General features: G+C 68.0%; 67 protein-coding genes and 3 tRNA genes (2 of these 70 running past the window's edge). 45 read left to right on the top strand and 25 right to left on the bottom strand.

Going from position 1 to position 52,002, the window contains the following annotated elements:
• Positions 1 to 316: the 5' portion of a PrsW family intramembrane metalloprotease gene (locus BOSE46_RS15830; RefSeq protein WP_159541146.1), read on the bottom strand. The gene continues 866 nt to the left of window position 1, outside the view; 316 of the gene's 1,182 nt are visible here — the first part of the coding sequence; it begins with the start codon at positions 314 to 316; its stop codon lies off the left edge, out of view.
• 93 nt (positions 317 to 409) lie between these two features.
• Between BOSE46_RS15830 and BOSE46_RS15835 the strand changes: the two genes are divergently transcribed.
• Positions 410 to 483 (top strand) — tRNA-Arg (locus tag BOSE46_RS15835).
• Positions 484 to 765: 282 nt separating this feature from the next.
• Complete coding sequence (locus BOSE46_RS15840; protein ID WP_159541147.1) at positions 766 to 1,227, top strand: SRPBCC domain-containing protein; 462 nt, start codon at positions 766 to 768, stop codon at positions 1,225 to 1,227.
• Positions 1,228 to 1,233: 6 nt separating this feature from the next.
• Here BOSE46_RS15840 and BOSE46_RS15845 read toward each other — a convergent pair whose 3' ends face one another.
• Entirely contained in the window at positions 1,234 to 1,515 is a 282-nt protein-coding gene (locus BOSE46_RS15845; RefSeq protein WP_159541148.1) for a hypothetical protein, read from the bottom strand.
• 83 nt (positions 1,516 to 1,598) lie between these two features.
• Here BOSE46_RS15845 and BOSE46_RS15850 point away from each other — a divergent pair, with 83 nt between their 5' ends.
• Genes BOSE46_RS15850 through BOSE46_RS15860 form a run of 3 tightly spaced genes read left to right on the top strand, consistent with a single transcriptional unit; the run spans position 1,599 to position 3,197 of the window.
• Positions 1,599 to 1,943: a helix-turn-helix transcriptional regulator gene (locus tag BOSE46_RS15850; RefSeq protein WP_159541149.1), complete on the top strand. Its 345-nt coding sequence runs from the start codon at positions 1,599 to 1,601 to the stop codon at positions 1,941 to 1,943.
• Entirely contained in the window at positions 1,940 to 2,389 is a 450-nt protein-coding gene (locus BOSE46_RS15855; RefSeq protein ID WP_159541150.1) for an SRPBCC domain-containing protein, read from the top strand. Before BOSE46_RS15850 ends, BOSE46_RS15855 begins: the two co-directional genes overlap by 4 nt.
• A 13-nt stretch (positions 2,390 to 2,402) precedes the next feature.
• Positions 2,403 to 3,197: an alpha/beta fold hydrolase gene (locus BOSE46_RS15860; protein ID WP_159541151.1), complete on the top strand. Its 795-nt coding sequence runs from the start codon at positions 2,403 to 2,405 to the stop codon at positions 3,195 to 3,197.
• On the opposite strand, the gene BOSE46_RS15865 is transcribed toward BOSE46_RS15860, so the two are convergent.
• Together BOSE46_RS15865 and BOSE46_RS15870 are read right to left on the bottom strand one after the other, a co-directional pair.
• A complete protein-coding gene (locus BOSE46_RS15865) occupies positions 3,183 to 3,758 on the bottom strand; it encodes a hypothetical protein (protein WP_159541152.1) in 576 nt (191 codons plus the stop codon). The two genes, BOSE46_RS15860 and BOSE46_RS15865, sit on opposite strands and share 15 nt — an antisense overlap.
• 46 nt (positions 3,759 to 3,804) lie before the next feature.
• Positions 3,805 to 4,686: a LysR family transcriptional regulator ArgP gene (locus BOSE46_RS15870; RefSeq protein ID WP_159541153.1), complete on the bottom strand. Its 882-nt coding sequence runs from the start codon at positions 4,684 to 4,686 to the stop codon at positions 3,805 to 3,807.
• Positions 4,687 to 4,757: 71 nt separating this feature from the next.
• On the opposite strand from BOSE46_RS15870, the gene BOSE46_RS15875 reads away from it, so the two are divergent.
• From BOSE46_RS15875 to BOSE46_RS15885, 3 genes are read left to right on the top strand one after another with little or no spacing between them, the layout of a single operon-like run.
• Positions 4,758 to 5,384: a LysE/ArgO family amino acid transporter gene (locus BOSE46_RS15875; protein WP_159541154.1), complete on the top strand. Its 627-nt coding sequence runs from the start codon at positions 4,758 to 4,760 to the stop codon at positions 5,382 to 5,384.
• On the top strand, positions 5,381 to 5,761 hold the full coding sequence (locus tag BOSE46_RS15880) for a CrcB family protein (RefSeq protein ID WP_159541155.1): 381 nt from the start codon (positions 5,381 to 5,383) through the stop codon (positions 5,759 to 5,761). The genes BOSE46_RS15875 and BOSE46_RS15880 overlap by 4 nt, the downstream gene beginning before the upstream one ends.
• Positions 5,758 to 6,114 (top strand): CrcB family protein, encoded by a 357-nt coding sequence (locus tag BOSE46_RS15885; protein ID WP_159541156.1) that lies wholly within the window; start codon positions 5,758 to 5,760, stop codon positions 6,112 to 6,114. Before BOSE46_RS15880 ends, BOSE46_RS15885 begins: the two co-directional genes overlap by 4 nt.
• Here the strand turns inward: BOSE46_RS15885 and BOSE46_RS15890 are convergent, their stop codons facing one another.
• Positions 6,115 to 6,873 carry a thioredoxin domain-containing protein gene (locus tag BOSE46_RS15890; RefSeq protein ID WP_159541157.1) on the bottom strand — a complete coding sequence of 253 codons (759 nt, stop codon included), beginning with the start codon at positions 6,871 to 6,873 and terminating at the stop codon, positions 6,115 to 6,117. It lies immediately after the preceding gene.
• A 9-nt stretch (positions 6,874 to 6,882) separates the two neighbouring features.
• Positions 6,883 to 7,647, bottom strand: coding sequence for a thioredoxin domain-containing protein (locus BOSE46_RS15895; RefSeq protein WP_159541158.1), 765 nt, complete (start codon positions 7,645 to 7,647; stop codon positions 6,883 to 6,885).
• A gap of 135 nt (positions 7,648 to 7,782) precedes the next feature.
• On the opposite strand from BOSE46_RS15895, the gene orn reads away from it, so the two are divergent.
• From orn to BOSE46_RS15910, 3 genes are all read left to right on the top strand, one after another.
• The gene (orn, locus tag BOSE46_RS15900; protein WP_159541159.1) at positions 7,783 to 8,406 is read left to right on the top strand and encodes an oligoribonuclease; all 624 of its coding nucleotides are present in this window, start codon (positions 7,783 to 7,785) and stop codon (positions 8,404 to 8,406) included.
• Between the two features lie 61 nt (positions 8,407 to 8,467).
• A tRNA-His gene (locus BOSE46_RS15905) sits at positions 8,468 to 8,543 on the top strand.
• Between the two features lie 149 nt (positions 8,544 to 8,692).
• Positions 8,693 to 9,424, top strand: a complete 732-nt coding sequence (locus BOSE46_RS15910) for an SGNH/GDSL hydrolase family protein (protein WP_159541160.1) — start codon at positions 8,693 to 8,695, stop codon at positions 9,422 to 9,424.
• Between the two features lie 42 nt (positions 9,425 to 9,466).
• Here the strand turns inward: BOSE46_RS15910 and BOSE46_RS15915 are convergent, their stop codons facing one another.
• From BOSE46_RS15915 to glpK, 3 genes are read right to left on the bottom strand one after another with little or no spacing between them, the layout of a single operon-like run.
• The gene (locus BOSE46_RS15915) at positions 9,467 to 10,240 is read right to left on the bottom strand and encodes a DUF4097 family beta strand repeat-containing protein (protein WP_159541161.1); all 774 of its coding nucleotides are present in this window, start codon (positions 10,238 to 10,240) and stop codon (positions 9,467 to 9,469) included.
• Entirely contained in the window at positions 10,240 to 11,988 is a 1,749-nt protein-coding gene (locus BOSE46_RS15920; protein ID WP_159541162.1) for a glycerol-3-phosphate dehydrogenase/oxidase, read from the bottom strand. The genes BOSE46_RS15915 and BOSE46_RS15920 overlap by 1 nt, the downstream gene beginning before the upstream one ends.
• A 44-nt stretch (positions 11,989 to 12,032) precedes the next feature.
• A complete protein-coding gene (gene glpK, locus BOSE46_RS15925) occupies positions 12,033 to 13,559 on the bottom strand; it encodes a glycerol kinase GlpK (protein WP_159541163.1) in 1,527 nt (508 codons plus the stop codon).
• A 41-nt stretch (positions 13,560 to 13,600) separates the two neighbouring features.
• Between glpK and BOSE46_RS15930 the strand changes: the two genes are divergently transcribed.
• Entirely contained in the window at positions 13,601 to 14,266 is a 666-nt protein-coding gene (locus BOSE46_RS15930) for a histidine phosphatase family protein (protein ID WP_159541164.1), read from the top strand.
• Here BOSE46_RS15930 and BOSE46_RS15935 read toward each other — a convergent pair whose 3' ends face one another.
• Entirely contained in the window at positions 14,267 to 15,253 is a 987-nt protein-coding gene (locus BOSE46_RS15935; RefSeq protein ID WP_159541165.1) for a pirin family protein, read from the bottom strand.
• 75 nt (positions 15,254 to 15,328) lie between these two features.
• Between BOSE46_RS15935 and BOSE46_RS15940 the strand changes: the two genes are divergently transcribed.
• Positions 15,329 to 16,003 (top strand): DNA alkylation repair protein, encoded by a 675-nt coding sequence (locus tag BOSE46_RS15940; protein WP_159541166.1) that lies wholly within the window; start codon positions 15,329 to 15,331, stop codon positions 16,001 to 16,003.
• 2 nt (positions 16,004 to 16,005) lie between these two features.
• Here the strand turns inward: BOSE46_RS15940 and BOSE46_RS15945 are convergent, their stop codons facing one another.
• Entirely contained in the window at positions 16,006 to 16,635 is a 630-nt protein-coding gene (locus BOSE46_RS15945; protein WP_159541167.1) for a UdgX family uracil-DNA binding protein, read from the bottom strand.
• 52 nt (positions 16,636 to 16,687) lie between these two features.
• Here BOSE46_RS15945 and BOSE46_RS15950 point away from each other — a divergent pair, with 52 nt between their 5' ends.
• Together BOSE46_RS15950 and BOSE46_RS15955 are read left to right on the top strand one after the other, a co-directional pair.
• A complete protein-coding gene (locus BOSE46_RS15950; RefSeq protein WP_159541168.1) occupies positions 16,688 to 18,259 on the top strand; it encodes an NAD(P)/FAD-dependent oxidoreductase in 1,572 nt (523 codons plus the stop codon).
• Positions 18,250 to 18,322 (top strand) — tRNA-Lys (locus BOSE46_RS15955). Before BOSE46_RS15950 ends, BOSE46_RS15955 begins: the two co-directional genes overlap by 10 nt.
• On the opposite strand, the gene BOSE46_RS15960 is transcribed toward BOSE46_RS15955, so the two are convergent.
• Positions 18,288 to 18,584, bottom strand: a complete 297-nt coding sequence (locus BOSE46_RS15960; protein ID WP_159541169.1) for a helix-turn-helix transcriptional regulator — start codon at positions 18,582 to 18,584, stop codon at positions 18,288 to 18,290. The genes BOSE46_RS15955 and BOSE46_RS15960 overlap by 35 nt on opposite strands.
• Before the next feature lie 101 nt (positions 18,585 to 18,685).
• On the opposite strand from BOSE46_RS15960, the gene BOSE46_RS21745 reads away from it, so the two are divergent.
• The 25 genes from BOSE46_RS21745 (at position 18,686) to BOSE46_RS16085 (ending at position 33,364) form a co-directional block, all read left to right on the top strand.
• Entirely contained in the window at positions 18,686 to 18,880 is a 195-nt protein-coding gene (locus tag BOSE46_RS21745; RefSeq protein WP_159541170.1) for a helix-turn-helix domain-containing protein, read from the top strand.
• Complete coding sequence (locus BOSE46_RS15970) at positions 18,877 to 19,215, top strand: hypothetical protein (RefSeq protein ID WP_159541171.1); 339 nt, start codon at positions 18,877 to 18,879, stop codon at positions 19,213 to 19,215. The genes BOSE46_RS21745 and BOSE46_RS15970 overlap by 4 nt, the downstream gene beginning before the upstream one ends.
• Entirely contained in the window at positions 19,215 to 19,517 is a 303-nt protein-coding gene (locus tag BOSE46_RS15975; protein WP_159541172.1) for a hypothetical protein, read from the top strand. Before BOSE46_RS15970 ends, BOSE46_RS15975 begins: the two co-directional genes overlap by 1 nt.
• On the top strand, positions 19,514 to 20,272 hold the full coding sequence (locus BOSE46_RS15980; RefSeq protein WP_159541173.1) for a hypothetical protein: 759 nt from the start codon (positions 19,514 to 19,516) through the stop codon (positions 20,270 to 20,272). The genes BOSE46_RS15975 and BOSE46_RS15980 overlap by 4 nt, the downstream gene beginning before the upstream one ends.
• On the top strand, positions 20,269 to 20,595 hold the full coding sequence (locus BOSE46_RS15985) for a hypothetical protein (protein WP_159541174.1): 327 nt from the start codon (positions 20,269 to 20,271) through the stop codon (positions 20,593 to 20,595). The genes BOSE46_RS15980 and BOSE46_RS15985 overlap by 4 nt, the downstream gene beginning before the upstream one ends.
• Positions 20,592 to 20,753, top strand: a complete 162-nt coding sequence (locus BOSE46_RS15990) for a hypothetical protein (protein ID WP_159541175.1) — start codon at positions 20,592 to 20,594, stop codon at positions 20,751 to 20,753. The genes BOSE46_RS15985 and BOSE46_RS15990 overlap by 4 nt, the downstream gene beginning before the upstream one ends.
• Complete coding sequence (locus BOSE46_RS15995) at positions 20,750 to 20,926, top strand: hypothetical protein (RefSeq protein WP_159541176.1); 177 nt, start codon at positions 20,750 to 20,752, stop codon at positions 20,924 to 20,926. Before BOSE46_RS15990 ends, BOSE46_RS15995 begins: the two co-directional genes overlap by 4 nt.
• 362 nt (positions 20,927 to 21,288) lie before the next feature.
• The gene (locus tag BOSE46_RS16000; protein ID WP_201299650.1) at positions 21,289 to 21,630 is read left to right on the top strand and encodes a hypothetical protein; all 342 of its coding nucleotides are present in this window, start codon (positions 21,289 to 21,291) and stop codon (positions 21,628 to 21,630) included.
• Positions 21,631 to 21,661: 31 nt separating this feature from the next.
• Complete coding sequence (locus tag BOSE46_RS16005) at positions 21,662 to 22,003, top strand: HNH endonuclease (protein ID WP_201299651.1); 342 nt, start codon at positions 21,662 to 21,664, stop codon at positions 22,001 to 22,003.
• Positions 22,003 to 22,368: a hypothetical protein gene (locus BOSE46_RS16010; RefSeq protein WP_159541178.1), complete on the top strand. Its 366-nt coding sequence runs from the start codon at positions 22,003 to 22,005 to the stop codon at positions 22,366 to 22,368. The genes BOSE46_RS16005 and BOSE46_RS16010 overlap by 1 nt, the downstream gene beginning before the upstream one ends.
• Positions 22,313 to 23,770 carry a terminase large subunit domain-containing protein gene (locus tag BOSE46_RS16015; RefSeq protein WP_159541179.1) on the top strand — a complete coding sequence of 486 codons (1,458 nt, stop codon included), beginning with the start codon at positions 22,313 to 22,315 and terminating at the stop codon, positions 23,768 to 23,770. The genes BOSE46_RS16010 and BOSE46_RS16015 overlap by 56 nt, the downstream gene beginning before the upstream one ends.
• Complete coding sequence (locus BOSE46_RS16020; protein ID WP_159541180.1) at positions 23,767 to 23,985, top strand: hypothetical protein; 219 nt, start codon at positions 23,767 to 23,769, stop codon at positions 23,983 to 23,985. The genes BOSE46_RS16015 and BOSE46_RS16020 overlap by 4 nt, the downstream gene beginning before the upstream one ends.
• 41 nt (positions 23,986 to 24,026) lie before the next feature.
• Positions 24,027 to 25,076: a phage portal protein gene (locus tag BOSE46_RS16025; RefSeq protein WP_159541181.1), complete on the top strand. Its 1,050-nt coding sequence runs from the start codon at positions 24,027 to 24,029 to the stop codon at positions 25,074 to 25,076.
• A 2-nt stretch (positions 25,077 to 25,078) separates the two neighbouring features.
• Positions 25,079 to 26,737, top strand: coding sequence for a hypothetical protein (locus BOSE46_RS16030; protein ID WP_159541182.1), 1,659 nt, complete (start codon positions 25,079 to 25,081; stop codon positions 26,735 to 26,737).
• A 3-nt stretch (positions 26,738 to 26,740) separates the two neighbouring features.
• Positions 26,741 to 27,133 carry a hypothetical protein gene (locus tag BOSE46_RS16035; protein WP_159541183.1) on the top strand — a complete coding sequence of 131 codons (393 nt, stop codon included), beginning with the start codon at positions 26,741 to 26,743 and terminating at the stop codon, positions 27,131 to 27,133.
• Positions 27,130 to 27,504, top strand: coding sequence for a hypothetical protein (locus BOSE46_RS16040; protein WP_159541184.1), 375 nt, complete (start codon positions 27,130 to 27,132; stop codon positions 27,502 to 27,504). Before BOSE46_RS16035 ends, BOSE46_RS16040 begins: the two co-directional genes overlap by 4 nt.
• Before the next feature lie 8 nt (positions 27,505 to 27,512).
• Positions 27,513 to 27,929, top strand: a complete 417-nt coding sequence (locus BOSE46_RS16045; RefSeq protein ID WP_159541185.1) for a hypothetical protein — start codon at positions 27,513 to 27,515, stop codon at positions 27,927 to 27,929.
• A 3-nt stretch (positions 27,930 to 27,932) separates the two neighbouring features.
• A complete protein-coding gene (locus tag BOSE46_RS16050; RefSeq protein ID WP_159541186.1) occupies positions 27,933 to 28,313 on the top strand; it encodes an HK97 gp10 family phage protein in 381 nt (126 codons plus the stop codon).
• A 10-nt stretch (positions 28,314 to 28,323) separates the two neighbouring features.
• The gene (locus BOSE46_RS16055; RefSeq protein WP_159541187.1) at positions 28,324 to 28,692 is read left to right on the top strand and encodes a hypothetical protein; all 369 of its coding nucleotides are present in this window, start codon (positions 28,324 to 28,326) and stop codon (positions 28,690 to 28,692) included.
• A gap of 109 nt (positions 28,693 to 28,801) precedes the next feature.
• A complete protein-coding gene (locus tag BOSE46_RS16060) occupies positions 28,802 to 30,349 on the top strand; it encodes a hypothetical protein (protein WP_159541188.1) in 1,548 nt (515 codons plus the stop codon).
• On the top strand, positions 30,346 to 31,833 hold the full coding sequence (locus BOSE46_RS16065; protein WP_159541189.1) for a hypothetical protein: 1,488 nt from the start codon (positions 30,346 to 30,348) through the stop codon (positions 31,831 to 31,833). The genes BOSE46_RS16060 and BOSE46_RS16065 overlap by 4 nt, the downstream gene beginning before the upstream one ends.
• A gap of 7 nt (positions 31,834 to 31,840) precedes the next feature.
• Positions 31,841 to 32,203: a hypothetical protein gene (locus BOSE46_RS16070; protein WP_159541190.1), complete on the top strand. Its 363-nt coding sequence runs from the start codon at positions 31,841 to 31,843 to the stop codon at positions 32,201 to 32,203.
• Positions 32,204 to 32,214: 11 nt separating this feature from the next.
• Positions 32,215 to 32,853, top strand: a complete 639-nt coding sequence (locus BOSE46_RS16075) for an SH3 domain-containing protein (protein WP_159541191.1) — start codon at positions 32,215 to 32,217, stop codon at positions 32,851 to 32,853.
• 5 nt (positions 32,854 to 32,858) lie between these two features.
• Complete coding sequence (locus tag BOSE46_RS16080; RefSeq protein WP_159541192.1) at positions 32,859 to 33,164, top strand: hypothetical protein; 306 nt, start codon at positions 32,859 to 32,861, stop codon at positions 33,162 to 33,164.
• The gene (locus BOSE46_RS16085; protein WP_159541193.1) at positions 33,161 to 33,364 is read left to right on the top strand and encodes a hypothetical protein; all 204 of its coding nucleotides are present in this window, start codon (positions 33,161 to 33,163) and stop codon (positions 33,362 to 33,364) included. Before BOSE46_RS16080 ends, BOSE46_RS16085 begins: the two co-directional genes overlap by 4 nt.
• Positions 33,365 to 33,773: 409 nt before the next feature.
• On the opposite strand, the gene BOSE46_RS16090 is transcribed toward BOSE46_RS16085, so the two are convergent.
• Both BOSE46_RS16090 and BOSE46_RS16095 read right to left on the bottom strand, forming a co-directional pair.
• On the bottom strand, positions 33,774 to 34,583 hold the full coding sequence (locus tag BOSE46_RS16090) for a tyrosine-type recombinase/integrase (protein WP_159541194.1): 810 nt from the start codon (positions 34,581 to 34,583) through the stop codon (positions 33,774 to 33,776).
• Between the two features lie 51 nt (positions 34,584 to 34,634).
• Complete coding sequence (locus BOSE46_RS16095; protein WP_159541195.1) at positions 34,635 to 34,787, bottom strand: hypothetical protein; 153 nt, start codon at positions 34,785 to 34,787, stop codon at positions 34,635 to 34,637.
• Positions 34,788 to 35,058: 271 nt separating this feature from the next.
• On the opposite strand from BOSE46_RS16095, the gene BOSE46_RS16100 reads away from it, so the two are divergent.
• From BOSE46_RS16100 to BOSE46_RS16110, 3 genes are all read left to right on the top strand, one after another.
• The gene (locus BOSE46_RS16100) at positions 35,059 to 35,397 is read left to right on the top strand and encodes a TraR/DksA C4-type zinc finger protein (protein ID WP_159541196.1); all 339 of its coding nucleotides are present in this window, start codon (positions 35,059 to 35,061) and stop codon (positions 35,395 to 35,397) included.
• 53 nt (positions 35,398 to 35,450) lie between these two features.
• A complete protein-coding gene (locus BOSE46_RS16105; RefSeq protein WP_159541197.1) occupies positions 35,451 to 35,726 on the top strand; it encodes a zf-TFIIB domain-containing protein in 276 nt (91 codons plus the stop codon).
• Positions 35,727 to 35,881: 155 nt separating this feature from the next.
• Entirely contained in the window at positions 35,882 to 36,730 is an 849-nt protein-coding gene (locus BOSE46_RS16110) for an NAD-dependent epimerase/dehydratase family protein (RefSeq protein WP_159541198.1), read from the top strand.
• Here the strand turns inward: BOSE46_RS16110 and BOSE46_RS16115 are convergent.
• Together BOSE46_RS16115 and BOSE46_RS16120 are read right to left on the bottom strand one after the other, a co-directional pair.
• Positions 36,727 to 37,548 (bottom strand): class I SAM-dependent methyltransferase, encoded by an 822-nt coding sequence (locus tag BOSE46_RS16115; protein WP_159541199.1) that lies wholly within the window; start codon positions 37,546 to 37,548, stop codon positions 36,727 to 36,729. The two genes, BOSE46_RS16110 and BOSE46_RS16115, sit on opposite strands and share 4 nt — an antisense overlap.
• 81 nt (positions 37,549 to 37,629) lie before the next feature.
• Positions 37,630 to 38,211 (bottom strand): hypothetical protein, encoded by a 582-nt coding sequence (locus BOSE46_RS16120; RefSeq protein WP_159541200.1) that lies wholly within the window; start codon positions 38,209 to 38,211, stop codon positions 37,630 to 37,632.
• A 36-nt stretch (positions 38,212 to 38,247) separates the two neighbouring features.
• Here BOSE46_RS16120 and BOSE46_RS16125 point away from each other — a divergent pair, with 36 nt between their 5' ends.
• Together BOSE46_RS16125 and BOSE46_RS16130 are read left to right on the top strand one after the other, a co-directional pair.
• Positions 38,248 to 38,544 carry a DUF503 domain-containing protein gene (locus BOSE46_RS16125; RefSeq protein ID WP_159541201.1) on the top strand — a complete coding sequence of 99 codons (297 nt, stop codon included), beginning with the start codon at positions 38,248 to 38,250 and terminating at the stop codon, positions 38,542 to 38,544.
• Positions 38,545 to 38,551: 7 nt separating this feature from the next.
• Entirely contained in the window at positions 38,552 to 39,166 is a 615-nt protein-coding gene (locus BOSE46_RS16130) for an FMN-binding negative transcriptional regulator (protein ID WP_159541202.1), read from the top strand.
• Positions 39,167 to 39,228: 62 nt separating this feature from the next.
• Here BOSE46_RS16130 and BOSE46_RS16135 read toward each other — a convergent pair whose 3' ends face one another.
• From BOSE46_RS16135 to kdpA, 9 genes are all read right to left on the bottom strand, one after another.
• Positions 39,229 to 40,674, bottom strand: a complete 1,446-nt coding sequence (locus BOSE46_RS16135) for a hypothetical protein (protein WP_201299652.1) — start codon at positions 40,672 to 40,674, stop codon at positions 39,229 to 39,231.
• A gap of 289 nt (positions 40,675 to 40,963) precedes the next feature.
• The gene (locus BOSE46_RS16140; RefSeq protein ID WP_159541203.1) at positions 40,964 to 42,592 is read right to left on the bottom strand and encodes a hypothetical protein; all 1,629 of its coding nucleotides are present in this window, start codon (positions 42,590 to 42,592) and stop codon (positions 40,964 to 40,966) included.
• Between the two features lie 310 nt (positions 42,593 to 42,902).
• Positions 42,903 to 44,771 (bottom strand): hypothetical protein, encoded by a 1,869-nt coding sequence (locus BOSE46_RS16145; RefSeq protein WP_159541204.1) that lies wholly within the window; start codon positions 44,769 to 44,771, stop codon positions 42,903 to 42,905.
• 245 nt (positions 44,772 to 45,016) lie between these two features.
• Positions 45,017 to 45,763, bottom strand: a complete 747-nt coding sequence (locus BOSE46_RS16150; protein ID WP_159541205.1) for a DUF4118 domain-containing protein — start codon at positions 45,761 to 45,763, stop codon at positions 45,017 to 45,019.
• Between the two features lie 96 nt (positions 45,764 to 45,859).
• The gene (locus BOSE46_RS16155) at positions 45,860 to 46,534 is read right to left on the bottom strand and encodes a response regulator transcription factor (protein WP_159541206.1); all 675 of its coding nucleotides are present in this window, start codon (positions 46,532 to 46,534) and stop codon (positions 45,860 to 45,862) included.
• Positions 46,531 to 49,044, bottom strand: a complete 2,514-nt coding sequence (locus tag BOSE46_RS16160; RefSeq protein WP_236551776.1) for a sensor histidine kinase KdpD — start codon at positions 49,042 to 49,044, stop codon at positions 46,531 to 46,533. The genes BOSE46_RS16155 and BOSE46_RS16160 overlap by 4 nt, the downstream gene beginning before the upstream one ends.
• Positions 49,045 to 49,071: 27 nt before the next feature.
• Positions 49,072 to 49,650 carry a potassium-transporting ATPase subunit KdpC gene (gene kdpC, locus BOSE46_RS16165; RefSeq protein WP_159541207.1) on the bottom strand — a complete coding sequence of 193 codons (579 nt, stop codon included), beginning with the start codon at positions 49,648 to 49,650 and terminating at the stop codon, positions 49,072 to 49,074.
• Between the two features lie 3 nt (positions 49,651 to 49,653).
• Entirely contained in the window at positions 49,654 to 51,651 is a 1,998-nt protein-coding gene (kdpB, locus tag BOSE46_RS16170) for a potassium-transporting ATPase subunit KdpB (RefSeq protein WP_159541208.1), read from the bottom strand.
• On the bottom strand, positions 51,648 to 52,002 hold the end of the coding sequence (kdpA, locus tag BOSE46_RS16175) for a potassium-transporting ATPase subunit KdpA (protein ID WP_159541209.1). Its footprint extends 1,304 nt past the window's final position; 355 of the gene's 1,659 nt are visible here — the last part of the coding sequence; the start codon falls outside the window, past its right edge — the gene reads right to left on this strand; it ends in the stop codon at positions 51,648 to 51,650. Before kdpA ends, kdpB begins: the two co-directional genes overlap by 4 nt.

The raw sequence follows: 52,002 nt of genomic DNA on the forward strand, positions 1-52,002 counted from the left end.
GCACGAGGGCGATCGCCACGGCGACGACGCCACCCCAGACGAATCCGGCGAACTTGTAGCGACGGGGCTCGGGCTCGTAGCGGTCGAGCCACCAGTAGACGAACCACAGCAGTGGGAGCGGGATGATCGCGAACAGGATCGAGAGTCCGGATCCGGCGGCGTCGCCAGCACTCAGGGCGATCACGACGGCGCCCACGACCCCGGCGACCGCGATGAGGATGAACAGCACGATCAGTGCCGTGCGACCCTTCTGCCGGATCGCCTCGCGGTACTTGGGGAGCACGGGCGGAATCGCGGCGGTGGTCGCTTCTGTCACCCGCAAATCCTAGGGCATGGCGCGGGCCCGGCTGCGGGGTCCGCGTGCGGAGCGACCTGCGCGGATAGGCTTGGTGCGGGTTTCACGACCCGAGCGCCCGTAGCTCAGCCGGATAGAGCAAGAGCCTTCTAATCTCTAGGTCGCAGGTTCGAATCCTGCCGGGCGCGCACACGAGACGCGAGAGGCGGTCGCGACTCCCGGCGTCCAGGATTCGGGGAGGAGGGCGCTCAGCGCCCGACGGAGTCCTGCCGGGCGCGCGTCACCTCACGTCGGCTCGGCTCCCGACTCCCGCCGTCCAGGATTCGGGGAGGAGGGCGCTCAGCGCCCGGCGGAGTCCTGCCGGGCGCGCGTCACCTCACGTCGCGCTCCACTCGCGACAGCCGCTGACCCGCGCGCGGCGTACCGTGGCAGGTACGTGACTGAGGTCGGGGGCCGAGGCGGGGTTTCCCATGGACGTACAGCTGGTGATCGACATCCACCGGCACTTCGATGCTCCACGTGAACGGGTCTACCGAGCGTTCACCGACGCAGCGGAGCTGACCGAGTGGTTGGGCCCGTATGCGGGTTGGGTCGTACCGGGCACCGTCTCGATCGAGGCCAGGGTCGGGGGCCACCGCCGGCTCTCGATGGAGACCTACAGCGGCTCGATGAGCTGGACGGTCGAGACGATCTACACCGAGGTCGTCGAGAACACCCGGCTCGTCGGGTCCGAGACCGTGACGGGATTCCCGGCGTTCGAGGGCGCCGACCCGATCACGGTCAGCCTCGAGTTCTTCGACGAGAACGACGGAACGCGGCTCGAGCTGCACGCCGGGCCGTGCCCGCGTGAGGCGGAGAGGACGAGCCGCGACTTCTGGATGCAGTCGTTCAGCAAGCTCGACAGCTTCCTGGCCCGCCAAGAACACACCTGACAAAGCCTACGAACGGTTGCCGATCTGTACGCCCTTGGCGACCGCAGCCACGATCGTGGCAAAGAATCCGACCACACCGACAAGCGATCCGACGAGCGCCAGGGCTGCTGCCGCAGCCGAGTCCTGGCCGGCACAGAGGGCGACGACGGCGCTGCCAACGACCAACATCACGAGCCCGATGATCGCCCAGCCGCCGATCTCGTCGCCGTGAGTCTCGGTCGGAGGCGGCGTGGGGCGCTCCTCCCGCTTTGGCGTGAGCGAACCGAGATCGCGAAACTCGTCAGTCATGGCGGCAGCGTAGTGGAGCAGCTCGGTGCCCCATCCACAACTCGATGGTTGTGCAAGCGTTCGGTTGTGCATATGCTGACGGCATGACAGTCATCGATGACGACCTGGACCTGGTGTTCGCGGCGCTCGCGGACTCGACCAGACGCTCGATCCTCGAGCGCCTCGCCGAGGGCGACGCCACCGTCAGCCAGCTCGCCGAACCGTTCAGCATGACCCAGCAGGCGGTGTCCAAGCACCTCAAGGTGCTCGAGCGTGCCCACCTCATCTCCCGCACCAGGGCCGCCCAGTCCCGGCCCTGCCGGCTCGACGCCGAGCGGCTCGCCGCAGCGGTTGGCTGGATCGAGCGCCACCGCCAGGTCTGGTCCGATCGCCACGACCGGCTCGAGGCGCACCTCGCGACGCTGCCTCCCGAAGGGGGCACGGCATGACCGAGACCGGCGAGATGACGTTCCGCAAGGTGCACCGGGCATCGCCCGAGCGACTCTTCGACTGCATGACGACGCCCGAGCACCTGACCCACTTCTGGGGGCCGACCGGCACGACCACGCCGATCGACAACATCACGGTCGACCTGCGACCGGGCGGCGTCTTCGAGACCACGATGGTCAACGAGGCCGACGGTGGGGCGTACGCGATGAAGGCGGTCTACGCCGAGGTGAGCCGCCCCGATCGCCTCGTGTGGGTCGAGGCCGGGGTCGAGGGCGGCATGCGCACCGAGGTCACGTTCACCGACCTCGGTGACGGCCGCACCGAGGTCGTGACCCACCAGACGAACGTCCCCGCGGCGTACCTCAGCGCCGAGGCACAGGCCGGGTTCAAGACGAGCCTCGACCGCTTCGACACCTACCTCGCCTCGCTCGAGCGCGAGCAATGACAGGAGCCTGAGCATGGCAACACTCACCTCGCCCGACGGAACCACCATCGCGTACGACCAGGTCGGAGCCGGGCCGCCGATCATCCTGGTCGACGGTGCGATGTGCTACTGCGGGGCCGGACCCATGGACGCGCTCGCCGAGCGCCTCGCGGAGCACTTCACCGTGTTCACCTACGACCGGCGCGGCCGCGGCGAGAGCACCGACACCGCGCCGTACGCGGTGGAGCGCGAGGTCGAGGACCTCCGCACGCTGATCGACGCCGCGGGCGGGCCAGCCAGCGTCTACGCGATCTCGTCGGGCGTCGCCCTCGCCCTCGCCACCGCCGCAGCGGGCGCGGGCATTCCCCGGCTGGCGCTGTACGAGCCGCCGTACCTCGCCGGACTCGAGGAGAGCGGGCGGGCCGAGACGTACACGGCCCAGCTCAACGAGCTGCTCCAGGCCGGCGACCGAGGTGGCGCGGTCGCCCTGTTCATGGCCCGGGTCGGCATCCCACAGCAGGTGATCGACGGCATGCGCGGCAGCCCGGGCTGGCCCCGGATGGAGGCGATCGCGCCGACACTGGCCTACGACGACAAGCTGCTCGCCGGTGGACGTGTCCCACACGAGATCGCCGCGCAGATCACCGCGCCTGTGCTCCTGCTCAGCGGCAGCGCGAGTCCTGAGAGCCTGCAGCAGGCAGCCGCGGCGACGGCGGTCGCGTTGCCCAACGCCACGCACAGGACGCTGGAGGGACAGACCCACGACGTCGCGCCGGACGTGCTGGCGCCGGTGCTGGCGGAGTTCTTCCGCTCGTCAGTCGCGGCGTAGGCCGAGCGTCGAGAGCGCCTTCGGCGTGAGGGCTCCCCCGGCCTCGCCACGGTCGACCGGGGTGAGGAACCCGCGCTTGCGCGACTCCGCCACGCGATTGGTCCAGGTGCCGGCCGTGCCGCCGAAGCGCTCGGCGAGCACCTTGGACGGCGTACGTACTCCCGACTCCACCAGCGCGACGTACTCGAACGCGAGGGCGGCGAGCGCGTCGTCCCCGCTGCCGAACGTGCCGCCGCTCTCCTCGAGCAGTTCGCAGAGCCGCAGTCGCGGGGCGGGCGGCGGGGACGCGAGCGAGTCCTTGGTGGCGAGCCGCTTGGCCTCCGACAGCAGCGCACCCAGGGGCAGCTCGCGTACGTCGTTGCCGCTGATGCTCGACTCGGCGTCGAGGAGCCGCAGCGTGACCTCGCGAACGGTCCACTGCCGGTGCGTCCCACGGCGGTGCAGGCGCACCCCGACGCCCCAGTCGTCAGCCAGCCGGAGCGCCACGAGACGGTCGCCCTCGGCGTCGGCCAGGACGGCATGCGGTTCGAGCAGATCGTCGAGCATCTCCTCGAGGCTCATCGCCGCTCCTCAGTGGTAGTGACTTGACGTTACCACCACGGGCCCGTCACGTCAGGTGCTCAGCAGCGGCCTCGCGGATGGCTCGAGCCGTCGCCTCGAGCGCGCGGGTCTGCAGGGTCCACTGCTGCCAGTAGAGCGTGACGTCCACGTGGCGGGCCGGGTCGACGTTGACGAGCCGGCCGGCCGCTTCGCGCTCCTCGGACTGCTCCTTGGGCAGCATCCCCCAGCCCAGACCCAGCGCAATCGCCTCGGCGAACTGCGACGACGCCGGGATGTGCTGCCGTGGCGGATCCAGCCGGCGACGGCTGCGCTGACGCAGGTAGGCGTCCTGCAGGTCGTCGTTGCGGTCGAACACCACGACCGGAGCCACCGCCAGGCTGGCCGTATCGACACCGTCCGCGAACCAGGTGGCGGCGAACGCCGGACTCGCCATCGGCCGATAGCGCATCGTGCCGAGTCGGCTCGACCGGCACCCTTGCACGGGTGCCGCGTCGGAGGTGACGGCGGCCATGACCGTCCCGGAGCGCAGCAGCTCGGCCGTACGCCCTTCGTCCTCGCGCCGCACGTCGAAGTAGGCCGAGCCCGTCAGCGACGCCAGCGCCGGCAGGACCCAGGTGGCCAGCGAGTCGCCATTGACCGCCAACGGGATCGTCGGGAGCCGCTGCTCGTCCGGGTCGGCCTCGACTCGTACGTCCTGCACGAGCGCCTCGACCTGTCGTGCCAGCCGCAGGTAGGCGTGGCCCGCCTCCGTGGCCTCGGTCGGCTTGGTCCGGCGTACGAGCACGCGTCCCGCCGACTGCTCCAGCGCCTTGATGCGCTGGCTGACGGCGGACGGCGTCAGGTGCAGCGCGGCGGCCGCCGCGTCGAACGATCCCTCGTCGACGACAGCCGCGAGGGCGCGGAGCTGCGAGAGATCAACGTCAGCCACATCAGCGATGCTAATGCATCATTCATAACCTGAACTGGTCTTCAGAGCCTAGGGCCCGGAGAATTGTTGCCATGGACCACGCCGCACTCGTTGCCACGCTCGCAGGGGCCGGGTTCGGCCTGTCCCTCATCGTCGCGATCGGCGCGCAGAATGCCTTCGTGCTGCGTCAGGGCCTGCGCGGCGAGCACGTCCTCGTCGTCGTGCTGATCTGCGCGGTCTCCGACGTCATCCTCATCGCGCTCGGCATCGCCGGCGTCGGGAGCCTGCTGGAGCTCGCTCCGTGGCTGCTCGACGCGATGCGGATCGGCGGAGCTGCCTTCCTGCTCACGTACGCCGTGATCGCCGGACGCCGTGCGCTACGTCCCGGCGAGCTGGACGCCGAGACGTCGGGGGCGCCGGTCGCGTTGTGGCCCACGGTCCTGACCGCTGTCGCGCTGACCTGGCTGAATCCTCACGTCTACCTCGACACGATCCTCCTGCTGGGCTCCGTCGCGGGCACGCACGGCGACAATCGCTGGTGGTTCGGGGTCGGCGCAGCGGCGGGGTCGATCGTCTGGTTCGCGTCTCTGGGGTTCGGCGCGCGGCTGTTGCGGCCACTGTTCGCGAAGCCGGCGGCGTGGCGGATCCTCGATGCCCTGATCGCTTTCATCATGGCGGCGATCGCCCTCAGCCTGCTGCACGGTCTAATGGAGGGGTGAGGTCCTTTGCTCTCGTCGCCGTCGGTGGCGCCGCGGGCACCCTCAGCCGATACGGCGTTGCCGAGGCACTCGATGCCGACCGGCTCTTCCCGCTGGCGACATTCCTGGTCAATGTCACGGGTTCGTTCGCCCTCGGGGCACTGCTGGCTGTCCTGCTCGTACGCGACGACAGTGCACCCGCTAACCGGCTGCGACTGCTCCTCGGCACGGGCTTCCTCGGCGGCTACACGACGTACAGCGCGCTCGCGGTCGAGACCGACGCGCTGCTGCGGGGTGACCACGTCGCGCTCGGACTGACGTACGCCGTCGGCAGCCTCGTCGCCGGTCTCCTCGCCGCCTTCGCGGGCGTTGCCACCGGCCGCGCGGTGGCACGATGACCCCGTTGCTCATGGCGCTGGCCGGCGGCCTCGGCGCCGGATCGCGTTGGTCGCTCGACGCCTGGCTCCGGCCCCGCGTCTCGCCCCGGCTCCCCTGGTCGACCCACGTGATCAACATCAGCGGCTCACTGCTGCTCGGACTGATCGTCGGTCTCGGCGCCGACGACACCTGGCACACGGTGCTCGGCACCGGATTCCTCGGCGGCTACACGACGTTCAGCACCGCGAGCGTCGAGTCCGTGCACCTGGCCATCGAGGGTCGCTACCGCACTGCGACGGTCAACGCCGTCGGCATGCTCGTGCTGAGCATCGCGGCAGCAGCACTCGGCTACGCCGTCGGGCGCACGCTGTAGCTACTTCGCGGCAGCGACGGCAGCGTCGATGGCTTCGGACGACGCGGCAACCTGCTTGCCGTCGATGACAATCGTCGGAGTGCTTCCGATCCCATCGTCATCCCCCGCCTTGAGGGCCTTGCGCACCCATGGCTCGAAGGTCTTGTCCTTGACGTCCGCGTCGATGCCCGTGACTCCGACCTCCTTGGCCAGCGCGATCAGAGCAGAGTCGCTGAGGCCCGCGCCACCCTCAGGGGGTTGGTTGGCGTAGAGCAGGTCGTGGAACTTCTTGAACGCGGCGACGCCGCCCTTGTCGAGCACCGCCATCGCGGCACTCGCGGATCGCGTGGAGTACTCCGTCGAGCTCCTGGAGTCGAGGAACGCGAAGATGCGGTACTCGATCGTGATCTTGCCCTGCTTGACCAGGTCGTCGAGATGGGCGCCGCTCTGCTCCTCGAACGCCTTGCACGACGGGCACTGGAAGTCCTCGTAGGCGATGACCGTGACCGGATCAGTGCCAGCCGCACCACCCGCATCGGCAGCGCCGTAGACGACGCCGTACGTGGAGTTGGTGTGCGCGGGCTTGACCAGCGGACCGACCGGCTTGTCGTCGCCGCCGGTCGATGACACCGCCCACGCACCCAGTGCGATCAGGGCCACGACCACCACGGCGATGGCGACCGTGATCAGGTTGCGCTGCTTGCGGTCAGCCTTCTCCCGCTCCTTGCGCATCTGCTCCGCACGCTCGGCGCGTTGCTTGCGGTCGGAGGCGGCAGCCATGGCGGCGGATCAGCTCTTCTTGGCGGCGGCGATGGCCTTCTGCAGGTTGGCCACGGTCGGGCTCTCGATCGCCTTGCCGTCGACCAACACGGTCGGGGTCGCGCTGACCTTGTCATCGCGTGATGCGTCAGTCGCCTTGCCCATGAACTTGCCGTACTTCTCGGACTTGATGCACGAGTCGATTCCTGTCGTGCCGGCCTGCTTGGCATAGTCGATCAGCTCGGCATCCGTGCGCCCGTTGGCACCCTCTTCGGGCTGGTTGGCGTAGAGCACGTCATGCATCTTCTTCCAGCCCTTGACGCCGTCCTTCTCCAGCACGCAGTAGGCAGCGCTGCCGGCGCGCGTCGAGTACTTGTTGCCGTTGCTCCGGTCATCAAGGAACGCGATCGGGCGGTACTCGACGGTGATGTCACCCTTGGCCACGGCGTCGGTCAGGAACGCGCCGCTCTGCTGCTCGAAGTTGAGGCACGCCGGGCACTGGAAGTCCTCGTACGCGATGACCTTGACCGGGTCCGTTGCGGGCTTGCCGGTCGCCACCTCGGTCGTGTAGTCGACGCCGAGGTCCTTGGTGACGCTGGGGGGCGTGATGACCTTGCCGACCGTCTTGTTCTTGTCGCTCTCGCTCTTGATGGCATATCCACCAACAGCGATCAGGGCGATGACCACCACGACGATTCCCACCGTGATCAGGTTGCGCTGCTTGCGATCGGCCTTCTCGCGTTCCTTGCGCATCTGCTCCGCGCGGGCGGCTCGCTGCTGACGTTCGTTGCTCACTGGGTTCTCCTGGGTCGGGCGGTCACCATGGGGACCAACGCGGCTCGCTCGTGGAAGGTTCCATCAGACCCTATCGGCCCGTACGAAGGGCGGTGACGACATGTGCCGTCTGCAGGGCGTACTAGTGTCGGGCGCGTGAATGACAAGCTGGTGTGGATCGACTGCGAGATGACCGGACTCTCGCTCGAGACCGATGCATTGGTCGAGGTGGCCGCCCTGGTCACCGACTACGACCTCAACGTCCTCGGCGACGGGATCGACCTCATCGTCAAGCCCCCGCAGGCCGCGCTCGAGCAGATGAACGACTTCGTCCGCGACATGCACACCAGCTCCGGGCTGCTGACCGAGCTCGACGGCGGGCTGAGCCTGCGCGACGCCGAGGAGCAGGTGCTCACGTACGTCCGCGAGTTCGTCAAGGAGCCCGGCAAGGCGCCGATGGCCGGCAACACGATCGGCACCGACCGGTCGTTCCTGGCGCGCGACATGACCGAGCTCGAGAGCTGGCTGCACTACCGGGTCATCGACGTCTCGTCGATCAAGGAGCTGGCCCGGCAGTGGTTCCCGCGCGCCTACTTCGCGGCGCCGGCCAAGGCCGGGCACCACCGCGCCCTGGTCGACATCCAGGAGAGCATCGAGGAGCTGCGCTACTACCGCCGGGCCGTTTTCACCCCGGATCCCGGCATCGACACCGAGACCGCCAAGGCCATCGCCGCCGAGGTCGCCGGATCCGTGACGGGTGGGGCCCGGCCTACGGTCTGAAGCTCCCGAGGTCTGCGTTAGACTGGCCGACGCCGTGTCGGGCGTATGCCCGGCACGCGTGGTGGGCGTAGCTCAGTTGGTAGAGCACCGGCTTGTGGTGCCGGTGGCCGCGGGTTCAAGTCCCGTCGTCCACCCCACGTGACTGGCCCCCTCGCTGCGAAGAAGCAGCGCGGGGGCCAGCTCTGTGTGTGCCGGGTGTCACGGCTCGTGGTTGTTGAAAAACACTCCCGGGTCAGGACGGGCTTCACTACACTGACTCGACCCTTCAAGACGGAAGCCCTCTCCCATGCGCGCACGCATCGCCATCCTCGTCGCAGCTGTCCTCACAGCACTGACGATCACCTCCGCCAGCGTGACCTCGCCCGCACAGGCCCTGGACACCCGCAGCGGTGTCGTCCTGGTCTTCGGCGACTCGATCACGCAGCGCTACACCGACGACCCCAAGGATCCCCAGCAGGGCTGGTGGTCATTCCTGGCCTACAAGCGCGACCTCTACCCCGTCACCTCGGCACAGGGCGGCGGCGGGTTGATCAAGAAGGGCTACAGCTGCACCGGCACCGCCGTCCGCGAGCGCTCTGCGGCCGTCATCAACCGCGTGAAGCCGGACGAGATCTGGATCGCCGTGGGCGTCAACGACACCAAGATCTGCAAGAACGGAAAGGCGATCACCATGAGCGCCTCCTTCCGCACAAGAGCCGCGACCGCGTACTTCAAGAGCCTCGCCGCCCAGGCCGACTCGATGGGGATCTCGCGCAAGAACATCTACGTCACCGTCCCGTGGGGCATCAACGGGCTGTCGTACCGCAAGGCCATCGTCGAGACCTACAGCGCGACTGCGCGAGCGGCTGGACTGCAGTTCGTGAACGTGCCGCACATGGATTCCTCCATGACGCAGGACGGCACGCACCCCAGACTCAAGGGTTCGCTCTACATCTACCGGACGTTGAGGGACCACATGAAGCCCCACGTCGGCCCCTTGGAGCCGACCGAGGCACCCACGGTGACCTCGATCCAGTAGCCATCCGTCAAGGCCCCCGCTCCACCAGGAGCGGGGGTCTTGTCATTGGTTGGCGAGGTGGATGTCGCCGCTGTCGGTCATGGCCACGACGAATCCGTTGCCCGCCTCGGCCACCGACAACGAGCTCGCGACCTCGCCGTCGAGGGTGTTGTCGATGTCGCCGGACTTCGATGAGACCACCACGCCGTACTTGCGCTTGCCGGCCGGCACGGTGGCCCGGATGTCACCGCTGCCGGACTTGGTCTTGAGCCCGAAGGGTTGCGTCGCGAACGCCGCGTTGATGTCTCCAGAGCCCGTGGTGGCCTGGAACTCGTCGACCTTGAGGTCTTTGACGGTGACGTCTCCGCTGCCGGAGCTGACGGTGAGCACCCCTTCGGAGAGCGAGTCTGCCCTGACGTTGCCTGACGTGCTCTTGACGACGACCGGCATGCCCCTGGGCACCTCCAGCGTCGCCGAGACGCCGCAGCCCGGCGACAGCCAGGTCTGGCAGCCCGAGACGATCTTGATCTCGCTGCCTCTCCGGCCCAGCTGGTAGTCGGTCTTGCGCAGTCCGGACGTGATGCGGGCGCGAATCCTGACCATGCCCTCGTCACCCTCCACCAGACGTACGTTGGCGGCACCGGCATTGATCACGAGCTGCGAGACGTCGCCAAGCTCGACGTCGGCGGTCGCGATGCGGGTGTCGCGCTTGATGAGCGACGCGCCGAGGACGAATCCGCCGAGGAGCACGACGGTCACGATCGTGCCGATCACCGTCAGCAGCGTGCGCGACGCAGGAGAGCGGACGTCATAGTCCGCAACGGTCTCCCTCGACATCAGGCGGTCTTCGCCTTCGAGGCCGTCGTCGCGATCGGCACGACGTCCTCGGCACCCATACGGGCGGCGTCCGCGGTCTCGTCGTCCGGCATCGTCTGGCTCTCCCGTTCGGCTTCGACTCGCTTGAGGTAGTGGTCGACCTCATTGTCGCGCTGTGCCTTGGTCCAGCCCAGCACGCCTGCCATGAGCTCAGCGACCTCGACCGCGACATCCGTCCCGCGGTCGAACGTCTCGATCGAGATGCGCGTACGCCGGGCGATCGCGTCGTCGAGGTGACGGGCACCCTCGTGCGTCACGGCATAGACGATCTCGGCACGGAGGTAGTCGTCCGCCCCCGTCAACGGCTCTCCGAGATCGGGGCGTTCGGCGATCAGGTCGAGCAGCTCCAGCGTGAGCGATCCGTAGCGGTGCAGGAGGTGCTCGATGCGGCCGACGCCGATCCCGCTCGACCCGGCGAGCATCTGCCGCTGGTTCCAGATCGCTTCGTAGCCGTCGGCGCCGAGCAGCGGCACGTCCTCCGTGCACGAGTCGGGCACCTTGCGGTCCAGCAGCGTGGACATCCCGTGGACCGCCGCGTCGACCGCGTCCTTGGCCATGATCCGGTACGTCGTGTACTTGCCGCCGGCGATCACGACGAGGCCTTTGACGCTCGTCCCGACCGCGTGCTCGCGGGACAGCTTGCTGGTCGCCTCGTCCTCGCCCGCCAGCAAGGGCCGCAGCCCGGCGTAGACGCCCTCGACGTCGTCGTGGGTCAGTGGCTCGACGAGCACGCTGTTGACGTGGTTGAGCAGGTAGTCGATGTCGCTGCGGCTGGCCGCCGGGTGGTCCTTGGACAGCGACCAGTCGGTGTCGGTCGTGCCGATGATCCAGTGCCGGCCCCACGGGATGACAAAGAGCACGGACTTCTCGGTGCGCAGGATCAGTCCCGACTCGCCGCGGATCCGGTCCCGGGGCACGACGAGGTGCACGCCCTTGCTGGCGCGGACGTGGAACTGGCCGCGCTCCGACGTCAGCGCCTGCGTCTCGTCGGTCCACACCCCGGTCGAGTTGATGACGGCCTTGGCGCGGATGTCGAACTCGCGGCCCGACTCGAGGTCCTTGACCGTCGCCCCGGTGACGCGGCCGCCCTCGCGCAGCAGCCCGACGACGCGCGTACGGCTGGCCACGTGGGCGCCGTACGCCGCTGCCGTGCGGGACAGGAACATCGTGTGGCGGGCGTCGTCGACCTGGCCGTCGTAGTAGTGGAGCGCACCGATGAGGGCGTCCTTCTTGAGGGCGGGCATCATCCGCCGGGCCCCGCGACGGGTCAGGTGGCGATGCAGCGGCACGCCCTGGCCGTAGCCGGAGGCCTTGCTCATCGCGTCGTAGAGCGCGACGCCAGAGCCGGCGTAGAACCGCTCCCAGACCCGGTGCGTCAGTGGGTAGAGGAAGCCGACCTCGCGCACGAGGTGAGGTGCGAGCTTCTGCAGGCTGAGGCCACGCTCCTTGAGCGCCTCGGCGACGAGCCGGAAGTCGAGCATCTCGAGGTAGCGCAGTCCGCCGTGCATGAGCTTGCTGGAACGGCTCGACGTACCGGATGCGAAGTCGCGGGCCTCGACGAGGCCGACGGACAGTCCACGGGTCGCGGCATCGAGCGCAGCGCCGCCGCCGACGACGCCACCGCCGATCACCAGGATGTCCAGCGGTTCCGCGGCCATCGCGTCGAGAGCGGCTTGACGGTTCTCAGGTGACAGGGCTACCGATCGCATGACCCCAGTCAATCAGGTCCCCAAATCGGTCGCCGGTCGGTCGCTCAGTCCCGCTCAACCCAGCCGAAGGTGCGCTCCACGGCCTTCTTCCACTGCGCGTGACCGCCCTCGCGCTGCTCCGATGTCGAGGTCGACTCCCAGCGCTTCGACTCGTGCCAGTTGGCGATGAGCTCGTCGGTGCTGCCCCAGAATCCCAACGCGAGACCGGCAGCGTACGCCGCTCCGAGTGCCGTCGTCTCGGCCACGACCGGCCGGCTGACCGGCACGCCAAGGACGTCGGCCTGGATCTGCATGCAGAGCTCGTTGGCGGTCACGCCGCCGTCGACGCGCAGGATCTTGAGGTCGAGACCGGCATCGGCGACCATCGCGTCGACGACGTCACGGCTCTGGTAGCAGATCGCCTCGAGCGCAGCCCGGGCGATGTGAGCGACGGTGTTGAAGCGCGAGAGGCCCACGATGACGCCGCGGGCGTCGCTGCGCCAGTAGGGCGCGAACAGGCCGGAGAACGCCGGCACGAAGCACACGCCGCCGTTGTCGTCGACGCTCTCGGCAAGGCTCTCGGAGTCCTCCGCCGCCTTGATGATGCCGAGCTGGTCGCGCAGCCACTGGATCGCCGAGCCGGTGACCGCGATCGAGCCCTCCAGGGCGTACACGGCGGGCGCGTCGCCGAACTTGTAGCCCACCGTCGTGAGCAGGCCGTTGGTGGACTTCACGATCTCGGTGCCGGTGTTGAGGACGAGGAAGTTGCCGGTGCCGTACGTGTTCTTGAGCTCGCCTGGCTGGAAGCACACCTGGCCGACGAGGGCAGCGTGCTGGTCGCCCAGGTCACCCGCGATGGGCACCTCGCCGCCGAACGGCCCATCCGCCCGCGTGTTGCCGTACAGCTCGGACGACGACCGGATCTCGGGAAGCATCGCTCGCGGTATGCCGAACAGCGCGAGCAGCTCGTCGTCCCAGGCGAGGGTCTCGAGGTCCATCAGCATCGTGCGGCTCGCGTTGGTCACGTCGGTGAGGTGCAGCCCGCCGTCCGGGCCACCCGTGAGCCACCACATCAGCCAGCTGTCGGTGTTGCCGAAGATCGCGTGCCCGGCCTCGGCGTCCGCGCGCACGCCTTCGACGTTCTCGAGGATCCACTGGATCTTGCCGCCGGAGAAGTACGTCGCCGGCGGTAGTCCGGCGCGCTCGCGGATCAGGTCGCCGCCGCGGCTCCCGTCGAGAGCGCTGGCGATCCTGTCCGTACGTGTGTCCTGCCAGACGATCGCGTTGTAGTACGGCTCGCCGGTCCGTCGGTCCCACACGACGGTCGTCTCGCGCTGGTTGGTGATGCCGATCGCCGCAAGTCCCTCGAACGTGACGCCCGCGCGGCCGAGGCCGGTCTCGATGACGTCCTGCGTCGCTTCCCAGATCTCGTGCGGATCGTGCTCGACCCACCCCGCCTGCGGGAGGATCTGTTCGTGCTCGAGCTGGTGACGCGCAACCTCGTGCCCGTCGTGGTCGAAGACCATGAAGCGCGTGCTGGTCGTGCCTTGATCGATCGCGCCGACATACCGCTGCTGAGCGTCCGTTGCCATGCGCGAGAGCCTAGCGACGAGCGGCACCATAGGGTCAGAACATGCGCTTGATCCTTGTCCGCCACGGCCAGACGCCCGCGAATGTCGACGGGATCCTCGAGTCGACCGTGCCCGGCCCCGGGCTCACGGCGTTGGGTCACGACCAGGCCGAGCAGCTCGTCGATGCGCTGGCCGACGAGAAGATCGACGCGATCTTCGTGTCGTCGATGATTCGTACGCATCTGACCGCCGCTCCCCTGGTCGCCTCGCGCAGCATCGAGCCGGCGGTGCGCGACGGCATCCGCGAGATCTCAGCGGGCGACGTGGAGGGCAGGACCGACGAGGACTCGGTCCACCAGTACGTCCACACGCTGCTCGCCTGGTGCGCCGGCGACCTCGACGTACGCATGCCCGGCGGCGAGACCGGCCACGAGGTCATCGCGCGGTTCGACGAGGTCGTCGACGAGGCGGAGGCCCTGGGCGCCGACAGCGTCGTGCTGGTCAGCCACGGTGCCATGATCCGCGCCTGGTGCGCGGCCCGCACGGGCAACGTCGATCTCGACTTCGTCAGCAACCACTACGTCGTCAACACCGGCATCGTGGTCGTCGAAGGGTCGGGCAGCGCCGGCTGGGAGGTCGAGACGTGGCTCGGCGAGAGCGTCAGCGAGGCTGCGGCGATGGGTGTGTCGTCCGACCACAGCCCCGCCGCCGAGCCTCTCGAGGACTAGCTAGTCCTGCAGCATCTCGCCGTGCACCTCGGCGTGCGGGACGCTCGGGATCGTGCCGAGCCGGCCCTTCTGGAAGTCCTCGAACGCCTGCTGCACCTCGGCCTTGGTGTTCATGACGAACGGTCCGGCCCAGGCGATCGGCTCCCGGATCGGTAGACCGCCCAGCAGGACGACCTCGAGCGCGGGGTGCCGGCTGTCCTGGTGCTGGTCGGCGCCGACGGTGATGGTCTCGCCGTGGCCGAGCACCGCGAGCTGGCCGGACTCGACGGGGCGGCGCTCACGGCCGACGTAGCCGCTGCCGCTCATGACGTAGACCAGGGCGTTGAAGTCGGTGCGCCACGGCACGGTCATCTCCGCGCCGGGCAGGACCGTCGCGTGCACCATCGACATCGGCGTGTGGGTCGATCCCGGTCCCTTGACCCCGTCGACCTCTCCGGCGATGACGCGCAGGAGCGCCCCGGCGTCCGGCGTGGACCCCAGGCCCACCTCACCGCCGCGGATGTCCTGGTAGTGCGGCGGCAGCCACTTGTCGGCCTTGGGCAGGTTGACCCACAGCTGCAGGCCGTGGAACAGGCCGCCCTTGACCACGAGCCACTCCGGCGGGGCCTCGATGTGCAGGAGGCCGCTGCCGGCCGTCATCCACTGCGTGTCGCCGTCGGTGATCGAGCCGCCACCGCCGTGGCTGTCCTGGTGGTCGAACACGCCGTCGACGATGTAGGTGACGGTCTCGAAGCCGCGGTGCGGGTGCCACGGCGTGCCTTTGGGCTCGCCGGGTGCGTAGTCGACCTCGCCCATCTGGTCCATGTGGATGAACGGGTCGAGCTTGCTCGGGTCGACGCCGGCGAACGCACGGCGGACCGGGAAGCCCTCCCCCTCATATCCCTGGGGCGCGGTGGTCACCGTGACCGGCGCGCGGTCCTCGGTCTGCGTCGGTGCCGCGATCACGCGGGGCAGGACGGTCCAGTCAGCAACATTCACAGCGGGCATGGCGTGCTCCTCTTTCAGGTCTCCTAATCTAGTTTAACTTTCAACGAGCGTCAAGCATTCCCGTATCGTGTCGTCATGACCGTCGCTTTCCTGGTCTCAGCGATCCGCGAGGCCCTGCGTGACGCCGCGGATGCCGAGCGAGCACCCGCCATGCAGGCTTACATGAAGTCGACGATGCCATTTCGCGGGGTTCAGGTGCCCCGGGTCCGGCAGATCACGAAGGCGGCCGCGCGAGCCCACCCCCTCCTCACGCTGGGCGAGCTGGAGACGGCCGTGCGTACGTTGTGGGACGAGGCGGCCTTCCGCGAGGAGCGCTACGCCGCCAGCGCGCTCCTCGCCGCGAGCGTCGGCACCGGGCGCCTCGAGCTCGTCCCGCTGTACGACCACCTCGCCACGACGGGCGCGTGGTGGGACCACGTCGACGACCTGGCGCACCGGATCGCGGAGCTCCACGACGCGCACCCGATCGAGACGGCGGCGATCGTACGTCGTTGGAGCACGGCCCCGGACTTCTGGCTGCGCCGGCTGGCGATCATCAGTCAGCTCGGCCGCAAGGACCGGCTCGACCCGGACCTGCTGGCCGAGGTCATCGAGCCCAACATCGACGACCGCGAGTTCTTCGTCCGCAAGGCGATCGGGTGGGCGTTGCGCGAGTATGCCCGGGTCGAGCCGGAGTGGGTGCGTGCGTTCGTCGCCGACCACCCGGACCTGAGTGGCCTTTCGAGGCGAGAGGCGCTCAAGCACCTCTGAGGTCAGTCTGCGGCGGCCGCGGCGACCTTGAGGTCGCTGACGAGCTCGTCGAACGCCTCGCCCCACTCGCTCCGGTCCCGCAGCCGAAGCAGGGCAGAAGGATGCGTCGTGACGACGACCTGAGGCTCGTCAGGCCCGGCAGGTTCGATCAGCTTCCCGCGCTCGGCGCCGATCCGGACGGTGCGGCCGAGGACCGACCGGCCAGCGGTCGCGCCCAGGCACACGACGACGTGCGGGCGTACGACCGACAGCTCCGCCTCGAGCCACGGGTGGCACGCGGTGATGTGCCCCACCGCGGGCTTCTCATGGATGCGCCGCTTGCCCCGCACGGTGTGGCGGAAGTGCTTGACCGCGTTCGTCAGGTACGTCGTCGCCGGGTCGATGGCCGCTGCCTCGAGCGCGTCGGCCAGGACGTTGCCGGCGGGGCCGACGAACGGCTCGCCCGTCCGATCCTCCTGGTCACCGGGCTGCTCACCGACGAGGACGAGTCGCGCGGCCGCGCGACCACGGGAGAAGACCACCTGCGTGGCGTCCTCCCACAGCTCACATCCGCGGCACTCCTCCGCGGCCTCAGCCAGCTTCGTCAGGCTGCGCGTCGCCGGAACCCATGCCTCGGCCCCTTTGTGCTGCATGCGCAGGACGTACCCGCGAGCCCGAAGGCGTAACCGGTCCTACGCTGGGGCCATGGAAGCAACCGAGAAGCACGACGTCGTCATCGTCGGCGGCGGCCACAATGCGCTGGTCGCCGGGACGTACCTCGCCCGCGCCGGATTGAGCGTCACGCTCCTCGAGCGTCTCCCGCACGTGGGTGGCGCGGCGATCAGCGCGCCGGTGTTCGACGGCCTCGATGCCCGGCTCTCCCGCTACTCCTATCTCGTCAGCCTCATGCCCCAGGCTCTGATCGACGAGCTCGGTCTCGACCTCGAGCTCCGGTCGCGGGACACCGCGTCCTACACGCCCTACGACGACGGCGGCCTGCTCGTCGAGACGGCGCCCGGCCAGGCCACCGAGGAGTCGTTCCGCACGCTCACAGGTTCTGACGACGAGCTCGAGGCCTGGCGCCGGTTCTACGCCGAGGTCGGCACCGTCGCGGATGCCATCGCGCCGACGCTGCTCGAGCCGCTCCCCCACATCGGTGAGCTGCGCGACCAGGTCGAGATGGCGATCTGGACCGACCTCGTCGACGAGCCGATCGGCACAGCCCTCGAGCGTCGGTTCGCCCACGACCTGGTGCGTGGCGTCGTCGGCACCGACGCGCTGATCGGCACCTTCGCGTCGCTGCACGACCGCAGCCTCGTGCAGAACCGGTGCTTCCTCTACCACCTGATCGGCAACGGCACCGGCGAGTGGCGCGTGCCGGTCGGCGGCATGGGCGCCGTGACAGCCGAGCTCGAACGCGTCGCCCGCGGGGCCGGCGTCGACATCCGCACCAACTGCGAGGTCGACGGCATCGACGCGTACGACGTGGGTGCGACCGTCTGCGGCGACGGGTTCGTCATCGAGGCCGACTGGGTCCTCAGCGGGGTCGCCCCGTACGTCCTGGCGCGACTGATCGGCAAGCCGACGCCGCCGAAGCCATCGGGCTCGCAGTTCAAGATCAACCTGCTCGTCTCCCGCCTCCCTCGGCTCAGGTCCGGCATCGACCCGGCGATCGCGTTCGCCGGCACGCTGCACATCGGTGAGTCGATGAGCGAGCTCGAACGCGCGTACGCGCAGGCGGCCGCAGGGGCACTGCCTGAGCGGGCCTCCGGTGAGCTCTACTGCCACACCCTGACCGACCGCTCGATCCTCGGGCCCGAGCTCGCCGACTCCGGCGCCCAGACCTTGACGTACTTCGGGCTGCACACGCCGTACGAGGTGCTGCCCGACGAGACCGCGGCCGCCACGGCGTACGAGCAGTTCCTCACCGCGATCAATGCGCACCTCGCCGAGCCGATCGAGCCGCTGATCCTGGGTGTCGAGCACAAGACGCCCGCGCAGATCGAGGACGCCCTCGCGATGCCGGGCGGGCACATCTTCCACGGCGATCTCCAGTGGCCATGGCTCGAGGAGGACGAAAAGCCCCGCCATCCCGGGGAGCGTTGGGGTGTCGCGACGAGCCATCCACGGGTCCTCCTGTGCGGCAGCGGCGCCCGTCGCGGAGGTGCCGTGAGTGGCATCGCGGGGCACAACGCGGCCCACGCGATCCTCGATGCTCTCCCGATTATGGGTGGACCGGGGACGGCTGATAACGTTGCTCCCGCTTCGCGGCATTAGCTCAATTGGCAGAGCAGCTGACTCTTAATCAGCGGGTTCGGGGTTCGAGTCCCTGATGCCGCACAACGTGGCCCCCGTCCGGATCTCCGGCGGGGGCCTCACCCGTTTCTAGCCACTGGACCGAGACTCCCGTCGCCATCGCCCAGGCAGCGAGTAGCGGCCGCTTCAGCGGCCCGGTGCCATTCTCGGCGCGCTTAACCGTGCCGACGCTCATCTCGATTGCGTCGCCCAGCTGCGCCTGCGTGTAGCCGGCGGCTCGGCGCGCGAGCTCGAGCCGCAGCGGCTTGGTCATCAGCACCGCCCCGTTGTCTACCTGGATTGTCATATGAGGAACGTTACTCGCTGAATGGCACGTGGTGGGAGAAATAGCACGACACGCCGTGCGAGTAACGCTAATCGACGTGCTAATTCGCACATGCTGTTCCCGTGAGTACGAACGCTGAGTTGGCGACGACCGCTGAGGCGGCCGCGTTCCTTGGCGTCTCCGTCCCCACAGTGCAGCGCCTCGCTGCCGCCGGGACGCTGCGCACGTTCGTTAAGGCCCCCGGGCCGCGCGGCCCTCGGTTCTTCCACCGCGACGAGCTCTCGCGCGTCGCAGCCGAAAGGAACCTCGCATCATGACTCAGTCCAAGCTCAAGGCCGGCGACAAGGTGAAAACCGCCGGCGGCCTCGACGGCGAGATCGTCCAGGTCAACAGCGCCGGCACGGCCGCCCTGGTCAACGCCGGCAAGGACAAGACGTTCGAGTCCAGCTGGTACTCGGTCGACTCCCTCAAGAAGGCCGGCGGTCGCACCAAGAAGCCGGACGAGACGTACCTGGTGACCTACGAGAACGCCGATGGCGACGAGGTCACGATCGACGTGTCGGCCGACAGCGAGGACGCTGCCGAAACCAAGTTCGGCGATCTCGCCGGCGAAGGTGAGAAGTTCGTCCGCGTCGAGAAGGCTGCCAGCTGATGCCCGGGCGGCGAGCGTTCCCGTACAGCGTCGAGGCCGAGGAGCAGGCAGCTCCCTTGCCTGGTCGTCGCAAGGCGAAGTGGCGCAATCGACCGCGTCGCTTCAACACCCTCGACGCTGCGGGCACGTTCGCCGCCCGCCGTGCGGCCGCCAACGGCCGCCGGCAGCACGTCCGCCCCGAGCAGACGCCGTTCGGGCTGATGTTCTTCGTCCGCGAGCGCGACGTCGTCATGACCCCGATCGACCTCGAGCTCAACCGCCGCCTGGTCGCCTCCCTGAACCGGATGGAGCGCGAAGCATGAGCGTCCTGACCATCGCCTCGCAGAATCTCGCCGCTGAGGCCAAGTCCTGGCAGCGCAAGACGTTCGCCGGCCGCCTCGACGACATCGGCGATGGCATCGCCTACTACCGCCCCGGCGTGTTCCTCGCCCAGGAGACGGGCGGCGGCCTGCTCTACCTCCCGCGCCTCGATCGCGAGATGAAGCGCCACGGCCTGCGCCGCGCACCCCACGGCGGCCGCTGGCGCCACATCTACTACAACCCCGACCTCGTGCGGCGGAATCGGTCCGGCCTGATGTCCCTCAACCGGCTCGGCACCAAGCACGCGGCCTGGCTGGACTTCACCGACCGCTTGAGCGACGAGCGCCTGTTCGCGACGTCGGTTCACCTGAGCCAGGGCAACGAGAGCAAGGCCCAGACCAGGTATCGCGAGGGAGAGACGCTGCTGCGGAAGACCGCGCACCTCAACCCTCGCAAGTACCCCGAGATCCACGGTGGCGACTTCAACAGCCACGGCCTGGTCGGCCGCGTCGTGTTCGAGCCGCGTCACTACGTCGACGCGCTCGATGTCGCCTCGACGACCAAGCACAAGGGCTACAACACGTACAACGGCCGCAGCACGGTCAAGCCGATCCACTCGACGCAGCAGATCGACGGCGACCATGACGACCACTTCTACGTGAGCTCGGCCCTCAAGCCGTTCATCGCTCACTGGTCGCAGCGGCCCACCGTCGTCCCGTCCGACCACAACCTCATCGCGATCAAGGTCCGCCTGTGAAACGCCTCCAGATGGGTCAACGGCAGTCGGACCCCGGCCTCCACGTCGACGCCACCAGATACGTGTTCATGTGCCCGCTCTGCCCGTGGCAGCTGCAGGCCGGCTACGCGGCTCGTCGAGATCTAGGCCCCAACGGTCTGTTCGACGCGATCGCCCTGGCCCACAAGGACCACGTCGTCGAGGCCCATGCGAATCGGAGTCACGACGACGAGCTCGAGTGGGCGGACGGCAGCACGCACAACCTCGCGAAGACGACGCCTGAGGGCGCTGTCGAGGGCGCGCTGATCGCGACAGAGCTGCCACGCTGGTGGGTCGACCGATGACGGTCCTGACGTGCGAGGTGTGCGGCTGCCCGACGCAGCGGACGCCCGACGGCGGTCCCCTGGACGGCCTCAGAGCGCACCAGGACAAGGTCCACCCCGACCAGCTGACAGTCGTCCGCGTACTCCCCGCCAACGCCACCCAGGAGGCCACCACATGACCACGACGTTCACGCTGCGCATCGAGTGCATCGACACTCCCGACGCCACCCAGCGGGTCTACAAGCAGCTCGAGGCTGTCTTGCAGTCCCAACCTCAGAACGAGACCACGTGCATGGAGCTCACGGTCGACCGACCCGAGCCGACCCGCCTCATGGACGGGAGCGCCATCTGACCCTGATCCCAGCTGCAACGCCGGTGGAGCAGGAAAGCGCGACCGGCGGCCCCTGAGAGGGGGCGCACAACTCTGCGGAGCCGAACCGGAATCAGACGCGGAAGGTGGAATCGGAGACCGCGTCCCGAGGGAAAGACACCAGCGAAACGGCTCCTGGTGACGTTCACGCAAGCCTGATCAGTGCGCGCGAGCGGTGCGATCGCCGGACGTCCAAGAGGACGAGCCGGCTTCAGTCATGCCCTGACGTCGCATCGAACTCCTAACGGGGGAACTCCAGGGGGTTCCGCACGCCGTTAGTTGCAAACCCATGCAAGACCACAGATCACCCAACGTCACAACAGAGATACGCGAGGAGGACACAGATGCACCGCGACACAGTCGAACACCATCGCAAGGTGAAGGCCGAGGGCCTGACGCTCGAAGAGCGCATCGCCCGAGCCGCTGCCGCTGCACCTGCCCACGTACCTGCACCCCACGCGATCGAGCAGCCCAGCCTCCCCAGCGCGACCACAGTCCCCCTCATCACCATGACGCTGGACGAGCTGCACGACCTGGTCTATGCCGCCTCGTCCACCTACCTCCAGCGGCTCAGCGACATGCCCAAGGCCAAGGCCCAGATGCACGCCGCCCGCGTCGCGATCGAGGCGCAGCAGATCGTGGCCAACCTCGACTACATCCACCGAGGAGTTGACCCACGTGAGTAGGCACCACCGTGGCGGGCGAGCCAACAGCAGGATGACCGCGCTCACCCTGTACGTCTACGGCCTGCGGTGTCACCTGTGCCTGCGGCTCGGTGCTGACACACGTGACCACCTGATCCCGAAGAGCAAGGGCGGTGCCGACACGATCGACAACTGCCGGCCTGCACATCACCGATGCAATGCGAAGCGGCAGGACCGTGACCTCACGCCTGAGTTGCTGAAGGAGTTCCGTCCCGACGTGATCGAGATCAGCGTCGACACGTCCGAACTTTTTGAGAGCGACGACGTGCTGGACACCCCGCGCAGCGTCCATTTTCTCCCCGAACCGCACCAGAAAACGACCGATCGAGAAGCGACCGAAACGAGGGCCGGCTGATGGATTCACCCACCGGAGACGAGCAGCTCCTTCCCGGCCTCGAGGAACCGACGCGGCCGCCGGCTGACATCGAGCTCGCGGCACGCCGCACGATCAAGGCCCTGGACGAGGCCGACTTGCTCGAGGAACGCGACGCCGTGCTCTGCCAGTCGTTGCTGACCCTGGCTCGCCAGTACGACCAGGCCGCTGCACCCGGCGGCCGATCGAAGGCGTACGCGATCGCCCAGCTGCACGCGCAGCTCCTGGCCACCATCGAGCAGCTCCCGATCCCCGGCGACGGAGGTGACGAAGATGACGAGTGGACCAAGCTTGAAAAGCAGATCGAGGAAGAACGCCGCGCGGCCGCTGTTCGCGACCGAACGTGACCTGAGCCTGCCGACCGACGGCGGCCAGGTGGCGATGGTCGCCAAGACTCTCGGCACTCCGCTCATGCCCTGGCAGCAGCTGGCGGCCGACGTCGCGCTCGAGCGGAACGCCGACGGCAGCTACCACTACCCGATCGTCGTGATCACCGTGCCCAGGCAGTCGGGAAAGACGACCCTGTTGCGCGCGATCGCGGTCCAGCAGATGATGGCCCACCGCCGGCGGGAGATCTACTTCACCGCCCAGACCGGCAAGGACGCCACGGCCCGCTGGCGTCAGCTCGTCGAGAAGATCGAGAGCAACCGCGTCGCCTCGAACCTGTTCGACGTCCGGCTCTCGGCTGGCTCGCCGTGGATCATGCACAAGCGGACCAGGTCGAAGTTCATGCCGTTCGCTCCTGGCGGCGACTCGCTGCACGGCTACACGCCGCACGTCGTGATGATCGACGAGGCGTTCAGCCTCGACGAGCTCGAGGCCCGAGTGCTGATGGGCGCGGTCCGGCCGGCACAGTCGACGATCCGGACCCGGCAGCTCTACATCGTGTCGACCAAGGGCACCGCCGAGTCTGTGTTCCTGCACGACTGGATCAAGCGCGGTCGCGCCGGCGAGCCCGGCGTCGCACTGATCGAGTACGGCGCAGCGCCAGGCGTCGACGCGTACGACCCCGACGAGTGGTGGAACTTCCACCCCGGCCTGGGCATGGCTACGACCGAGGGCGGCCTGACCGAGGAGTACTTGCGCGAGGAGGCCGCGACGCTGCCCCGCTCGGAGTTCGAACGCGGCTATGCCAACCGCGAGACGCTGACGCTCTCGCACCTGGTCCCCCAAGAGACCTGGGACCCGCTCGAGTCAGACGCGAAGGTCCCCGCTGGCGCCGCGACCGCCCTGACGTACGACGTCGCCTACGATCAGTCGGCCGCAACCGTGATGCTCTCGTGGGTCGATCGAGACGACAAGTTCGCAGGAGTACTCCGGCACCGCATCCTCGAGCGGCACGCCGGCGTCGAGTGGCTGGTCGACGCCGTCAAGCGCCACCGCCTGCAGCTCAAGCCCGACGTGGTCGCCGCTGACGACGGCGGCCCCGCTCGAGGATTCACAGCCGAGCTGACGCGCGCCGGCCTCGAGGTAGCCACGACCGACGGCAGCGAGTTCGCGACGGCGTACGGCCGCTGGATGATCCGCCTTCGCACCGGCCAGATGTCGCACGACGGCACCGAACCGTTCTGGCTCGCGGTCGCCGGCCTAGTCACGCGCCCCGTCACCGACGCGATCGCACCGTCGCGCCGGCACAGCTCCGGCGACATCAGTCCCGTCGTCGCGGCGATCGTCGCCGGCATCAAGCTCGAGCAGCTCACAACCCCCTACGGCAAACCCGTCATCGACTTCGGAGGAGACGCAGCATGATCCGTTTCGACAAGACAGACCGCGACGTACTCGCGATCTGCAGCTGCGGTTGGCGGCACCATGCCGTCGGCATCAGCATCCAGGCATCGCAGGCCAAGGCCGACGCGGCCGCCCACCAACACATCGGCGGGCCGGCCCACAGCGTCGACGAGCTCGGCCGAGGCCAGGCGATGAACAGCATCAGTCAGCGCGACCGTCGACGCGACACGCCGTAAATCTGCGCGCTGGTGTCCTCCGCGTGCTGAGCATTGAGTATGTGGGTTTCTGGAGCACGCTAGTCAAGGGCACGGCCGAAGTCGGCCGTGTCTCCGCCGCGATCCCGCCACTCCCGGCCCCTCGCATCGACCCCGCCAACTTCCCGATCGCGTCGCCCTGGTCCCCCTCCGACCTCGCGCGCCTGGTCTACGAGGACGTGTTCCCCGGTGAGCGCCCGATCAACTCCCGCGCCGCCGGCATGCGTGTCCCGGCCGCCGCTCGAGGCGTCAACTTCCTGAAGGTCACCGGCTGCCGCCTCGCCCTGAACGCCTTCCAGGACGGCCAGCCCGTCCCGCAGTACCGACCGGGCATCGCGTACAACACCGGCACCGCCACCAGCTGGCAGCTACGCAACGCGTGGACCATCGACGATCTGATCTGGTACGGCTGGTCCTGCTGGTGGGTCGTCCGCGATCCCCTCACCGGATTCCCCACCGCCGGCGACCGACTCGACCAGGCGGCCTGGACGATCAACGACGACAACAAGGTCGAGGTCAACGGCGTCGAGGTCCCCGACGACCAGGTCATGCTGTTCCCTGGCATTACCCAGGGTCTCCTGACCGACGCGTGCGACACGCTCCGCCGCGCTCGCCGCCTCTACGAGATCGTCGACGAGCGCCTCGAGTCGCCAACGCCACCGATCGACCTGCACCAGGTGAAGGGCGAGAAGCTCACGCCCGACGAGCGCAAGGAGCTCGTCAACTCCTGGCGCACCGCTCGCAAGGCCAAGGGCGGCTCAGCCGTCGGCTACACCAGCGAGGAGATCGAGGTCAACGTCCTCGAGAGCAACAGCGGCGACCAGCTGCTGATCGAGGCCCGCAACGCCGCCCGTCTCGACGTCGCCAACCATCTCGGTCTGTCCGCGTCGAAGCTCGACGCCACCGCGCCCAAAGCATCGCTGAACTACGAGACCACCCAGGGCACCGACCAGTCGGCAATCGACTACGACCTGGCTCTCTACCTGACCCCCATCTCCGCGCGCCTCAGCCTGGACGACTGCGTTCCGCCCGGCATCAGCATGGAGTTCGATCTGAGCGCGGTGCAGGACTAGCCATGAAGCGTTCGAACATCACCGCGAGCGACGCCGCCAAGACCGTCTCCCTGGTCGCCGGCACCATCACCGCGTCGTCGACCAGCCGAACCCTGAGCGGGAAGCTCGTCATCTACGGCGTGGTCGGCCGCACGAACGCCGGCCTACTGAAGGTCGCACCAGGTGCGCTCAAGTTCCCCGACGACCTCAACGACGTGATCCTCACGAAGGAGCACGACCGCGACGACTCGCGCGGACACCTCGTTTCGCTCGAGCACGTCGACGACGGTATCCGCGCAACGTTCAAGGTCGCCGACGGTCCCGAGGGCGACGCCGCTCTGCGAGAGGCCAAGGACAAGAGCCGTCGTGGCCTCTCGTTCGACGTCGTCGATGCGACGGTCAACGGCGACACGATCGTCGACGCGCGCGTCATCGCCGGCGGCCAGGTCGGTATCCCCGCTTACGACGGCCTCTACATCGACCAGGTTGCCGCCTCACTACAGACCCCCGCACCACCAACCACAGGAGATCGAATGACCAAGGCACAGCGCGCGCGGCTGAAGGAGCTCAGCGCCAAGAAGGATCTGACCGCCGACGAGCAGGCCGAGAAGGCGAAGCTCACCGACCTCGCTGTGGCGGACGCCACGAGCGACGACCAGCCCGACGACGACAAGAAGGACGAGCCGGCCGACGACAAGAAGGACGAGCCGGCCGACGACAAGACCGACGTCAAGGCGTCGCTCTCCGGCGGCGTGCCGCCCGGCGTCCCGACCGGCAAGAAGAAGGACGCCAAGTCCGACGGCAACGCGTTCGATCGCTTCATCAGCGACGTCACGGCGGCGTACCGCGAGGGCAAGCCGCAGCTCGCGATCACGGCGGCCCTCGCCGACGTGACCTACGCGCAGCACGGCGGCATCATCCAGCAGCCGGCCTGGTCCGGCGAGCTGTGGTCCGGCGTCGACGAGGAGCCCGAGTTCACCAACCTCCTCAACGCCGGCACCATGACGCAGCTGGCCGGCGAAGGTTGGCGCTTCGTGACCAAGCCGGTCATCCAGGACTACGCCGGCAACAAGGTCGCGATCCCCACGACCACGATCAGCACCGAGCGTTCCCCGTGGGTCGGCTCGCGTATGGCCGTCGGAAACGACTTCGACCGGGCGTTCTACGACTTCCCGAACGAGGACCTGATCCGCTCCTACGCCGAGTTCGTCCGCAAGTCGTGGGTGATGAAGCTCGACGCCAAGGTGCGCGACTACATCCTCGCCCACGCGATCCCGGCCGCCGGCGTTCCCGCGCAGCCGACGCTCCTCAAGGCGGCCGCGAAGATCGTCCGCACGCTGAAACGCCGCAACGTCGGCAAGGCGACGTACATCATCGCCAACGACGACGACTACGACACGCTCATGGACATCAGCGTCAACGACGTCCCGGCGTTCCTCGAGCTCTTCGGCATCGACCCGAAGAACTTCATCGCCTCGCCCGACGTTCCCCAGGGCACAGTCCTGGGCGGCGTCAAGCAGGCCGCGACGGTCCGCACGCTGCCCGGCTCGCCGATCCGCGTCGACGCGCAGCACATCGCCAACGGCGGCATCGACACCGCGTTCTTCGGCTACTGGGCGATCGAGGAGCACAACGACAACGGCATCGCGACCGTCGAGTACGAAGCGCCGGCCGAGGTCTAAGTCGTGCCTCTCAGCATCGTCGCCCTGGTGGCGGGACTCCCTGCGGGTCCCGCCACCGAGGCGACCGTGCGGCACCAGCTGAGCCTCTCCGATGCCGACGACCTGGACGACGATGCACTCGAGCTCGCGATCAACGCAGTCAACGACACCGTCATCGACTTTCCGTTCGTGAAGGAGTTCATCGCCAGCGTTGACGCCGAGGCCCCGGACAACACCTGGCGGTTCCGCATCGTCCAGGGAGCGACCCTGCTGGCCGCTCGCGTCTTTTCCCGCCGGAACTCCCCTGAGGGCGTGGCAGCGTTCTCAGCCGACGGCGCGATCTACGTCCAGCGCAACGATCCCGACGTCGCCCAGCTCCTCAAGCTCGGAGCTCACGCGACGCCAGGTGTGGCATGACCGACCTGCTCGCCGGTGTCGACGAGATCGTCGCCAACCTCAAGCCGCTCACGTTCGACTACCTCGATCGTGTCGACGTTCCCCTCAAGGACCGCGTCATCACCAGGCTCGAGGACATCAAGCCGCCGTGCATCTGGGTGGCGGTCGAGTCGATCGACCACCTGAGCAGTGCCGGCGAGCTGCTGGCGCGCATCTTCCTGATCGCGACCGCCATCGACGAGTACCGCGCGATCAGCGCGCTCTCGCCGCTGCTCGAGGTAGTCCTGTCCGTCGTGTCACCCACCGAGGCGACGACCGTCGTCGAGGTCAACCCCACGTTCCAGACCAAGGGTCTCCCCGCCCTGCGCGTCACCACCAGCCTCGTCATCTAGGAGAAGTCATGGCAATCAAGTCGTACATCGTCGGCCCCGGGTCGCTGATCTTCGGTGCCCCCGGCAGCCCCGAGGAGATGGCCGCGCAGATCACCAGCTGCACGGCCACGCCGTCCGCCGACGTCGGCGACCCCGTCGACGTCCTGTCCGGTGAGCAGCTGCCCGGCGAGCGCACCACGACGTGGGTGCTCGAGGGCAACTTCCTGCAGGACATCAGCGAGACGGGCATCACGACATACACCCTCGACAACGACGGCGTCACGGTCCCGTTCGTGTTCATCCCGAACGACGTCGAGGCCCGGTCACTGTCCGGCAACGTCATCATCGCCGCGACCGCGATCGGCGGCGACGTCAAGGCCCGAGCGAACGCCGACTTCGAGTTCAGTTGCGTCGGCACGCCGGCGCTCGGCGACGTCGCACCCTGACCGATGACCACATCGGCGATCTACCGCGTTGAGGGCGGCACGCAACTGCGTGCCGGCCTCAAGCGCGTCGAGGGCGGCCTGGAAGACCTCAAGGCCACACACCTCAAGATCGCCGGCGTGATCGCCGGCAGGGCACGCACGAAGGCCCCGCAGGGACCGACCGGCCGCACAGCCGCGAGCGTCCGCCCAGGAGCCACCCAGCGCGCCTCCATCGTGCGTGCCGGCCGTGCGTCCCTGCCGTACGTGCCGCGTGACCACTACGGCGACCCGCCCGGCGGATCCATCGCCCCCAATCCCTGGCTGATCGATGCAGCCCAGGAGACCGAGCCGCAATGGTTCGCGATCTACGAACACGACATCGAAGTCCTGATCGACCGATTCTGAAGGAGCCACCATGACCACCAACCCCGCCGTCGAGAACGGTGCACCCGTCCCGAAGCTCACCCGCATGGAGCTGGTCTACCAGCTCGAGGGCCAGGACCCGGCAACAGCCGTGATTCACAACCGCAGCCTGATCGCCTGGGACGAGACCCGCGGCGTCCGCAAGTGGGGCACGTCTCAGGAGTCGCCGTTCCTGTTCCAGACGTTCATCCTCTGGCACCACCTGCACCGCACCGGCCAGTACCCGAGCGACTTCAACACGTTCCGCGACGTCTGCATCGGCTGCGAGGCCGTCGACGACGAAGACGGCGAGCCGCTGGAGGTCCCCGTGGACCCTACCCAGCCGACAGTCACGCCCGACTTGTCATCGCCCTTGGAATAGCCGCCGGCCCTCTATCCGGCCGGGGAATCCCCTGGTCGCAAGAGGACGACGAAGCGATCGCAACAGCCCTCGAAATCCTCGAGGACATGGCCCCTAAGGAGTGAGCAACATGGGACGACCGAAGATCCTCGAGATCAAGGCCGTTACCGACTCACGCCAGGGCGTGCGCGGACTCAAGCAGCTCGAGACGTCCGCCGATCGCACACAGCGACGAGTCAGCAAGGCCGGCCGCATCGGCGCGGCCGCCTTGCTGGCTCTCGGCGCAGCCGGCATCCACGCCGCCAAGGCGGCCGCCGCCGACGAGGCGAGCCAGACCACCCTCGCCAGCGCCATGCGCAAGAACGCCGGCGCGACCGACAAGTCGATCGCGTCGACCGAGAAGTGGATCGACCGCACAGCTCGAGCCAAGGGCGTAGCCGACGACCAGCTGCGACCAGCCCTGGCAACGCTCGTGAGAGCGACAGGCTCGGCCTCCAAGGCCCAGAAGAGCCTCAGCCTGGCCATGGACATTAGCGCGGCCACAGGCAAGCCTCTGGCCACCGTCTCGGCCGCCCTGGCGAAGGGCTACTCAGGCAACACCGTCGCCCTTGGTCGGCTCGTCCCTGGCATCGACAAGGCCACGATCAAGTCGGGCAACATGGCCAAGATCACCGGCGTGCTCGCCAAGAAGGTCGGCGGCGACGCAGCTCGAGCAGCTGCAACGAACGAGGGCAAGCTGCGGCGAATGTCCGTCGCCACCGGCGAGCTCGAGGAGCAACTGGGCGCGGTCCTGCTGCCGGCACTCGGGACGCTCGTCGACGTCCTGGGCACGACCGCCACATTCCTGCAGAACAACTCCAAGGCCGTCCTGATCGTCGCCGCCGTGCTCGGCGGCCTCGCGGTCACCGTCGTCACGATCAACGCCGCCTACCGTGCCTACCAGGCGACGCTCCTGGCGGTCGAGACCATCAAGAAGCTCTCCGTCATCACCACGGCCGCGCAGACCGCCGCACAGTACGCATTGGGCACAGCCTGGCTCGCCGGCCGCCTCGCCGCGATCGGCTTCGCATTCGGCATCCGCCTGATCAACGCCGCGATGAAGGCCAACCCCCTCGGCCTCCTGATCACCGGGATCACACTCGTCATCGGCTTGCTCGTGCTGGCCTACAAGCGCTCGTCGACGTTCCGCTCGATCGTCCAGGCCGCCGGCCGTGGAGCATCAGCAGCGATGGGCTGGATCATCGACAAAACCAAGTCAGTCGTCCAGTGGCTCGGCAAGCTCGGCCCCGCCGCGAGCAAGGGCAAGGACATCGCCGTGAAGGCGTTCAAGCTCTACACGCTCCCGATCCGGACCGTCATCGACCTGATCAAGAAGCTGATCGGCTGGCTCGGCAGGATCAAGTTCCCCAAGGTCCCGAAGGCGTTCAAGAAGCTCGGCGGCCTGTTCGGCGGCGGCGGCGCTCCCAAGACACCCCCAGACGCGCCTGGTGGCTCCGCGTCCGCCTGGGGTCGTGGCGGCCCCGGCGGGGGTGGGTTCTCCATCCCCGTCGGCGGCGGCCGGGGTGGCTACGGCAACACATACATCGTCGTCAACGGTGCCCTCGACCCCGTCGCAGTCGGCGACCAGATCGACACGATCCTCACCCGCCGCGCTCGCAGAAGAGGCCTCAAGCCATGACCCTCACCCGACCCGCGTACAAAGTCATCGTCGAGAACGTCACCGCCGGCTGGACGTACGAGTGCACCCAGGACGACGACTCCACACTCGTAGACGACGTGCAGCTGGCCGATGGTTTCACCATGTCGTGGGCATTTGCCAACGGCGAGACTCCCGGCCAGCTCGAGCCAGACCAGGTCACGTTTCGGCTAGTCGGCACGTCGGCGGCCGTCCTGCCTTCGATGGACATCGGCGACGAGATCGTCGCGCAGCTGCTGCGTCCCACCGCCGGCGACCCCATCACCTACATGAAGTTCCTTGGCCGGATGACCGAGCCGGCGATCGAGCCCATCGGGAAGGATCGGATTCTGGCGACAGTCACGGCGAACGGACATCTCGCCGTGCTGGCCGGCAACACGATCAGTGATCGCAAGTGGCCCGAGGCCGTGACGTTCGACCAGCAGCTCGCCCGATACGAACGCATCGCCCAGCTGGCGAAGATCAATCTGTCGTGGCCAGTGCAGGACCAGGGCCCGCTCGGCGCGCTCGAGGTCGACAGCCGTTCCGCACTCGACACGCTCGTCGAGCTCGCCAACGGTCAAGCCTTCCCCGGATTTCTCACGGTGCTGCGGGTCGTCAAGGGCGAGACCGCCCCGGCTCAGTGGAACTACGATCCGAACAGCGACATCCTTTACGCCTACGACACGATGGACAACGACCAGTCCTCGATCGACGCCGGCGACGCCCCGTACAAGCTGGTCAAGGTCGGCCTGGTCGCGGAGCTCGCCCGCCAGGCCCTCGACGTCGACGACGTCCGACAGATCTCGGCGTCGGTGATGGACCTCGATCCCGGTTGGCGCAAGGACCGCGCCGACGCTGTCAACCAGATCGTGTTCCAGGGCATCTCCCCGCTCTCAGACACAGACTCCAACGCGGCCGTGATCGCGCAGCACGACGACCTGGTCGCCAAGTACGGCCCCAACCCCCGCAACCTGGACTCTCAGCAGCGCGACCCGGCCGCGTACGACATCGCGACGATCGATGGCGACTTCACCTACGCCGAGGTCTATCTGCCGTCCTACGACGACGCCCTGCCCGACTGGTCCGTCGACAAGGTCACGATCCGAACCGAGCTCATGACTGACGCCGAGCTCGATCGGTACGCGCCGATCTTCTACCCAACTCCGTCACTCGACTTCGACCCCGCCGAACTCACACAGCCGGCCCGGCTGATCATCGCGGACGTCGTCGACAGGCTCGCCGTCAACGGCGCCGCGATCACCGGTTTTCTGATCGGCTGTTCGTTCCAGATCACCGGCGGTGAGCTCACGATCGTCCCGCAGCTGCGCAACGAGGCCGTCGCCCCGTCAACTATCAACGGCGCGATCACGCCGGCCACCCTCGCAGCCAGCCCGACGCTCGCTGCGACGACTGTCGCGAACGTCGCAGCCCTGCACATCGACCCCACTATTCGCGTGCGCGACATCGCGCTCGCCAGCCTCTAGGAGACTCATGGGCACCACGGCGCACGGCTACCGATACATGGACTCGACGGAATTCCTCGCCACCGTCCACACCAAGATCAAGAACCTTGCCGACGACGTCGAATCGAAAGTTAAGACGATTCAGTCCGGCTCCGTGACGGTCAACATCGCGATCGGTAGTGCGAGCGGCACAGCCACCGTCACCTTTCCGACCCCCTTTACGGTCGCGGTCCCGAAGATCGCACTGTCGGGCGGCGTCACTGGCAACCCGTACGTCGTCACCCGCAACGGCACGTCTCTCACCCAAGTGACAGTCGTGGTCAACCGCCCATCAGGTGCGTCCACCGCGGCCGCCGCGAGCCTGGTCGTCGACTGGATCGCACACGGATAAGGAGCACGATCATGGCAAAGACTCTCTATGCGCCCGGCACGTCCGGCATCGGCACACGAGCTCGAGCGTTCAGCTGGCTCGGCAAGAGGTTCTCCCCCGGCTGGTGCCTGTACTGGTGCCTGGTCTACGTGTTCAAGGTCCCCGGCCTGGGCGACTACGACCACGACGGCTCAGCCGACGCCGAGGACTACTGGAAGGCCGCCAAGAAGCGCGGCAAGGTTGTCGAGACCTCCGACCCCAAGAAGATCCCCGCCGGCGTCCTGATCATGTGGACCGGCGGCAGCAGCGACCACGGACACGCAGCCTTCTCCCTGGGCGACGGCGAGATGATGTCGACCGACCTTCCGACTCGAGGCGAAGTCGGCCGCGTGCCCATCAGTGAGGCGCATGACCGGTGGGGTCTCAAGCTCGTCGGGTACGTGCTCGTCGACGGCAACGGGTTCACCCTTGTCCGCGAGGATCGCACCAAGTACGAGACGACCACTGAGGTCAACGTGCGCAACACCCCGTCGACCAGGTCGAAGATCCTGCGCGTGCTCGAGGAGGGCCACCGCTTCGAGGGCAAGGACGTCGTCAACGGCGGCGGCCGCGAGTGGGTGCAGACCGCCGGCGACAACTACGTCGCGCTCGAGTTCGTCAAGAAGGTCTAGGCACCTTGTCCGACACAGTCCTGGTCGCCCTGATCGGCGCTGTCGCGCTGATCGCGTCGACCATCCTGTCGACCATCCTGTCGACCATCCTGACCCGGCCCTCTAAGGCGCGCCAGGAGGCCACCCAGCAGGCCGCCGAGAAGGCCGTGCAGCAAACCAAGCCGATCAGCAACGGGTTCGCCAAGGAGGTCCGCACGTTCATCAAGGACATGCGCGAATTCCGGGAGCACTCGACCAGGCACGGCGAGTTCCAGGACCAGCTGCTCGTCGCGATCGACCAGCGCGTCACCAACCTCGAGGAGAAACCATGAAGCTCGCACCCATCAGCAAGGCCATCGCCGGCGCAACCGCCGGCGGCGTCTGCGCGACCGTCGTCGCCCTCGGCACAGCAATGGCCGACGGCGACCTCACCGGCAAGGAATCTGTCGTCGCCATCGGCGCCGGCCTGGTCCTCGCCGGCGGTGCGGTCGGCGGCATCGTCTACCGTTCGCCGGCCAACCGACCGTCGTAACGGGCGGCTTTGATCCGCCGGCACTCCGCGCAGTACAGCCGCCGGCCGCGATCGCGCCGACCATGCTTGACCCGTGGGTGACCCGCAGGGCACACCGCGTCTACCCGCGCCCAGTCCCGCAGCTCCTCGGCGCTGACGTTCCGCGCTGCCGAGTTGAGCCGGCCATGAGCCGGGTTCACGCACCAGACGTGCTCGCAAGTCCGCTCGAGCGGAGCCGACTTCGGGATCGGCCCAACGGCCCAGGTGTAGAGCAGTCGCTGAACGAGCCACTTCGTGCCCTCAAACTTGACCAGCGCGCGGCCGCTGTCGGCCATCGCGGTCGGCCATCGCCAGCACTCCTCCGACTTGTCGACCCTCGCCTCGATCGCCTCTCGAGTATGGTCCGGCCAGTCGCGCCAGTCGCTGTAGCTCACGCCGCTGCCGCCGCCATCATTGCGGCCCTGATCTGCCCCCGGCCGACCTCCGTGTAGATCTGCACAGTGTCGAGTTTCGCGTGGCCCAGGAACTCCTGGACGGCACGGATGTCGCCCGTCGCGTTCAGGGAGTCCGTGCCGGCGCGGTGCCTCAGCGAGTGCGTCGTCGACGTCCCCTCGAGTAGCCGGCTGATCAGCTTGCCCAGGTGCGCCGGCGTGATGTGCGACGGCAGCGCCGGCGACGGGAACAGCCAACCGGGCGGCCCGTTGAGGATCTCGGCCGCCAGATCGTCCGGCAGCGGCACCAGGCGCACGTGCCCGCCCTTGCCCTGGACGCGCAGCGCGTAGCCGACCAGGTCCGGCTCGACGTCCTCTCGCCGCGCTCGAGCGATCTCGCCACGCCGCAGGCCGCACTCCTTGCCCAGCCGCAATGCCTTGCGCACTCGGTCGTCAGCGGCCCGCAGCGCGGCCGCGTAGACGTCGACGGGCACGGGGCGGGGAATCGCTCGAGGGACGCGGATCGAGGGGAGCAGGTGCGCCGGCGACGACGTCACGAGCCCGGTCGCCATCGCCCAGCCCCAGAACACCCGCAGCGACGCGCGATAGGAACGCTTGGTCGCCGGCTTCCAGTCAGGGTTACCGATCCACGTCTCGAGGTCCTCGAGCGTGACGTCGACGAGCTCGAGCTGCAGCTCCCGTGCGCACCGCCGAACGTGGTACGTCCTCAGGCTGATCGTCGTGTCTGGCAGGCCGGCCGCCCGTAGATGTCGCTCCCAATCCCCGATCCCCCACGCTGTCCCCGTCATACCTGTGAGGCTAGTGTGACCAGAGTGACGTGCAACACCCTGTCACGCGACCTAGTCAAGATCGGCCAACGCGCGAAGCAGCGTCACATGCAGCTCGCCGTGTCGGCGGATCAAGGCGTCGCGCTCCTCGCGGGGTGCGTCGCCGAGATTGCGACGAGTATCTAGGTACTCCTCGAGCAGGGCAGAGGCTTCATCGATAGTCATGCTGCGATCTCCTCCTCGGAGTACTCAATTGGATCGGGCGCTATGCTGAGAGCGCTTAAACAGCGGGTTCGGGGTTCGAGTCCCTGATGCCGCACTGTGAAGGCCCCGTTCCTCGCCGAACGGGGCCTTCACTTTTGGCTGAACCGAGCGAGCTCTGCGAGCGAGCGTGAAGCCAGGTTGAGCGATCGCGGCGAAGCCGCCCGATGACGAAACCTCGTGAGATGACGTCGCAACGCGAGCACTCGTGAGCCGACGACGCGACGGAGGACACATGGACCACACCCGCGCACAGACGCTCCTGCACCAGGAAGAACACGCCGCACGGCAGATGCTGGCCACGCTCAGCCGTGACTTCACCGGCATCGTCGATGCGTCCGCCGACTCCAACGCAGACGACGAGCACGATCCTGAAGGCTCCACGATCGCGTTCGAGCGCTCGCAGGTCGGCGCACTGATCGAGCAGGCCGAGCGGCGCCTGGCCGAGATCGATGCCGCACGTGCTCGCCTCGACGCGGGCACGTACGGCCGGTGCGAGGTGTGTGGGGAGCCGATTCCCGACGGTCGCCTGGAGGCGCGGCCGGTCGCGCGTACGTGCGTCGCGCACGCCTGAACGGGAACTCTCGGCACGCCCCACGAGTTGGGCGGGGCAAGGAGGAATCATCCATGAAGTGTCCGACCGACAACGCCACCCTCGTCATGAGTGAACGTGCCGGCATCGAGATCGACTACTGCCCCGAGTGCCGTGGGGTGTGGCTCGACCGAGGAGAGCTCGACAAGATCCTCGACCGTGCTGCAGCCGATGCGCCCGCTCCCGCCCCGGCCCAGCCGCAACAGCAGTACGTCGAACCGCAGTACAACCAACCGCGATACGACAACCGGCAGCAACAGCCGTACCGCAAGAAGAAGAAGGAGCACTGGCTCAGCGAGATCTTTGACTGAGGCAAGTGAGCGCAGCGAACGGCCCGAAGTCAGGTTGAGCCGAAGCACGCCGGAGGCGTCAGCTTGTCGAAACCTCGTGAGCCGACGTCGCAACGCAACCACACGTGTGAACCTCGTCACGAAATAGCCCCTCCGGTCCCCCGGTTGAGTCAGACATGAAGATCTTGCTCACCGGGGGAACCGGTTTCATCGGCTCGGCCGTCCTCGACCAGCTCGTCGCGGCGGGTCATCAGGTGACGGCTGTCGTCCGCAACCAGAAGTCCTCGCTCCAGGTGCAGGACGCGGGCGCCACCGGCATCATCGGCGACCTGTTCAACGCAGAGTGGCTGGCCGCAGAGCTGCGCGGGCACGACGGGGCGATCCACACGGCCGCCGGCGGGGACGAGCGCGACGCCGAGCTCAACGATGCGGTCATCGACGCCGCGATCAGCGCGTTCGCCGGCACGCCCAAGCCACTCGTCCACACGGGTGGCATCTGGGTCTACGGCAACAACGCCTCGATCACCGAGTCGAGCCCGCTCGACGCCCCGGCCCTCACCGCGTGGCGTCCGGCCGGCGAGCGGCGTCTGCTGGAGTCCGGGATCAAGGCTTCCGTCGTGCAGCCGGGCATCGTGTACGGCTACGGCAAGGGCATCCCGGCGATGCTCTCCGCCGAGTCGGGCACCGTGGCCCTCATCGGCACCGGTGAGCAGCACTGGACGACCGTGCACGTCGACGATCTCGCCGACCTGTACGTTCGCGCGCTCGAGCAGGCGCCCGGCGGGCGCACGTATGTCGGCGTCAGCGGGCAGAACCCGACCGTGCGAGAGCTCGGTGAGGCACTCGGCGGCGACGTCGCCCCCGAGAACCCGGCAACGACCGTCGAGCGGCTCGGCGCGTTCGGCGAGGCCCTCCTCCTCGACCAGCAGGCCAGCGGCAGCCGCGCCAAGAGCGAGCTCGGCTGGCAGCCGACCCGGCCCAGCCTGGTCGACGAGCTGCGCGCGGACGACGCGGAAGCGGCCTAGCTCCTGGTGGCGGTGAGCAGCAGGTACTCCCAGCTCATCGCCCCACCGTCGAAGTGCCCGGCGGCGAGCTCGGCGAGCTCGTTGTCCAGGCCGGCCACCTTGTCGGGCTCCTCGGCGATGTTCTTGTAGACGGCGATCGTCGGGCCGTACGTCCGCTTGAAGAAGTCGCGCATCTCCTCCGGAGAGTCGAACCGGTCGACCGTGAGCATCTCCTTGCGCGCCTCGACCCCCGTGACTCGATCGCCGAGCAGCGAGCGTACGTGCTCCTCATCGCCCCACAACGGTGGCGGCTGGGCACCGGGCGGAGGCGGCGGGGCATACGGCTTCATCGTCGCGAACATCTGGCCGATGAAGCCCTCGGGCGTCCAGCTCAGCAGACCGATGGTGCCACCCGCCCGGCACACGCGTACGAGCTCGTCGGCGGCCGCCTGGTGGTGCGGGGCGAACATGACGCCCACGCACGACATGACGACGTCGAACTCCGCGTCGCCGTAGGGCAGCGCCTCGGCGTCGGCCTCCTGCCACTCGAGCGTCGCCCCCTGGTCCTCGGCATGTCGGCGACCCACCTCGAGCAACGCCGGCGCGAGGTCCGACGCCACCACGTCCGCGCCGGTGAGCGCGGCCGGGATCGCGGCGTTGCCGGAGCCCGCCCCCACGTCCAGGACCCGCTGACCGGCCTTGATATTGCAGGCCTCGACCAGCCGCGGGCCCGTCGCCGGAATCACCTCCGAGGCCACGGCGGGGTAGTCACCCGACGACCACAGCGCCTTGTGCTTGGCCTTCAGTGCGCGATCTGCTTCGGCGTCCTCACTGCTCATCTCAATCTCCTCCTCGTGACGTATCCCTCAGGATGGCCCTGCCTTCGCGAGAAGTCACCGACTGCGGAGAATTGCCGAGTCCTAGGAGCGGTCGATGGAGAGCACCGGGAACCGCGCCGACAACAGGTCGACCAGAGGGCCGAGCAGGAAGATCACCAGGAGCGTCCCCGGCCCGACGGCAGCGCCGCACAGCCAGCCGAGGAGGGCACCACCGCCCTGCACGACGCTGTAGCTCCACTTGAACGGCACCGGGGGGTCGAACGCCAGGGCGGCGGCCTCGGTCGGTCCGGCGCCGGCATCGACGGCGAGATAGCCCGCGACGCCGACCGCGAGGACCGGGAACGACAGGACGAGCAGGAAGATCCGCACCCCCATCTCGTCGGGCTCCGCGAAGGCGTCCAGCAACCCGGAGACCACGAAGCCCACCACGAGGGGCTGGGTGATAGTGCCGAGTCCCGGCCTGAGCCCGCGAGCCCACGCCATCGCGACCAGAAGGATCCCGATGACCAGGTTGACGATCCAGAACGGCACGTCGAGGGCGATCGAGAGGCCGTTGATCATCGTCGAGTAGCCGTCGGACCCCAGCGAGGCGATGAGCAGCATTGCGACCCCGACGCCGAGGATCACGCAGGATCCGACGAGACGTACGAGCTGTGACACCACGGCAACGATCCTCGCAGGCCCTGTCATGATCGTGTCATGTGGATCGGATGGATCGAGTTCGACATCATGCTGGGCGACGTCCACTCCCTCAAGACCAAGCGGTCGATCGTACGGCCGCTCGTCGCGGATGTCCGGCGTACGTTCAGCGTCTCGGCCGCCGAGACCGGGAGCCTCGATCTCCACCGCCGCGCAGGTGTGGGGGTGAGCCTCGTCGCGGCCGACAGCAAGCACATCATCGACGTGCTCGACTCGGTCGAGAACTTCGTCGCGGGGCGGCCCGAGATCGATCTCCTGTCGGCCCGCCGCGGCATCAGCAACAGTGACGACGCCTAGGAGCGGCATGTACATCCCACACTTCAACGCCATGGACGACCCCGACGAGGTCCGCCGGTTCGTCGAGTCGGTGGGCAGCGCCGAGATCGTGACGGTCGGCGCTGACGGCACCCCGGTCGCGACCCTGCTGCCCATCCTGTGGAGCGCCGACGGCGCCACGGTCATCGCCCACATGGCCCGCGCCAACCCGCACTGGCGGGAGATCGCCGACGGCTCGCCCTGCCTCGCGATCGTCGCCGGTGCGCAGGCCTACATCTCGCCGGCCTGGTATGCCGCAAAGGCAGAGCACGGCCGGGTGGTGCCGACCTGGAACTACTCGGCCGTCCACCTCACGGGCACGGTGCGGGTGCACGACGATCCCGACTGGACGCGGGAAGCCGTGACGGCCTTGACCGACCGTCACGAGCAACCACGCGAGGAGCCGTGGGCCGTGACCGACGCACCGTCGACGTACATCGACAAGAACCTCAAGGCGATCGTCGGCCTGGAGCTGACGGTCGCGCGGGTCGAGGCCAAGGCCAAGCTCAGCCAGAACCGCTCGGCTGCCGACCAAGCCGGGGTCGTGGCCGGTCTGCGCGCCGAGGGCGGGTCTCCTGCCGTTGCCGACGCGATGGATCTCTGACGCAGCGGACGCAGGAAGGGGAGCCGCCCGAGGCGACTCCCCTTCCCGTGCTCAGCTGTTGATCAGCGATGTCCTCCCCTGAAGAGGGAACCGATCGCTGCGGCGACAGCCTTGAAAAATCCGATGTGCTTGGCCGCGGCGTGTGCCCGCAGGACGCGGGCTGACATCGTCGACGACACCTGCGAGACCGGCTCGCGGCGCATCATCATCATGACTCCCGCTGCCGTCATCGGACCCACGAGCAGCAGAACACCGAGCGGCAAGCCGCCTGTGTCCGGCAGCAGCTGGTCCTCCGCGGCAGCCACGCCTGCGGGGTCCTTCGGATCCTCGCTCTCCTCGGCACCTCCGACACAGGAGTCCGGGTCTCCGGCGTCGCCGGTGAAGACCGTCAGCGCACCCTCTGCGAAGACGTAGCCGTCACCAGCCAGGGTTGCCGTGATCTCCCACGGGCCCTTGACGCCGTCACCCTTGGTGAACGTGTAGACGACGCCTTCGATCGGCACCGCGGTCGGTGCCTCACCCTCGTCGCAGGTCGACGTCCCCTCCACCGCCGGTGTCACCTCGATCGGGCAGGCCTCGCCGACCTTGACCACGCTGTAGTAGTCGTGCGGATGCAGTCGTGCGTCGTCCGCCGGGCTGTTCAGCGTCAGGAGGTTCTTGAAGTACTCCCAGTCGTCCTTGCCCTTGATCCAGTACGAGTCGTGCTGGTACTCGACGATCTCACCGCACTTCGGCATGGCGTCGCAGTCATCGCCCCACACCCGGGTCTGCGGGAACTCGTACGTCCCTTCGACTCCATCGGACTCGGACATCTTCCAGCATGCCGTGACCTCCTTGGGCTTGTGGCACTTGGGACCCACCTTGACCACGCTGTAGTAGTCGTGCGGCTCCAGCTGCGCATCGCCGGCCGGGCTGTAGAGCTTCGACAGACCGGCGAGGTAGTCCTCGTCGTCCTTGTCCCTGATCCAGTACGTGTCGTGCTGGTACTCGGCGGTCTCGCCGCACTTCGGCGTCTTGTCGCACCATCCGCCCGAGACCTTGTACTGCGGGAACTCGTAGGTGTCCTCGACTCCGTCGGAGGCCTTCATCTTCCAGCAGACCTTCACCTCGTACGGATACGTTCCGGGGCACTCGGTGTCCGTGGTCGTGTTGACGCTCGGTTGGTCGCCGGAGCACCCGTCAGGTGGTTCGTGACCTTTAGTACCTGATTGGGACTCGGTCGTCTCCTGGTCAGCTTTCTCCTCGGCTGCGGCCTTGGCCGCAGCTTCCTCAGCTGCCTTCGCGGCAGCCTCCTCAGCCGCCTTCGCGGCAGCCTCCTCAGCGGCCTTTGCAGCGGCCTCGTCGGCCGCCGCCTTCTCGTCGGCCGCCGCCTTCTCGTCAGCCGCAGCCTTCTCGTCGGCCGCAGAGCCGGTCGCCACCTGGTCCGTCGAGCCGGCGGTGTCGTCCGCAACAGCGATCGAAGGCGCGGCGAAGCAGACACTTCCGGCGAGCAGTGCCAGAACAATCACTAGTCGTCTCATGATGAGCAAAACTCCATCCGTAGTCCCCTGGCGGAAGGGTTCGTTGCGCCTCGCGAGGGACTCCTCGCAGGCGGAGCGGCTACGACTGTGTGCTCGGGAGAGCGAGCCGCGGCCTGACCTCAGAGAACCGTGGTCCAGCGAGACGGTGTGACGAATGGACAATTATTTCGGGCGGAATCTCCGTTAATTCCACCTAATTCATCACGATGAACTACGCCCTGAGACGCAAGAAGGGGAGCCGCCCGAGGCGACTCCCCTTCTCGTGCTCAGCTGTCGATCAGCGACGTCCTCCTCGGAAGAAGGCGCCGATGGCTGCGACGACGTTGCCAACGGCCTTCATGAAGCCGATGTGCTCCGTCGTGGCGTGCGCCCGCTTGATGCCGAGCGGCTTGGGAGCCGGCGGCAGGATCAGCGAGTAGGACGGCATCCCACCACCGGTCGACGTACGGCTGACTGGCTCCCGACGCATCAAGATGATGAGTCCGGCTGCTGTCATGGGGCCTGCGATGAGCAGGATCCACAGCGGCAGGCCACCCGTGTCGGGCAGGAGCGCGTCCTCGTCCTCGGGCTTGATGCACGAGTCTGGATCGCCGGCGTCACCGGTGAAGACCGTCTGCGCATCGTCGGCGAAGACGTAGTCGTCATCGACCAGGCTCGCGGTGATCTCCCACGTGCCTTCCTCGCCGTCCCCCTCGGTGAACGTGTAGACGACACCGTCGACCGCCACCGTGCTCGGCACATCACCGTCGTCGCAGTTCGACGTCAGGTCGACTGCCGGGGTGACCTCGATCGGCGGCACTCCAGCCCCGCACCCGGCCCGATAGATGGCCTGGCCCTCAGGAGTCCAGTTCTGGCCCGGATAGTCCGTGCCGTCGAACGAGTAGGGCGGGATGATGTCGCCCCACTTGATGTGCTGGGCCTTGAGCGTCGGATTCCACACCGGCCCGTTGTGCTTCTTGTCGTGCCCGTTGTAGACGCCTGCGGCATCCGGGCTGATCACGACGTACGGGTTGGTGTTGCTGTTCGTCCGGTGACAGATCGTGACGTGGTCGTCATCGGTGATGACGCATTGCGGGTTGTCGGCGGACAGTTGCGGGAGCACCGTGATGGTCTCCTCGTACAGCGGGTTGGTCAGGACGTAGCCGACCACAGCCGAAGCCGTGACCGTGTAGTCACCCGGGCCCGTCCCTGCGGGAGTGGACTCGTAGATGACCCCCGTGGTCTGCGGGAGGACCAACATGCCGGGCGTGTTGCACGACGGCGGGATCGCCGAGGGCGGGACAGCCGTGGCATCGATGAGCGGGATGGGCACCTCGTTGGGCAGGTTGCACCCGTTGTTGTAGATGGCCTGGCCGGCATCGGTCCAGTTCATGCCCGGGAAGTTGACGTCTCCGAAGACGAACGGCGGAATGATGTCGCCCCAGCCGTCGGCCGGGAAGATTCCTCCGGTGTGACCGGTGTGACCGTGGAGATCTCCACTGGCGTTCGGGGCGTTCTCGACATAGGGGTTGGTCTGGGACGAGGTGGAGTGGCAGATCTTGATCTTGACGGGTGCAGCTGCGACGACCTCTTCGTCGGCCGGCGCTGCGGCTTCGGGTTCGTCGGCAGGCTCTTCGGCCTTGTTGACGTCCTCGGCCGGCGGCGGGTTCTCCTCGTTCACCACAGGTGGCGGGTCGCCGCCATCAGACGGGGGCGGAGTCCCGGTCTCCGGCGCGGGTGGCGCCGGGGCCGGAGCCGGCTCGGGAGCTGGAGCCGGCGCGGGCTCAGGCGCTGCTTCCGCCGGAGCCGCGGTGACGGTTTCGGTGGCGGCCGTCTCGGCTGGCGGGTCACCCTCAGCGGCGACCGCGGGCTGCGCGAGGAACACGCTGGCCGCGATCATCGCGAGTACGAGCAAGATTTTCTTCATGACAGATAACTCCATCCGTATCGCCCCTGCACGGGAACGGTGCGAGTCGTAGTCAAGGGGGATTCCTCGGCTGCGTGTTGGTGGCGGCAAAGTGGGAGTGCGCCGCGTACCTGTGCTGTCTAGAGAACCGCTTTTGTGTGGCACGCGTCACGCTGTACGTCGAGAATCTGCCGCAATTCTGGCGATTTGATCAGTCCGGGCCCCCTGCGGTAGTCACGATGGGCTACGAAATCCACAGGGCGACTTCTCGCCGGGAACGCAAAGAGGGGAGCCGCCGAAGCGACTCCCCTGCCTTGCGATCAGTGTGTGATCAGCGACGTCCTCCGCGGAGGAACGAGCCGATCGCGGCGACGACGTTGCCAACGGCCTTCATGAAGCCGATGTGCTCCGTCGTGGCGTGCGCCCGCTTGATGCCGAGCGGCTTGGGAGCCGGCGGCAGGATCAGCGAGTAGGACGGCATCCCACCACCGGTCGACGTACGGCTGACCGGCTCCCGACGCATCAAGATGATGAGTCCGGCTGCTGTCATGGGGCCTGCGATGAGCAGGATCCACAGCGGCAGGCCACCCGTGTCAGGCAGGAGGTCGTCCTCCTTGGCCGGGTCCTCACCGCCTTCCTCGGGTGACACGCAGTCCGCGGTCGGCAGCTTCTCGTCGACCGTGACGTTGAAGACCGTCTGACCGGTGAGCACGAACTCCTCGTCCACGACGCTTGCGGTCACCGTGTACTTGCCCGGTCCGTCGTACACCGGCTCGACCGTGTAGACCACGTTGGGCGTCTCCGCCAGGACGAGCGAACCGTCCTCCTCACAGGTGGCAGGATCCGCGATCGGAGCCTCCGCTGTGAGCTCGGTCGGAATGATCCCGGCTCCGTCACATGCGCCGTCGTTGTAGAACGCGATGCCTTCCGGAGTCCAGTTCTGGCCGGGATAGTCCATGTCGTTGTAGTGGTAGGGCGGGATGATGTCGCCCCACTCGACGTGGTTGGCCTTCAGCGTCGGGTTCCAGATCGGACCCTCGTGCTCCGTGTCGTGACCGTTCGCTACGCCGGCCGTGGCGGGGCCGATCGCGTTGTACGGGTTGACGTTGCTGTTCGTCCGGTGACAGATCGTCAGGTCGACACTGTCGCACTGCGAGCCGGTCAGCTTCTGCGGGATGTTCAGGAACTTGAGGAACGGGAAGTTCGTCATGTAGTAGCCAGGCTTCGGCAGCGCCGTGACGATCCGCAGGGTGCCGATCGGGATCACGATGTAGAACACCTTGTCGGTGTTGTCGAGAACCAGCCCACCATTGGCGGAGCACGTCGCAGGTGAGACGCTCGCGCCTGCTGCTGTCGGAGAGAGCCCGGCGATCACGCACTGCGGTCCGGTCAGCTTCGGCAGGACCGTGATGTGCTCCTCGTAGAGCGGGTTGGTCAGCACGTAGTTGACTGCGGCTGACGCGGTCACCGTGTAGTCGCCCGGTCCGGTGCCAGCCGGAGTGGCCTCGTAGATGACGCCTGTGGTGGTCGGCAGCACGAGGGTCCCGTCGACGGCACAGTTCGGCGGGGTTGCCGTCGGCGGCACGGCCGTCGCGTTGATCAGCGGGACCGGCACCTCGTTGGGCAGGTTGCAGTTGTTGTTGTAGATGGCCTGGCCCGCGTCGGTCCAGTTCATGCCGGGGAAGTTGACGTTCCCGAAGGTGAACGGCGGGATGATGTCGCCCCAGCCGTCGGCGGGGAAGATTCCTCCGGTGTGACCGGTGTGTCCGTGGAGATCTCCACTGGCGTTCGGGGAGTTCTCGACGTAGGGGTTGGTCTCGGACGAGGTGGAGTGGCAGATCTTGATCTTGACCGGTGCCGCTTCCACCGCAGGCGGGGAGTTGCCGGCGTTCTCGTCGCCGGGCTCCTCAGCCTTGTTCTCGTCACCGGCAGGGGCCGGCTCGTCCTTGGTGTCTGGCGCGTCAGAGGAGTTGTCCTCGCTGGCCGGCGGAGTCGTGGTGTCCTGGGGCGCGTCCGGAGCAGCCTGAGGAGGATCTTCGGGCAGCGCCTCGGGCGTCGCCTCTTCCTCCTGCGCAGTGTCGTTGCCGGTGTCGCCGTCCGTGGTCGCTGCTGCGGCCACCGGGTCGTCGTCTGCGACGGCCGGCTGCGCGAGGAACACGCTGGCCGCAATCATCGCTAGTACGAGCAGAATCTTTTTCATCTGGAAAACTCCATCCGTATCGCCCCTGCACGGAACGGTTCGAGTCGTAGACAGGGGAAAGTTCCCCTGCTGCGGTTCGGCCGGGCAAATGGGAGTGCGCCTCGACCTGTGATTACTCAGACAACTGCATCAGTTGGGGTACGTCACGCTCAAATGGGACATAGAGCCTGAAATTCGAGGGTTTGGGCGCGATTCCATCACGAATGACTAGGGTGGCTAGTCACGATGAGCCAGCCTGTTAAGGACTAGACGTTAGTGATGGTTGCGCCGACCTGGTCAGCCAGCAGGACGGCCACCTGACGCCGCTCGAGCGTCGGTCGTACGATCTGGGTCGCGGCGACGATCAGGAACACACCCGCCACGCGCCCGCTGCGCCGCGCAGGCAGCACGACCTCGCCGAGCGTCGGGAGACCGTCACGGTCGACGTTGAGCATCCTCCCCCGCAGCCGCACCTCGCCGTCCGCCTCGATCACGGCGCCGTCAGCAGGGACCGCTCCGGCTTCGATGAACTGGCACGAGTCGACGTCGAGGAGCTCCGCGATGTGGGCAGCGACCTGATCGGCTAGGGCTCTGGGCGAGAACTGGCCCGAGATGATCTGGGACGTGGCCATGAGCCCGTTGAGGTGGCCTGCCCGGCGACTGGCCTCGGCCTGCTGGCGACCGCCCCAGATCGCGAGCTCTGTCACGGCGACTCCCACCAGCACCAACAAGAGGGTGACCTCGAGATCGTCCGAGTCCTCGATCGTGAACCGATGGAACGGCTCGGTGAGGAAGAAGTCGAACCACAACCCCCCGGAGACCGCCGCCACGATCCCGGCGACCCGGTCGCCCGTCGTGGCAGCGCCCACGACGATGGCGACCAGCACGAGTGCTGCCGTAGCCGCCGTGACGTCACCCCTCAGGTGCGCCGCCACGGCGCACCACACGAGAGGCAGACCTGCCGCGAGCGCGAGCACGAACGATCGATGCTGCCGGAACCATCGGGTGCCCATGAGTCCATGGTTGCGCGCCACAACCGGGTTTGATCGACCACGCCGAAACCTTGACGCGATCTTGACGCCGGCGCTGTCGAACGCTGACCCGCGCGGTCAGACGACGAGCCGGTAGCCGATGCCGGGATCGGTGATGAACATCGACGGCTTCGAGGGGTCGCGCTCGAGCTTGCGCCGGATCTGGGCGAGATAGACGCGCAGGTAGTTGGTCTCCCGGTCGTAGGCCGGTCCCCACACCTCGTGCAGCAGCTCCCCCTGGCGCACCAGACGGCCCTCGCGCCGCGCCAGCACCTCCACGATGTGCCACTCGGTGGGCGTCAGGCGTACGTTCTCGCCCGCCCGCGTCGCCTTGCGCTCGGTGACGTCCAGGCGTACGTCACCGGACTCGACGACCAGCGGAGCGCCGTCGCCGCCGCTGCGCCGGATGGCGGCGCGAACCCGGGCCAGCAGCTCCTCCATGTCGAACGGCTTCGTGACGTAGTCGTCGGCTCCCTCGTCGAGCGCCTCGACCTTGTCGTCCGACTCGTGCCGGGCCGAGAGGACGACGACCGGCACCTTTGTGTAGGCCCGCAACCGCTTGAGCACTGCGACGCCGTCGAGGTCCGGCAGCCCGAGGTCGAGGATCACGACGTCGGGCATGCGCTCGTCGACGATCTGCAGGGCCGAGCGTCCGTCACCGGCCGTCTCGACGTCATAACCCCTGGCGCGCAGGTTGATCGACAGCGTGCGGAGGATCGCCGGGTCGTCGTCGACGGCGAGCACGAACGTCATGTCTGCCCTCCATCGAGCACCGTTCCGGTCAGCGGCAGGTCCAGGACGAACGTGAGTCCGCCGCCGGGCGTGTCTTCGACGGTCAACGTACCGCCCATGGCCTCGGTCAGGCCGCGTGCGACGGCGAGCCCCAGTCCGATGCCCTCGCCGCGCGGAACGTCGCCGAGTCGCTGGAACGGTTCGAAGAGTCGCTCGCGCTGGTCGAGCGGCACGCCGGGACCGGTGTCGATGACCCGGATCAGTGCCCGCGTGCCCGCAGCGGAGGCGTCGACGCGTACGCGCGAATCCGCGCTCGCGTACGCCAGGGCGTTGCCCGCGAGGTTGGCGACGACCCGCTCCAGCAGGCCCGCATCGGCGACGACGAGGGCAGCGTCGTCCGCGACATCGGTGTCGACCCGTTCCCTGCCCACCAACGAGGACAGCGCGGTCTGGATCGTGGCCTCCAGCTCGACCTCGTCGACGTGGGCGTTGATCGCACCCATCTGCAGCCGGCTCATGTCGAGCAGGTTGGCGACCAGGTCGTCCAGCCGGTCCGCGCCCTCCTCGACAGTCGCGAGCAGCGTCTCCTCATCCTCGGGCGACCACGCGATCTGGTCGTTGCGGAGGCTGCTGACGGCGGCCTTGACGGCGGCGAGCGGCGATCGGAGGTCGTGGGAGACAGCCGCGAGGAGCGCTGTGCGGGTGCGGTCGGTCTCCTCCAGGACCCGGCGCTCGCTGCTGGCCTTCATCGCGCGTCGGCGCTCGCCCAGGACCGACGCGTGCGCCGCGTACGCCTTGAGGAGTCGCTGGTCGGCCGCAGCCAGGGACCGGCCGATCAGCGCGAGGTGGGACTCGTCGTCGACCTTGACGCTGACGTCGGCGGCATCCAGGTTGGGGATCGGCGCACCGTAGCCGATCGTGATCTCGCCGTCCGTCCCGATGATCGCCGCACCCCGCATGCCGAACAGCTCGCATGCGCTGGCGAGCAACGTTCGCATGTCGCCCGCGTGCAGCAGGCTGTGGGACAGCACCGTGAGCGCGTCCGCCTCGGCGCTCGCCTTCTCGGCCTGCACGGTTCGGCGGGCCGCGAGATCCACGACCGACGACACCGCGATCGCAACGATGACGAACAGCACGAGCGCGAAGGCGTTCTCCCCGCTCGCCACCGTGAGCCGGTGGAACGGCGGCGTGAAGAAGAAGTTGAGTGCGAAGCCGCTGACGAAGGCGCTGACGATCGCCGGACGGAGGCCACCGGTGATCGCGGTCGCCACGACGAGCGCCATGTAGAGCATCGACTCGGTCGGCAGGCCGTGGAAGTCGGGGGTCGCCAGCAGCAGCGCCGACAGGACCAGCGGGCCGAGAGCTCCCATCGCATACCCGTATGCCAGTCGCCGCCGGCTCAGCTCCGGCGTCCCCCGGATGTTGCGATGCTTCCTGCGGGCCTGGTCGTGCGTCACGATGTGCACGTCGATGTCGCCGGACTCGGAGATCACGATCTCCCCGATGCCCGGGTTGGCGAGCGTCGAGATGCGGCCCCGTCGGCTGGCCCCGATCAGCACCTGCGTCGCGTTCTCCGCCTTGGCGAACTCGAGGATCGCGGTGGCCGGGTCATCGCCGACGACGGTGTGGAACGTCCCGCCCATGTCCTCGGTCATCACGTGCAGCTTGTGCAGCCGGGCCGGGTCCATCTGGACGAGGCCGTCGCCGCGCGTCACGTAGAGCGCCAGCCACTCCCCTCCTCCGATGCGCGATGCGATGCGTGCCGCCCGGCGCAGCAGCACCTCCGACTCCGGGCCACCGGTCACCGCCACGACGATCCGCTCGCGAGCCGCCCAGGTCGAGTCGATCCCGTGCTGGTCCCGGTAACGGTCGAGCCCTTCGTCGACCCGATCGGCGAGCCACAGCAGTGCGAGCTCGCGCAGGGCCGTCAGGTTGCCCTCGCGGAAGAACTGCGACAGGGCCGCGTCGACCTTGTCGGGCGCATAGATGTTGCCGTGCGCCATCCGGCGGCGCAGCGCCTGCGGGCTCATGTCGGTGAGCTCGATGGCGTCCGCCTGGCGTACGACCTTGTCCGGCACCGTCTCCTGCTGACGGATGCCGGTGATCGACTCGACGACGTCGTTGAGCGACTCGAGGTGCTGGATGTTGACCGTGGTGATGACGCAGATGCCGGCGTCGAGCAACGCCTCGACGTCCTGCCAGCGCTTCTCGTTCTGGGCACCCGGGATGTTGGTGTGGGCGAGCTCGTCGACCAGCACCACCTCGGGATGCCTCACGAGCACCGCGTCGAGATCCATCTCCTGGTGCACGGTGCCCTTGTGCTCGATGCTCCGGCGCGGGATCACCTCCAGCTCGCCGATCTGCTCCTCGGTGTGCACGCGGCCATGCGTCTCGACGTACCCGATGACCACATCGGTGCCTCTGGCTGCGCGACGCTGCCCCTCGTCGAGCATCGCGAACGTCTTGCCGACGCCGGGCGAGGCACCCAGGTACACCCGCAGGATGCCCCGCTGCCTCGCCTCGTTGCGCACGCTCTCAGTGTGCACCTTGGCCCGCCGTCACAGTCGTTCGAGCGTCAGGTTGAGCCTCAGGACATTGACTTTCGGCTCCCCCAGGAACCCCAGCTGGCGACCCGAGGTGTTGTCCCTGACGAGCGCCCTGACGGCCGACGCCGAGAGGTTGCGCTCCCTTGCCACCCGGTCCACCTGCAGGGCCGCGTATTCCGGTGAGATGTACGGGTCGAGCCCCGAGGCCGATGCCGTGACGGCGTCGGCGGGAATCTCCGACACGTCGACGCCCTCGGTCCTGGCGATCTCCTGCTGACGCTCCTTGATCGCCTTCAGCAGGTCCGGGTTGGACGGTCCGAGGTTGGACGGGGCCGAGGCCAGCCCGTCGTACTCCGCCGCGGAGGGTCGGCCGTGGAACCACTCGGGATCCTTGACCTTGAAGTTCTGGCCAATGATGGCCGAGCCGACGTCCTTGCCGTCCTGCGACACGATCTGCCCGTTCGCCTTGTCGTGGAACGCGACCTGCCCGACGCCCCACACCGCTGCGGGGTACGCGATCCCGAGCACCACGGTCATGACGAGCAGGATCTTGAGGCCGACGAAGGTCTGGCGGATGAAGTCTTTGTTCATGGGTTATCCGATTCCTGGGATGGTCGAGACGATGAGGTCGATGAGCTTGATCCCGATGAACGGTGCGATCACGCCACCGACGCCGTAGACCAAGATGTTGCGGCGCAGCACCGACTCGGCCGACGCGGCGCGGAACTTGACCCCCTTCAGGGCGAGCGGGATCAGCGCCACGATGACCAGCGCGTTGAAGATCACGGCGGACGTGATCGCCGACGTCGGCGTCGAGAGCTTCATGATGTTGAGCGAGTCCAGCGAGGGGTACGCCGCCAGGAACATCGCCGGGATGATCGCGAAGTACTTGGCGACATCGTTGGCGATCGAGAACGTCGTCAGGGCTCCGCGGGTGATGAGCAGCTGCTTGCCGATGGCGACGATGTCGATCAGCTTGGTCGGGTCGGAGTCGAGGTCGACCATGTTGCCGGCCTCCTTGGCAGCGGACGTGCCGGAGTTCATCGCCACCCCGACGTCGGCGGCAGCCAGTGCGGGAGCGTCGTTGGTGCCGTCACCCGTCATTGCGACGAGGCGACCGCCCTCCTGCTCCTTGTGGATCAGCCGCATCTTGTCCTCAGGGGTGGCCTCGGCGAGGAAGTCGTCGACGCCGGCCTCCGCCGCGATCGATGCGGCCGTCAGCGGGTTGTCGCCCGTGATCATGACGGTCCTGATGCCCATGCGACGCAGCTCGGCGAAGCGTTCGGTCATGCCCTCCTTGACGACGTCCTTGAGGTGCACGACGCCGAGGACCTTCGCGCCCTGCCCGTTCGACTCCGCGACCACGAGGGGCGTACCGCCACTGCCGGCGATCTCGTCGATCGTCAGGCGCACGCCGGGATCCATGTCCCGACCGACCCACGCGGCCACCGACGAGCCCGCTCCCTTGCGGACCGTGCGTCCGTCTGCCAGATCGACACCGGACATCCGGGTCTGCGCCGTGAACTCGACGAACTCGGCTCCGACCGGGAGGTCGTTGTCGTCGGCTCCCTGAGCCAGCGCGAGCTCGACGATCGAGCGGCCCTCGGGCGTCTGGTCCGCGAGGCTCGAGAGCCGTGCCGCATCGCGCATCTGCTCGACCGTGACCCCCTCCGCCGGGACGAACCGCGAGGCCTGCCGGTTGCCGTACGTGATGGTGCCGGTCTTGTCGAGCAGCAACGTGCTGACGTCACCGGCGGCCTCCACCGCGCGGCCCGACATGGCCAGCACGTTGACCCGCACGAGCCGGTCCATGCCGGCGATGCCGATCGCGCTCAGCAATGCGCCGATCGTGGTCGGGATGAGGCACACCAGAAGCGCCACCAGGACCAAGGTGCTCTGCGGAGCGCCCGCGTAGTCCGCCATCGGTCGCAGCGTGGCCACCGCCAGCAGGAACACGATCGTCAGGCTCACCAGCAGGATCGAGAGGGCGATCTCGTTGGGCGTCTTGCGGCGTGACGCACCCTCGACCAGCGCGATCATCCGGTCGAGGAACGTCTCGCCCGGCGCCGAGGTGATCTCGACGACGATCTGGTCCGACAGCACCTTGGTGCCGCCGGTGACGGCCGATCGATCGCCACCGGCCTCCCGGATGACGGGAGCCGACTCTCCGGTGATCGCCGACTCGTCGACCGAGGCGACACCTTCGACGACGTCGCCGTCGCCGGGGATGACCTCGCCGGCCTGGACCAGGACACGGTCACCCTTCTTGAGTGCCGTGCCGGCGACCTGCGACTCGGTGCCGTCGGGGTTGATCCGAAGCGCCGTGACATCCGTACGAGCGGCACGCAGCGAGGCGGCCTGCGCCTTGCCGCGGCCCTCCGCGACGGCTTCGGCGAGGTTGCCGAAGACGACCGTCAGCCAGAGCCACACCGCGACGGTCCAGGCGAACACGCTGGGATCGGTGATCGCGATGACGGTCGTCATCAACGACCCGATCCAGACGATGAACATGACCGGGCTGCGCCACAAGTGGCGTGGGTCGAGCTTGCGCAGGGCCTGAGGCAGCTGCGAAAGGAGGGAGTGGAGCGTCATGACAGAGCCTCCGCGAGGGGTCCGAGTGCGAGTGCCGGGAAGAACGTCAGGCCCGTGATCAGGAGGATCACGCCGACGAGCAGACCGGCGAACAAGGGGGTGTGGGTGGGCAACGTGCCGGCCGTGACCGGGACCTTGCCCTGCTTGGCGAGTGAGCCGGCGAGGGCGAGCACGAAGATGATCGGGATGAACCGGCCGAGCAGCATCGCCGCAGCCAGGGACAGCTGGAAGAAGTCGGAGGTCACGGTGATGCCGCCGAATGCGCTGCCGTTGTTGTTGGCTGCCGACGTGAAGGCGTACACCACCTCGCTGAATCCGTGGCCGCCCGGATTGCCCATGACGTCGGTGGTG

Source organism: Aeromicrobium sp. 9AM (assembly GCF_902506105.1).
Lineage (GTDB): Bacteria > Actinomycetota > Actinomycetes > Propionibacteriales > Nocardioidaceae > Aeromicrobium.

Bases quoted from the DNA above. Each gene is read 5' to 3' on its own strand.
- BOSE46_RS16155 (WP_159541206.1), bottom strand. From the start codon at position 46,534: ATGACGTTCGTGCTCGCCGTCGACGACGACCCGGCGATCCTCCGCACG.
- BOSE46_RS15845 (WP_159541148.1), bottom strand. From the start codon at position 1,515: ATGACTGACGAGTTTCGCGATCTCGGTTCGCTCACGCCAAAGCGGGAG.
- BOSE46_RS15995 (WP_159541176.1), top strand. From the start codon at position 20,750: ATGACCACGACGTTCACGCTGCGCATCGAGTGCATCGACACTCCCGAC.
- BOSE46_RS15860 (WP_159541151.1), top strand. From the start codon at position 2,403: ATGGCAACACTCACCTCGCCCGACGGAACCACCATCGCGTACGACCAG.
- BOSE46_RS15885 (WP_159541156.1), top strand. From the start codon at position 5,758: ATGACCCCGTTGCTCATGGCGCTGGCCGGCGGCCTCGGCGCCGGATCG.
- BOSE46_RS16125 (WP_159541201.1), top strand. From the start codon at position 38,248: ATGTGGATCGGATGGATCGAGTTCGACATCATGCTGGGCGACGTCCAC.
- BOSE46_RS16105 (WP_159541197.1), top strand. From the start codon at position 35,451: ATGAAGTGTCCGACCGACAACGCCACCCTCGTCATGAGTGAACGTGCC.
- BOSE46_RS16095 (WP_159541195.1), bottom strand. From the start codon at position 34,787: ATGACTATCGATGAAGCCTCTGCCCTGCTCGAGGAGTACCTAGATACT.
- BOSE46_RS16130 (WP_159541202.1), top strand. From the start codon at position 38,552: ATGTACATCCCACACTTCAACGCCATGGACGACCCCGACGAGGTCCGC.
- BOSE46_RS15940 (WP_159541166.1), top strand. From the start codon at position 15,329: ATGACCGTCGCTTTCCTGGTCTCAGCGATCCGCGAGGCCCTGCGTGAC.
- BOSE46_RS16140 (WP_159541203.1), bottom strand. From the start codon at position 42,592: ATGAAGAAAATCTTGCTCGTACTCGCGATGATCGCGGCCAGCGTGTTC.
- BOSE46_RS16055 (WP_159541187.1), top strand. From the start codon at position 28,324: ATGACCACCAACCCCGCCGTCGAGAACGGTGCACCCGTCCCGAAGCTC.
- BOSE46_RS15930 (WP_159541164.1), top strand. From the start codon at position 13,601: ATGCGCTTGATCCTTGTCCGCCACGGCCAGACGCCCGCGAATGTCGAC.
- BOSE46_RS15875 (WP_159541154.1), top strand. From the start codon at position 4,758: ATGGACCACGCCGCACTCGTTGCCACGCTCGCAGGGGCCGGGTTCGGC.
- BOSE46_RS15855 (WP_159541150.1), top strand. From the start codon at position 1,940: ATGACCGAGACCGGCGAGATGACGTTCCGCAAGGTGCACCGGGCATCG.
- BOSE46_RS16090 (WP_159541194.1), bottom strand. From the start codon at position 34,583: ATGACGGGGACAGCGTGGGGGATCGGGGATTGGGAGCGACATCTACGG.
- BOSE46_RS16085 (WP_159541193.1), top strand. From the start codon at position 33,161: ATGAAGCTCGCACCCATCAGCAAGGCCATCGCCGGCGCAACCGCCGGC.
- kdpB (WP_159541208.1), bottom strand. From the start codon at position 51,651: ATGACGCTCCACTCCCTCCTTTCGCAGCTGCCTCAGGCCCTGCGCAAG.
- BOSE46_RS15960 (WP_159541169.1), bottom strand. From the start codon at position 18,584: ATGACAATCCAGGTAGACAACGGGGCGGTGCTGATGACCAAGCCGCTG.
- BOSE46_RS15910 (WP_159541160.1), top strand. From the start codon at position 8,693: ATGCGCGCACGCATCGCCATCCTCGTCGCAGCTGTCCTCACAGCACTG.
- BOSE46_RS15850 (WP_159541149.1), top strand. From the start codon at position 1,599: ATGACAGTCATCGATGACGACCTGGACCTGGTGTTCGCGGCGCTCGCG.
- BOSE46_RS15990 (WP_159541175.1), top strand. From the start codon at position 20,592: ATGACGGTCCTGACGTGCGAGGTGTGCGGCTGCCCGACGCAGCGGACG.
- BOSE46_RS16145 (WP_159541204.1), bottom strand. From the start codon at position 44,771: ATGAAAAAGATTCTGCTCGTACTAGCGATGATTGCGGCCAGCGTGTTC.
- BOSE46_RS16000 (WP_201299650.1), top strand. From the start codon at position 21,289: ATGCACCGCGACACAGTCGAACACCATCGCAAGGTGAAGGCCGAGGGC.
- kdpC (WP_159541207.1), bottom strand. From the start codon at position 49,650: ATGAACAAAGACTTCATCCGCCAGACCTTCGTCGGCCTCAAGATCCTG.
- BOSE46_RS16100 (WP_159541196.1), top strand. From the start codon at position 35,059: ATGGACCACACCCGCGCACAGACGCTCCTGCACCAGGAAGAACACGCC.
- BOSE46_RS15980 (WP_159541173.1), top strand. From the start codon at position 19,514: ATGAGCGTCCTGACCATCGCCTCGCAGAATCTCGCCGCTGAGGCCAAG.
- BOSE46_RS15865 (WP_159541152.1), bottom strand. From the start codon at position 3,758: ATGAGCCTCGAGGAGATGCTCGACGATCTGCTCGAACCGCATGCCGTC.
- BOSE46_RS15935 (WP_159541165.1), bottom strand. From the start codon at position 15,253: ATGCCCGCTGTGAATGTTGCTGACTGGACCGTCCTGCCCCGCGTGATC.
- BOSE46_RS15975 (WP_159541172.1), top strand. From the start codon at position 19,215: ATGCCCGGGCGGCGAGCGTTCCCGTACAGCGTCGAGGCCGAGGAGCAG.
- BOSE46_RS16060 (WP_159541188.1), top strand. From the start codon at position 28,802: ATGGGACGACCGAAGATCCTCGAGATCAAGGCCGTTACCGACTCACGC.
- BOSE46_RS16045 (WP_159541185.1), top strand. From the start codon at position 27,513: ATGGCAATCAAGTCGTACATCGTCGGCCCCGGGTCGCTGATCTTCGGT.
- BOSE46_RS15840 (WP_159541147.1), top strand. From the start codon at position 766: ATGGACGTACAGCTGGTGATCGACATCCACCGGCACTTCGATGCTCCA.
- BOSE46_RS16110 (WP_159541198.1), top strand. From the start codon at position 35,882: ATGAAGATCTTGCTCACCGGGGGAACCGGTTTCATCGGCTCGGCCGTC.
- BOSE46_RS16065 (WP_159541189.1), top strand. From the start codon at position 30,346: ATGACCCTCACCCGACCCGCGTACAAAGTCATCGTCGAGAACGTCACC.
- BOSE46_RS15950 (WP_159541168.1), top strand. From the start codon at position 16,688: ATGGAAGCAACCGAGAAGCACGACGTCGTCATCGTCGGCGGCGGCCAC.
- BOSE46_RS16030 (WP_159541182.1), top strand. From the start codon at position 25,079: ATGAAGCGTTCGAACATCACCGCGAGCGACGCCGCCAAGACCGTCTCC.
- BOSE46_RS16010 (WP_159541178.1), top strand. From the start codon at position 22,003: ATGGATTCACCCACCGGAGACGAGCAGCTCCTTCCCGGCCTCGAGGAA.
- BOSE46_RS16075 (WP_159541191.1), top strand. From the start codon at position 32,215: ATGGCAAAGACTCTCTATGCGCCCGGCACGTCCGGCATCGGCACACGA.
- BOSE46_RS16150 (WP_159541205.1), bottom strand. From the start codon at position 45,763: ATGGGCACCCGATGGTTCCGGCAGCATCGATCGTTCGTGCTCGCGCTC.
- BOSE46_RS16050 (WP_159541186.1), top strand. From the start codon at position 27,933: ATGACCACATCGGCGATCTACCGCGTTGAGGGCGGCACGCAACTGCGT.
- BOSE46_RS15915 (WP_159541161.1), bottom strand. From the start codon at position 10,240: ATGTCGAGGGAGACCGTTGCGGACTATGACGTCCGCTCTCCTGCGTCG.
- BOSE46_RS16115 (WP_159541199.1), bottom strand. From the start codon at position 37,548: ATGAGCAGTGAGGACGCCGAAGCAGATCGCGCACTGAAGGCCAAGCAC.
- BOSE46_RS16020 (WP_159541180.1), top strand. From the start codon at position 23,767: ATGATCCGTTTCGACAAGACAGACCGCGACGTACTCGCGATCTGCAGC.
- BOSE46_RS16070 (WP_159541190.1), top strand. From the start codon at position 31,841: ATGGGCACCACGGCGCACGGCTACCGATACATGGACTCGACGGAATTC.
- BOSE46_RS15890 (WP_159541157.1), bottom strand. From the start codon at position 6,873: ATGGCTGCCGCCTCCGACCGCAAGCAACGCGCCGAGCGTGCGGAGCAG.
- BOSE46_RS15970 (WP_159541171.1), top strand. From the start codon at position 18,877: ATGACTCAGTCCAAGCTCAAGGCCGGCGACAAGGTGAAAACCGCCGGC.
- BOSE46_RS15920 (WP_159541162.1), bottom strand. From the start codon at position 11,988: ATGCGATCGGTAGCCCTGTCACCTGAGAACCGTCAAGCCGCTCTCGAC.
- BOSE46_RS16005 (WP_201299651.1), top strand. From the start codon at position 21,662: ATGACCGCGCTCACCCTGTACGTCTACGGCCTGCGGTGTCACCTGTGC.
- glpK (WP_159541163.1), bottom strand. From the start codon at position 13,559: ATGGCAACGGACGCTCAGCAGCGGTATGTCGGCGCGATCGATCAAGGC.
- BOSE46_RS15945 (WP_159541167.1), bottom strand. From the start codon at position 16,635: ATGCAGCACAAAGGGGCCGAGGCATGGGTTCCGGCGACGCGCAGCCTG.
- BOSE46_RS16040 (WP_159541184.1), top strand. From the start codon at position 27,130: ATGACCGACCTGCTCGCCGGTGTCGACGAGATCGTCGCCAACCTCAAG.